At 68.8% G+C, this 52505-nt stretch carries 49 protein-coding genes and 1 pseudogene; 44 read left to right on the top strand and 6 right to left on the bottom strand.

Annotation, left to right across the window (positions count from 1 at the left end):
- The 21 genes from LBC97_07485 to LBC97_07385 form a co-directional block, all read left to right on the top strand.
- Positions 1-797 (top strand): hypothetical protein (locus LBC97_07485; protein MDR2565888.1); only part of this gene is annotated, 797 nt, incomplete at its 5' end.
- A gap of 100 nt (positions 798-897) precedes the next feature.
- Complete coding sequence (locus LBC97_07480; GenBank protein ID MDR2565887.1) at positions 898-1845, top strand: hypothetical protein; 948 nt, start codon at positions 898-900, stop codon at positions 1843-1845.
- A 129-nt stretch (positions 1846-1974) separates the two neighbouring features.
- Positions 1975-3258: a hypothetical protein gene (locus LBC97_07475; GenBank protein MDR2565886.1), complete on the top strand. Its 1284-nt coding sequence runs from the start codon at positions 1975-1977 to the stop codon at positions 3256-3258.
- 110 nt (positions 3259-3368) lie between these two features.
- Entirely contained in the window at positions 3369-4613 is a 1245-nt protein-coding gene (gene ftsY, locus LBC97_07470) for a signal recognition particle-docking protein FtsY (protein ID MDR2565885.1), read from the top strand.
- Positions 4614-4919: 306 nt separating this feature from the next.
- Positions 4920-6248, top strand: a complete 1329-nt coding sequence (locus tag LBC97_07465; GenBank protein MDR2565884.1) for an ammonium transporter — start codon at positions 4920-4922, stop codon at positions 6246-6248.
- Positions 6249-6273: 25 nt separating this feature from the next.
- Positions 6274-6612, top strand: a complete 339-nt coding sequence (locus LBC97_07460) for a P-II family nitrogen regulator (protein ID MDR2565883.1) — start codon at positions 6274-6276, stop codon at positions 6610-6612.
- Between the two features lie 91 nt (positions 6613-6703).
- Positions 6704-8866: an HD domain-containing protein gene (locus tag LBC97_07455; protein ID MDR2565882.1), complete on the top strand. Its 2163-nt coding sequence runs from the start codon at positions 6704-6706 to the stop codon at positions 8864-8866.
- A gap of 79 nt (positions 8867-8945) precedes the next feature.
- Entirely contained in the window at positions 8946-9896 is a 951-nt protein-coding gene (locus LBC97_07450; protein ID MDR2565881.1) for a hypothetical protein, read from the top strand.
- A gap of 144 nt (positions 9897-10040) precedes the next feature.
- On the top strand, positions 10041-10259 hold the full coding sequence (locus LBC97_07445) for a hypothetical protein (protein MDR2565880.1): 219 nt from the start codon (positions 10041-10043) through the stop codon (positions 10257-10259).
- A gap of 169 nt (positions 10260-10428) precedes the next feature.
- Positions 10429-11991: a signal recognition particle protein gene (ffh, locus tag LBC97_07440; GenBank protein ID MDR2565879.1), complete on the top strand. Its 1563-nt coding sequence runs from the start codon at positions 10429-10431 to the stop codon at positions 11989-11991.
- Between the two features lie 433 nt (positions 11992-12424).
- Entirely contained in the window at positions 12425-13549 is a 1125-nt protein-coding gene (locus tag LBC97_07435) for an amidohydrolase family protein (GenBank protein ID MDR2565878.1), read from the top strand.
- Positions 13550-14124: 575 nt separating this feature from the next.
- Entirely contained in the window at positions 14125-15501 is a 1377-nt protein-coding gene (locus LBC97_07430) for an ABC transporter substrate-binding protein (GenBank protein ID MDR2565877.1), read from the top strand.
- Positions 15502-15622: 121 nt separating this feature from the next.
- Complete coding sequence (locus LBC97_07425) at positions 15623-16612, top strand: sugar ABC transporter permease (protein MDR2565876.1); 990 nt, start codon at positions 15623-15625, stop codon at positions 16610-16612.
- On the top strand, positions 16609-17541 hold the full coding sequence (locus LBC97_07420) for a carbohydrate ABC transporter permease (protein MDR2565875.1): 933 nt from the start codon (positions 16609-16611) through the stop codon (positions 17539-17541). Before LBC97_07425 ends, LBC97_07420 begins: the two co-directional genes overlap by 4 nt.
- Positions 17542-18253: 712 nt before the next feature.
- On the top strand, positions 18254-18802 hold the full coding sequence (gene rpsP / locus LBC97_07415) for a 30S ribosomal protein S16 (GenBank protein MDR2565874.1): 549 nt from the start codon (positions 18254-18256) through the stop codon (positions 18800-18802).
- A complete protein-coding gene (locus LBC97_07410; protein MDR2565873.1) occupies positions 18802-19041 on the top strand; it encodes an RNA-binding protein in 240 nt (79 codons plus the stop codon). The genes rpsP and LBC97_07410 overlap by 1 nt, the downstream gene beginning before the upstream one ends.
- A 151-nt stretch (positions 19042-19192) precedes the next feature.
- Positions 19193-19735, top strand: coding sequence for a ribosome maturation factor RimM (gene rimM, locus LBC97_07405; GenBank protein ID MDR2565872.1), 543 nt, complete (start codon positions 19193-19195; stop codon positions 19733-19735).
- Positions 19736-19741: 6 nt separating this feature from the next.
- On the top strand, positions 19742-20560 hold the full coding sequence (gene trmD / locus LBC97_07400; protein ID MDR2565871.1) for a tRNA (guanosine(37)-N1)-methyltransferase TrmD: 819 nt from the start codon (positions 19742-19744) through the stop codon (positions 20558-20560).
- 57 nt (positions 20561-20617) lie between these two features.
- The gene (gene typA / locus LBC97_07395) at positions 20618-22597 is read left to right on the top strand and encodes a translational GTPase TypA (GenBank protein MDR2565870.1); all 1980 of its coding nucleotides are present in this window, start codon (positions 20618-20620) and stop codon (positions 22595-22597) included.
- A 1-nt stretch (position 22598) separates the two neighbouring features.
- Positions 22599-22964: a hypothetical protein gene (locus tag LBC97_07390; protein MDR2565869.1), complete on the top strand. Its 366-nt coding sequence runs from the start codon at positions 22599-22601 to the stop codon at positions 22962-22964.
- Between the two features lie 36 nt (positions 22965-23000).
- Positions 23001-25907 (top strand): VanW family protein, encoded by a 2907-nt coding sequence (locus LBC97_07385; GenBank protein ID MDR2565868.1) that lies wholly within the window; start codon positions 23001-23003, stop codon positions 25905-25907.
- On the opposite strand, the gene LBC97_07380 is transcribed toward LBC97_07385, so the two are convergent.
- Positions 25904-26179, bottom strand: a complete 276-nt coding sequence (locus LBC97_07380) for a hypothetical protein (protein ID MDR2565867.1) — start codon at positions 26177-26179, stop codon at positions 25904-25906. The two genes, LBC97_07385 and LBC97_07380, sit on opposite strands and share 4 nt — an antisense overlap.
- A gap of 165 nt (positions 26180-26344) precedes the next feature.
- On the opposite strand from LBC97_07380, the gene LBC97_07375 reads away from it, so the two are divergent.
- The 3 genes from LBC97_07375 to LBC97_07365 all read left to right on the top strand — a co-directional run bounded on the left by LBC97_07375 (position 26345) and on the right by LBC97_07365 (position 29304).
- Positions 26345-26662: a ferredoxin family protein gene (locus LBC97_07375; GenBank protein MDR2565866.1), complete on the top strand. Its 318-nt coding sequence runs from the start codon at positions 26345-26347 to the stop codon at positions 26660-26662.
- A 15-nt stretch (positions 26663-26677) separates the two neighbouring features.
- The gene (gene dapC, locus LBC97_07370) at positions 26678-27808 is read left to right on the top strand and encodes a succinyldiaminopimelate transaminase (protein ID MDR2565865.1); all 1131 of its coding nucleotides are present in this window, start codon (positions 26678-26680) and stop codon (positions 27806-27808) included.
- A 188-nt stretch (positions 27809-27996) separates the two neighbouring features.
- Positions 27997-29304, top strand: a complete 1308-nt coding sequence (locus LBC97_07365; GenBank protein ID MDR2565864.1) for a citrate synthase — start codon at positions 27997-27999, stop codon at positions 29302-29304.
- A 21-nt stretch (positions 29305-29325) separates the two neighbouring features.
- Here the strand turns inward: LBC97_07365 and LBC97_07360 are convergent, their stop codons facing one another.
- Entirely contained in the window at positions 29326-30318 is a 993-nt protein-coding gene (locus LBC97_07360) for a cobalt transporter (GenBank protein ID MDR2565863.1), read from the bottom strand.
- A complete protein-coding gene (dapD, locus tag LBC97_07355; protein ID MDR2565862.1) occupies positions 30308-31327 on the bottom strand; it encodes a 2,3,4,5-tetrahydropyridine-2,6-dicarboxylate N-succinyltransferase in 1020 nt (339 codons plus the stop codon). Before dapD ends, LBC97_07360 begins: the two co-directional genes overlap by 11 nt.
- A 62-nt stretch (positions 31328-31389) precedes the next feature.
- On the opposite strand from dapD, the gene dapE reads away from it, so the two are divergent.
- The 10 genes from dapE (at position 31390) to LBC97_07305 (ending at position 41834) form a co-directional block, all read left to right on the top strand.
- Positions 31390-32457 (top strand): succinyl-diaminopimelate desuccinylase, encoded by a 1068-nt coding sequence (dapE, locus tag LBC97_07350; protein ID MDR2565861.1) that lies wholly within the window; start codon positions 31390-31392, stop codon positions 32455-32457.
- 128 nt (positions 32458-32585) lie between these two features.
- On the top strand, positions 32586-33344 hold the full coding sequence (locus tag LBC97_07345; protein ID MDR2565860.1) for a TIGR00730 family Rossman fold protein: 759 nt from the start codon (positions 32586-32588) through the stop codon (positions 33342-33344).
- On the top strand, positions 33344-33547 hold the full coding sequence (locus tag LBC97_07340; GenBank protein MDR2565859.1) for a hypothetical protein: 204 nt from the start codon (positions 33344-33346) through the stop codon (positions 33545-33547). Before LBC97_07345 ends, LBC97_07340 begins: the two co-directional genes overlap by 1 nt.
- 198 nt (positions 33548-33745) lie before the next feature.
- Positions 33746-35044: an ATP-binding protein gene (locus LBC97_07335; GenBank protein ID MDR2565858.1), complete on the top strand. Its 1299-nt coding sequence runs from the start codon at positions 33746-33748 to the stop codon at positions 35042-35044.
- A gap of 107 nt (positions 35045-35151) precedes the next feature.
- Positions 35152-36240 carry a tetratricopeptide repeat protein gene (locus tag LBC97_07330; GenBank protein MDR2565857.1) on the top strand — a complete coding sequence of 363 codons (1089 nt, stop codon included), beginning with the start codon at positions 35152-35154 and terminating at the stop codon, positions 36238-36240.
- 137 nt (positions 36241-36377) lie between these two features.
- Complete coding sequence (locus tag LBC97_07325; protein ID MDR2565856.1) at positions 36378-36545, top strand: DUF3117 domain-containing protein; 168 nt, start codon at positions 36378-36380, stop codon at positions 36543-36545.
- Positions 36542-38290: a leucyl aminopeptidase family protein gene (locus tag LBC97_07320; protein ID MDR2565855.1), complete on the top strand. Its 1749-nt coding sequence runs from the start codon at positions 36542-36544 to the stop codon at positions 38288-38290. Before LBC97_07325 ends, LBC97_07320 begins: the two co-directional genes overlap by 4 nt.
- A 4-nt stretch (positions 38291-38294) precedes the next feature.
- Positions 38295-38981 (top strand): glycosyltransferase family 2 protein, encoded by a 687-nt coding sequence (locus LBC97_07315; GenBank protein ID MDR2565854.1) that lies wholly within the window; start codon positions 38295-38297, stop codon positions 38979-38981.
- 7 nt (positions 38982-38988) lie between these two features.
- Positions 38989-39678 carry a DUF2304 domain-containing protein gene (locus LBC97_07310; protein ID MDR2565853.1) on the top strand — a complete coding sequence of 230 codons (690 nt, stop codon included), beginning with the start codon at positions 38989-38991 and terminating at the stop codon, positions 39676-39678.
- The gene (locus tag LBC97_07305) at positions 39675-41834 is read left to right on the top strand and encodes a hypothetical protein (protein ID MDR2565852.1); all 2160 of its coding nucleotides are present in this window, start codon (positions 39675-39677) and stop codon (positions 41832-41834) included. The genes LBC97_07310 and LBC97_07305 overlap by 4 nt, the downstream gene beginning before the upstream one ends.
- Here LBC97_07305 and LBC97_07300 read toward each other — a convergent pair.
- Positions 41812-42462 (bottom strand): class I SAM-dependent methyltransferase, encoded by a 651-nt coding sequence (locus LBC97_07300; protein MDR2565851.1) that lies wholly within the window; start codon positions 42460-42462, stop codon positions 41812-41814. The two genes, LBC97_07305 and LBC97_07300, sit on opposite strands and share 23 nt — an antisense overlap.
- 333 nt (positions 42463-42795) lie before the next feature.
- Here LBC97_07300 and LBC97_07295 point away from each other — a divergent pair, with 333 nt between their 5' ends.
- The 4 genes and pseudogenes from LBC97_07295 to LBC97_07280 all read left to right on the top strand — a co-directional run bounded on the left by LBC97_07295 (position 42796) and on the right by LBC97_07280 (position 45417).
- The gene (locus LBC97_07295; protein MDR2565850.1) at positions 42796-43368 is read left to right on the top strand and encodes a sigma-70 family RNA polymerase sigma factor; all 573 of its coding nucleotides are present in this window, start codon (positions 42796-42798) and stop codon (positions 43366-43368) included.
- A gap of 111 nt (positions 43369-43479) precedes the next feature.
- Positions 43480-44163, top strand: coding sequence for a response regulator transcription factor (locus tag LBC97_07290; GenBank protein ID MDR2565849.1), 684 nt, complete (start codon positions 43480-43482; stop codon positions 44161-44163).
- Between the two features lie 57 nt (positions 44164-44220).
- A pseudogene (locus LBC97_07285) lies at positions 44221-44478 on the top strand (hypothetical protein).
- Positions 44479-44769: 291 nt separating this feature from the next.
- Positions 44770-45417, top strand: coding sequence for a HAMP domain-containing histidine kinase (locus LBC97_07280; protein MDR2565848.1), 648 nt, complete (start codon positions 44770-44772; stop codon positions 45415-45417).
- Between the two features lie 57 nt (positions 45418-45474).
- Here the strand turns inward: LBC97_07280 and LBC97_07275 are convergent, their stop codons facing one another.
- Complete coding sequence (locus tag LBC97_07275; GenBank protein ID MDR2565847.1) at positions 45475-45957, bottom strand: GtrA family protein; 483 nt, start codon at positions 45955-45957, stop codon at positions 45475-45477.
- 93 nt (positions 45958-46050) lie between these two features.
- On the opposite strand from LBC97_07275, the gene purE reads away from it, so the two are divergent.
- The 6 genes from purE (at position 46051) to LBC97_07245 (ending at position 52190) form a co-directional block, all read left to right on the top strand.
- Positions 46051-46560 carry a 5-(carboxyamino)imidazole ribonucleotide mutase gene (gene purE / locus LBC97_07270; protein MDR2565846.1) on the top strand — a complete coding sequence of 170 codons (510 nt, stop codon included), beginning with the start codon at positions 46051-46053 and terminating at the stop codon, positions 46558-46560.
- 132 nt (positions 46561-46692) lie between these two features.
- Positions 46693-46992 (top strand): Asp-tRNA(Asn)/Glu-tRNA(Gln) amidotransferase subunit GatC, encoded by a 300-nt coding sequence (gene gatC, locus LBC97_07265; protein ID MDR2565845.1) that lies wholly within the window; start codon positions 46693-46695, stop codon positions 46990-46992.
- Positions 46993-47021: 29 nt separating this feature from the next.
- Positions 47022-48509, top strand: a complete 1488-nt coding sequence (gene gatA / locus LBC97_07260) for an Asp-tRNA(Asn)/Glu-tRNA(Gln) amidotransferase subunit GatA (GenBank protein MDR2565844.1) — start codon at positions 47022-47024, stop codon at positions 48507-48509.
- A complete protein-coding gene (gene gatB / locus LBC97_07255) occupies positions 48506-50032 on the top strand; it encodes an Asp-tRNA(Asn)/Glu-tRNA(Gln) amidotransferase subunit GatB (protein MDR2565843.1) in 1527 nt (508 codons plus the stop codon). The genes gatA and gatB overlap by 4 nt, the downstream gene beginning before the upstream one ends.
- A 188-nt stretch (positions 50033-50220) precedes the next feature.
- Positions 50221-51219: a hypothetical protein gene (locus tag LBC97_07250; GenBank protein ID MDR2565842.1), complete on the top strand. Its 999-nt coding sequence runs from the start codon at positions 50221-50223 to the stop codon at positions 51217-51219.
- The gene (locus tag LBC97_07245) at positions 51216-52190 is read left to right on the top strand and encodes a hypothetical protein (GenBank protein ID MDR2565841.1); all 975 of its coding nucleotides are present in this window, start codon (positions 51216-51218) and stop codon (positions 52188-52190) included. Before LBC97_07250 ends, LBC97_07245 begins: the two co-directional genes overlap by 4 nt.
- A gap of 48 nt (positions 52191-52238) precedes the next feature.
- Here LBC97_07245 and LBC97_07240 read toward each other — a convergent pair.
- Positions 52239-52505: transposase (locus tag LBC97_07240; protein MDR2565840.1), on the bottom strand; the 267-nt coding region annotated here is incomplete at its 5' end.

Raw genomic sequence — 52505 nt, 5'->3', positions numbered from 1 at the left:
GGCTGGAATCCTTGCTTGACGCCTCCTGGGCCACCCGCCCATGGCAGACCGCTGATTTCATGAGCCGCGCAGCCCGCGATTTCATCAATGCCACACCCTTCAGCGACCTGTGGACCGGTGAGCGCCTCCTCAGGTTTCCCCCGAACCGGGACCTCGCACAGGGGCCATCCGTTCGCCTGGCCTTCGCCAAGGCCCTATACAACCTGACGGTGGTGCAGGATTTGGCGGGGTGCGAGGCGACGGTGGGGCGGCTTGGGGAGTTGGCGGGCCGGTTCGCCGCCGACCCGGCCATCGCCCTCCCGCTCGCCATGGCCTTGGTCAACCTGACTGTGGTGCAGGATTTGGCGGGGCGCGAGGTGACGGTGGGGCGGCTTGGGGAGTTGGCGGGCCGGTTCGCCGCCGACCCGGCCATCGCCCTCGAGCACGCCAAGGCCTTGTTCAACCTGACCGCCAAGCAGGATTTGGCGGGGCGCGAGGTGACGGTGGGGCGGCTTGGGGAGTTGGCGGGCCGGTTCGCCGCCGACCCGGCCATCGCCCTCCAGCACGCCATGGCCTTGGTCAACCTGACCGCCAAGCAGGATTTGGCGGGGCGCGAGGGGACGGTGGGGCGGCTTGGGGAGTTGGCGGGCCGGTTCGCCGCCGACCCGGCCATCGCCCTCCAGCACGCCAAGGCCCTATACAACCTGACTGTGGACCAGGATTTGGCGGGGCGCAAGGCCACCATCGGCCGGATTCGATTGTTGGCGCAGCAGTTTCCCGACGATGGAGAGATTGCCGCGCTACGTGACGCGTTGTGACTGCGGGAGGAAGGCGCGCAATGGATTTGCCTTGGACACAAGAGCGCGGAACGCGCCCAACAGATTTGGGGTCGAGCTAATGAAAGGCGCGCAGGTCCACTTGAGCGCAGTCGATCAGGCGCGGTTGGCGGCGATCGTCCTATTGGCCGCGGGGGCGTGGGCGGCTGGCGGATGCTCCAGCGGGGGCGGTGTGGCCAGCTTGAACGGCGGCCCGGCAGACGGGCGGACGCAACCCGAGATTGCCCGCGCCATGGTGGAGTGCCTTCAGAACGCAGGAGTGCCAGCGCTGGAGCTTCCCCTTGACGGCATTGTCGACGGCATGGACGGCAAGGTCATCGTCGATTTCCCCGACGATGAGCTGCAGTATTTGTCAGACGGCATCGTTTTGATGGAGGACTCTTACCGCGAGGGCATTTCCGAGGCGGAACTGGAGGCCGAATGGGAAGAAGTCAGATCCTTGGCGGCCAAGTACTTGGATTCAGGCGGCAACGTGTCCGGAAAGCCGTTCTTGATAATAGGCACCGATGATCACACCAAATCGTGGGTGAAATGCCTGAGGGAGACCGGCTACGCCGACCCCACTAACGCTGCAGCTGAGGAGTTCGATGCCAGATTCGCGCAGCGCACGCTGGAGGCGACTTTGGAGTGGTTGAAGTGCGCGCGGGCCAACGGCTACTCCGACCTCAAGGACCCCGATCCGCCCAGGTCGGAGGATCCCGCCGCCCAGGCGATGGCTTTGCTGCCGGGAGAAATCACCGAATCTGAATTGCGGAAACTGCTGGAGGCGTGCCCCAACTTCGACAGCGAGGCCCACGAGGCCGCCGACCAGATGGAGTGGGACGGAACCCTGTCCGGTTCGGAGGCGATTTGGGGCGCCTATCCGAGCAGCGTCGACCCGGTGATCGGTTTCGACGTGCCCGGTTTCAACGGCGACGACCGCGACGGCGCCATGGACGGTCTCTCAGAGGCCGAACAGGTCCGGCTAAGCTCACTCCGCGAAATCATCGAGGCGCCCGTGCGGCGGTACGTCACCGAACGCGCGGACTAACGGACGGCATCGGCCGACTTGGGCTCCATCCGGTGCCAGCGGTCCGAGAATTGGCGCGGCCTGGCCTTTTGTGCGGGCCTCCTGCTCGCAGCTGATTGAGGGTGCCGGTCCCCATGGCAGGATTTGAGTATGACGGAACCAACCGCCCTGCGGGCGTCGGATTGGGGCCGCCCCGATGGGGGACCGCCGAAGCGGTCGCGGCGCCGCGCCAGCCGGCCGGCCTGCATCGGGGCGCTGACCGCCCTCGCGCTGGTGGCGGGGTGCACCCACGGCGGCGGCACCGCCGCCCCCACGTCTGGCGGCGGGGATCCCTCAGCGTCCATCGGCTCCGGCGATGCCGCCCAGGGCGAGGATTCGGTTCGCTGGGCCATGTTCAGCAGCGCGGCACCCCCCGACATGCCTCTGGAACCCTACTTTGAGGCGCTGCGCTATGAGCGCACCATCCTGGGGCCCGGCCTGGAACAGAGATCGGCCCAGCGCCACAACGACGTGGAGGCCGAAGTCGCGCGCTGCATGGCCGCGGCCGGGTTTGTCTACTACCCCACGGAGCCTTTCGCCTCCGACGGCACCTCCGCCCGGGCGCAGGCCTCTGACCAAGATTTCGGCTGGCTGTGGGACCGTTTGCCGGTGCCGCAATTGGGCGAGACCAGGCAGGACGTCGCCGAGCACGGCTACGGTCGCTGGGAGGAACTGGGGGAGGGGGTGTTGGACTGGGACGATCCAGCCGACCAAGCGGCGCTCGAAGAGCAGTACGCCAACGACCGGAACGCGCAGTACATGGAGTCGCTGTCGAAGTCGGCCCTCGACGCGTACCACAAGGCTCTTGATGGCTTGGAGCCGGCGGGCGAAAACACGTGGGTGAGCTCGACCGCCAAACCGGGAGAGATAGGCAGCTGCCGCGACCGCGCAGAAACAGCGCTTCCCGACCCCGCCATCACCGACCCGCTGACCCATTACGCCCAGCAAGACTTGGTCGGCGCCATGGGCGAGATCAGTTGGGACATTGACAACGACCCGCGCACACTGGAACTGGACCGCGAGTGGTCTGCCTGCATGGCGCAGTTCGGCTACGACCTCCCCGAAGAATGGGGCGTTGGCGACAGCGGCATAAGAATGGTCACCAGCGGGCCGGTGCTGGCGTTCTACCTGGCCATACGCTCCGGCGCAGACGGCACGGTCGCCGACAGGGGCCGGTACCTCGACGGGCCGCTGCCGAAGGATCAACGGTCCATGATCCAGTCCGAGCCGGAGAAGGCCATCGCCCTGGCCGATTTCGATTGCCGCCAGCAGACCGATTACATGTCCCGCCTGACGGCGATGCAGCGCGAAATGGAAGAGGACTTCGTTCGGGCCAACGGCCCAGCCTTGAAGGGACTGCTCGCCGCCATCGAGGCCAACATCGCCGAGGGATGACCCCTTCCGGCCCTCCAGCCGCAGGTGTGGCCGGCCCTCGGGCGGCGGTTCCACGGGCGCCGGCCGCCCGTCAGCCCGCCCTTGCGCCCAAGTGAGGGAAGATGGTGGGCATGGGTTCAGATGCTATGACTTGGCTGATCGTCGCCTGCGTTGTGATCGCGGCGGCGGCAATTGGGCTGCTCGCCTTCTGGTTGGTCCGCCGGCGCGGACGTTCGGCGCCGTCCGTCCAGCCAACGCCGCCGATGCCGTCCGCCAAAGCCGCCGCACCGCCGCCAGTTCCAGCGGCGCCGCTGGAGCCGACCGGAGCCGAACCGGAGGCCGGGCCTAAGGCCCAAGGCCCGTCCGAGCCGGGCGCCGAGGCCGCGCCCGGAGAGCCGGGTGAACCCGCGCCCGAAGAGCGGGACGAATCCGCAGCCCAGGGCGTCGAACTGGAGATTCCGGAAGCCCCCGCCTCCCGCCTGCAGCGTTTGCGGGCACGGCTGGCCGGGTCCAAATCGGCGCTGGGCCGGGCGCTGCTGGCGGTGCTGAGCCGCGACCAGTTGACCGAATCGGATTGGGACGAATTCGAGGAGACATTGCTGTTGGCGGACGTGGGCGCGGCCGCCTCAGAGGAGATCCTGGACAACGTCCGGGCGGCCATGCGGGTCGAAGGCGCGGGCGCGGACCCGGCAGCGACCCTCAGGCGCGAGTTGCTGGCGGCGGTCGCCGCGCCGGCCAGTCGCACCATCCGCGACCAAGGCGAGGACGGCAACCCGGGAGTCATTCTTGTGGTCGGGGTGAACGGTTCGGGGAAGACCACGACGATCGGGCGCCTCGCCCGCCTCGAGGTGGCGGAAGGCAACACAGTCATCCTGGGCGCGGCGGACACCTTCCGGGCCGCCGCCGCCGAACAGCTCACAACCTGGGGCGAACGGGTCGGGGTCGAAGTGGTGCGGGGCCCGGAGGGATCCGACCCGGCCTCGGTCGCGTTTGACGCCGTGGCTGCCGGGATTGACCGCCAGGTCGACACCGTCATCATCGACACAGCCGGCCGCCTGCACAACAAGGCCAACCTGATGGGGGAATTGGAGAAGATCAAGCGGGTCGCCTCCAAGCGGGTGCCCATCACGGAAACCCTGCTGGTCCTTGACGCGACGACTGGACAGAACGGGCTCACCCAAGCGCGGGTCTTCACCGAGGCGGTGGACGTGACCGGGATTGTGCTGACCAAGCTGGACGGCACAGCCAAAGGCGGGATTGTGATCGCGGTGCAAAGAGAACTGGGCGTGCCCGTCAAACTGGTCGGCTTGGGGGAGGGCCCCGACGACCTGGCGCCCTTTGACCCCGAAACCTTCGTGGACGGCCTGATCGCCTGACCGGCCTGATCGGCCCGACCACCTGATCGGCCCGACCGCGTGACCGGTCCGACCGCCTGACCGCGTGACCGCCTGACCGCGTGACCGGCCTGACCGCGTGAGCGGTCCGACCGCTCTGACCGGCCCGATGCCGGGCCCTGCGTGGCTGGGGGCTGGGAGGCGGGTGGACGGCATCGGGCAACATAACGTTTACCTGGGCGGCGGTGCCGTCATGCGCCCGTAACAGGCCTGAGCGGCAAACGGAAATCCTTCCGGCGCAAGCTCGTTGGGTATAAGCGAGCCCCGACGAAACTAGGAGGGATCACGGTGAGTAGTGACCTGCTGTTGGCGGCCAGTGTTGAGAGTTTTCCTCTCGACACCGGCAACACCGCATGGATTTTGACTTCCGCCACGCTGGTGCTGATGATGACGGTGCCGGCGCTGGCCTTTTTCTATGGCGGTTTGGTGAGAACCAAGTCCGTCCTGAACATGATGATGCTGAGCTTCGGCACCGCCGGAGTGGTGGGCGTCATCTGGGTGCTGTGGGGCTATTCGATGTCCTTCGGCAGCGACGTGGGGGGGTTGTTCGGCAACCCCGCAGAATTATTCGGCCTGACCAAGCTGGCGATTGACGACCCGACCAACGTGTTGGCCGAATCGGGAGTCCCGGCCTGGGTCTGGGTCGGCTTCCAGGCGACCTTCGCGGTCATCACGGTCGCGCTGATCTCCGGGTCGCTGGCGGATCGCGTGCGGTTCGGGCCCTGGCTGGTCTTCGTGGGGATCTTCGCCACGGTGGTCTATTTCCCGCTCTGCCACATGGTCTGGGGCGGGGGCATGCTGGGCGGAGACGGCTGGGTGGCCAACGCGTTGTCCACTCCGTTGGACTTCGCGGGTGGCACGGTTGTCCACATCAACGCCGGCATTGCGGGCCTGGCTCTGGCCTTGGTGATCGGCAAGCGGCAGGGCTTCGGCAAGACCCCCATGCGGCCCCACAATGTGCCCTTCGTGATGCTCGGCGCCGCTCTCCTGTGGATCGGCTGGTTCGGCTTCAACGCTGGCAGCGCTGGCGCGGCCAACGACCAAGCGGGCCTGGCCTGGGTGAACACGTTTGTCGCCACCGCCGCTGCGGCTATGGCCTGGGCGGCGACGGAAAAGATCAAGGACGGCAAGCCGACTTCGGTGGGCGCGGCCTCGGGCGTGGTGGCTGGCCTGGTCGCCATCACCCCAGGGGCGGGGTTCGTCTCGCCGTTGGGCGCGGTCGCCATTGGCGTGGTGGCCGGTGTGCTGTGCGCTTTGGCGGTGAGCCTGAAGTTCAAGCTCGGTTATGACGATTCCCTGGACGTGGTTGGGGTCCACCTGGTCGGCGGGCTGGTCGGCACCGTGCTGATCGGCTTCTTCGCCACGGAGAACAACCTCTGGCCCGGGGCTCAGGCCGGGCTCTTCTACGGCGGCGGGCTCACCCAGTTGTTGACGCAGGTCACGGTGGCTTTGTTCGCAGTCATCTACTCTGGGGTTATCACGGCCGTGATCGGCCTGTTGATCAAGGTCACCATCGGCTGGCGAATCGGCGAGGCTGAAGAGGTCTCCGGGATTGACCTTGCCCAGCACGGCGAGACCGCATATGAGACCATCACTTCTGGTCGGTTCAACAACTGACCCGTTATCCGAAAGGCAAGGAAAGATGAAACTGGTTACGGGAATCATCCAGCCGCACCGTTTGGACGCGGTCAAGACCGCCCTCGAAGCGGCCGGAGCACGCGGCATGACGGTCTCAGAGGTGTCCGGCTACGGCCGCCAGAAGGGCCACACCGAGGTCTACCGTGGCGCCGAATACACGGTCGACCTGCTGCCCAAGATCAAGATTGAGGCGGTGGTGGATGACGCGGTCGCGGCGCCCGCCGTCGAAGCAATCGTCTCCTCCGCCCGCACAGAGCGGATTGGCGACGGCAAGGTCTGGGTCGTGGACGTCGAAGAATTGGTCCGCGTGCGGACCGGCGACAAGGGCGCGGACGCGCTGTGAGCGCGTTCGCCAAGTCTGCTTCGCTCTGACGTCCGATCAGTTGACTGCCGAGGTCCCGGAAGGCGGCGCCCCCGCCTTCCGGGACCTCGGCATGGCCAGAAAAGGCCAAGGACCGTTCGCGTCAGTGTGGTGGATGCCCGGCCGGCGCGGACGGGCCCTGCGGACCCAGTTGCTGCGGGCCGCCTTGCGGCGGCTGTGGGTCGAGGCGGCGGCCAGCGACCCACTGGGCGGCTCCGGTGCCGGCTCCGCCGGCTTCGGGTCTGCGGCGGGGTTGGGCGATTATGGGGCGGTAGGCTCGGGTGGGTCGCTCGGGTCGCTTGGCGCTCTCGGCGGGGCGCTTTCGGCTGGCGGGGAGAGTTTGGGCGGCGGAGGCGGCCCGGCCGGCGGCATTGCACTCGGAGGGGTTGGCTCGCTTGGGCGCGGCGACATCGGCCCGCTGTCCGATCTCGACCTGGTGGTGGTCTACGAAGGCCACGGCTGGAACGACGACCGCCGGGAACGGCTGGCGCGGGCGCTGTGGTACCAAATCTGGGACGCCGGTTTTGACTTGGACCAGTCCTTCCGGTCGTTGGCCGAATGCCGCCGGATCGCGTCCTCGGACCTGCCCGCGGCGACCGGACTGCTGTCGTTGACCCCGCTGGCCGGGGATAGGGAACTGGCGGGCAGGGCGGCATCGGCGGTGTTGACAGACTGGCGGGCGGCGGCCCGCAAGCGGCTGCCGGAACTGGTCGCTTCGGTGGCGGAGCGGGAAGAGGCGTTCGGGCATTTGGCCTATCGGCTGGAGCCGGACCTGAAGGAGGCGCGGGGCGGATTGCGGGACGCCGTCACCCTGGACGCGCTGGTGGCCTCTTGGCTGGCGGAGAAGCCGCGCCGGGAACTGGGCTTCGACGGGGCACGGGAGTACCTGCTGGACGTGCGGGACGCCTCGCACAGCGCGGCCCGGCGCAACGCGAGCCTGCTGCTGATGGCCGACCAGGACGTGACGGCCCGCGCGCTGGACCCACACTTGACAGCCGACCGGCTGCTCGCCAACCTGGCCAGCGCGGGGCGGACCATCACCTATGCCCTTGACACAACGATGAGGCGGGCGGTTGGCAACCTGCCCGGCCGCAAGGTGCTCCCCGCCGTGTTTGTGCGCAGCCGACGGCAAGGGCCTCGGCTCACGCCCCTGGCGCAGGGGTTGGCGGAACTGGGCGGGGAGATTGTGCTATCCGGGAGCGGGCCCGGGACCGCGTCTGGATTTGGGCAGGCGCTAACGCCGGCTTTCGGGGCCGTGCACGGGCTGGCTGCCGGGTCTGGGTCGGCTGCCGGTCCCGGGGCGGTCGACGGGTCTGGGGCGGTTGACGGGTCTGGGCGGGGTGCGGGGCCTAGGTCGGCCGCCGTGTCCGGGCGCGCCGCGTCTGGGCAGGCCGCCACTTCTGGATGGGTCGGAGGGTCTGGTCCGGCCGCCGGGTCTCAGTCGGGCGGGACCGGCCTTGGGGCGGCCGCAGGGTCGGGCGCGCCTGGGGTCCCCGCGCCGTTGTCGGTGCCAACGGATCCGGCTCTGCCGCTCCGGGCGGCCCGAGTGGCCGCGCAGACGGGCTTCGCCTTCGAGCCGCTGACGCTGCTGTCTTTGCGCGACTGCCCGGCCTTGCTGGAGCCGTGGCCAGCGGAGGCGCGGTCCGAACTGGCGGCCTATCTGGCGTGCGGGGAAGCGATAGTGCGGGTCTGGGAGGACCTCGACCAGGCGGGCGTGATAGTTCGCCTTTGGCCCGAATGGATCGGCGTGCGAAACCTGGTGCAGCGCAACGCGCTGCACCGGCACACCGTTGACCGTCATCAGGTCGAGGCCGTCGCCCGGCTCGCCTCCTTGAACCTCGGGTCCGCCCCGGCTGATCTGGTCGCCGTGGCGGCGCTGTTCCACGACCTGGGCAAACGCCCCGGCGAACGCGACCACCCGGCGCTGGGCGCGCTGCTGGCCCGGCCGCTGTTCGCCCGCATGGGCTATGAGCCGGAGCAGGTCGAGTTCATGGTCGCCCTGATCCGCCACCACCTAACGCTGCCGGTTCTGGCGACCTCACGGGATCCCAACGACCCGGAGACCGTTGCGGCGCTTCTAGACGCGGTGGACCACCGGCTCGACTTGCTGGACGGCGTGGCGGCCCTCACCGAGGCGGACGCCCAAGCCGCCGGCCCCAAGGCCTGGACCAAACTGCGAGCCTCCCTGATCCGGGGCCTGGCGGACCGCGCCCGCGCCGCCTTGGCGAACAGTTGAGGAGAACGGCCGCCGCGGTTATCCACAGCAAAGACGCCCGGCACCCACTAGGTTCTTGAAGACGTCCGATAATCGCAGCGTGGCAATCACCGACACCGAACACTTCTCCGCGCTGGTCGAACGTTGCAATGACGCCGTTGATCACAGCCCCGGCGGAATGGTGACCGGCGCGGCGGCGCTCGCCCTGTCGGGGTGCGACTTGCCCAGAGCTCTTGAAGACGAGGCGCTCAATGGGCCCGTGGAAGTGAGTCAAGGAGTTGCACGGCTGCGATCAGCCAGCGGTCGAGCGCACCGGCATGCCAAACCAGCCCAGCCGTGGCGCTTCACCTGCGGGGTCCCCTTGGCCCCGCCAGGTGATTGGCTGGCGCAATTGGCCGCCAACCATCTTCCCTCCGGCTACTATTTTCCACCGACCCGGCGCCAATCCTGGGACAAACTGGGCCGACATGGCAGAGCCCGCAGGTTGCGGACCATTCTGGGCCTGGGCGGCCTGCCATGGCCGCTGGCCGATTTCACAGTTGAGCCGCATCGCTCGTTCGCCGGCCTGGTGATGGCCGCAGACGCTCTCATGCGCGGGGAGGCGGCCTGGGTCACCAAAGCCGACCTCTTGGGGAGCGTCGAGAGCCTCGGGGCTCGTCCCGGCGTCAAGACCGCCCGCCTGGTGGTGGCGCTGGCCGAACCGGGCACGGACTCCAATCCGGAGACCTGGGTCAGGCCGGTTCTGCGCGATTGCGGCCTGCCGCGAGGGATGGTCAACCGCCCGGTGAAGGACGGCAGCGGCAAGATCGTCCGCTACGAAGACTTGGGTCTTGAGCATTACCCGGCTGGCATTGAGTATCAGGGCCGCTACCACTTCGAGTCGGTCGATCAGTTCTACGCGGACATGGAGCGGCGCGAGCAACTGCGCTGCCTTGGGCACGCAATGATCGAGGTAGGGGCCAAAGACTTGCGCGACCAGCATCGGTTGGTTCGGCGCGTTGCGACCGAGCTGGCAAGAATCGAAGGCGTGAAGCTTCCGCCACCAACCTGAGGGCGGTTGGGACGCCCATGTCGGGGCACCAATGCGATCTTCGGGCTCTTCGTGATCCGCTGGTGGATCAGGATCGTGTTCTAGGTTGCATTTGGCTCCGTGGCGGGCGCTTGGGCGGCCCGTGGTGCAACCTTCGGGCTCTTCGTGATCCAGCGGTGGATCAGGATCGTGTTCTGGGTTGCATTTGACACCGTGGCGGCCGGCGAGGTGGCCCCCTATGCGACCTCCGGGCTCTTCGTGATCCAGTGGTGGATCAGGATCGTGCTCTGGGTTGCATTTGGCACCGTGGCGGCCGCCTGGGTGGCCCGTGGTGCAACCTTCGGGCCCTTCGTGATCCAGCGGCGGATCAAGATCGTGTTCTAGGTTGCATTTGGCGGCGTGGCGGCCGGCGAGATCGCCTCTGGTGCGACCTTCGGGCTCTTCCTGATCCGTTGGTGGATCACGATCGCGTTTTGGGTTGTACCGGCGTCCATGGCGTTCGCGGAATTCTCATGGCGGGCTTCGCTGCGGGGCCGGGTAGCCTTAAGGCCTTATGTTCAATTCCCTGTCTGACCGCCTCACCGCCACGTTCAAGTCGTTGCGCGGCAAGGGGCGGCTGTCGCCAGCCGATGTTGACGCCACCATCCGCGAGATTCGCCGCGCGCTGCTGGACGCCGACGTGGCCGTCCCCGTGGTGCGCCAGTTCACGGCCGCCGTCCGCGAGCGCGCTCTGGACGAGGACATCAACAAGGCCCTCAACCCGTCGCAACAGGTCGTGAAGATCGTCTACGACGAGTTGGTGGAGGTGTTGGGTGGCCAGACTGCCGAACTGGACCTGGCGACCCGTCCGCCCACGGTCATATTGCTGGCGGGACTCCAGGGATCCGGCAAGACGACCCTCGCGGGCAAGTTGGGTTTGTGGCTGAAAGAACAGGGCAAGAGGCCCCTGCTGGTCGCCGCGGACTTACAGCGGCCGGGCGCGGTCAGGCAGTTGGAGATCGTGGGCGGCCAGGCGGGCGTGGACGTGTTCGCCCGGGAGCCGGGCGACGGCGTGGGCGACCCGGTCGAGGTGGCGGCGGCGGCGCTTCGGCACGCCCAAACCGAGCATTTCGACACCATGGTGGTGGACACGGCGGGTCGGCTCGGCATTGACGACGGGCTGATGAGGCAGGCCGCCCAGATCCGCGACGCGGTTCAACCAGATGATGTGTTGTTCGTCATCGACTCGATGATCGGCCAGGACGCGGTCACCACGGCGGAGGCGTTCAAGGCCGGGGTCGGCTTCACGGGCGTGGTGCTGACCAAACTGGACGGCGACGCCCGCGGCGGCGCCGCGCTCTCGGTCAGGTCCGTCACCGGCGTGCCGATCCTGTTCGCCTCGACCGGCGAGAAGCTGACCGATTTCGAGGTCTTCCACCCCGACCGCATGGCGAGCCGCATCCTCGACCTGGGCGACATCATGACCCTGATCGAGCAGGCCCAGCGCGTCTTCGACGAGGAGCAGACCAAAGCCCTCGAGCGCAAGATCAAAGGCGAGGGCGATGATTTCACGCTCGACGATTTCCTGGCGCAACTTCAACAGGTGCGTCAGATGGGCTCGCTCAAGAAGCTGATCGGCATGATGCCCGGGGCTGGCCAAATGCGCGAGGCACTGGACCAGTTCGACGAGCGCGAAGTGGACCGTGTCGAGGCGATCATCCGGTCCATGACCCCCCAGGAGCGCGCCAACCCGAAGATTATCAACGGCTCCCGCCGCGCCCGGATAGCGCGCGGCTCGGGCAACACGGTTCAAGCGGTCAACCAGGTCCTGCAGCGCTTCGACCAGGCCAAGACCGTGATGCGCTCAATGGCACGGGGCGGCCGCCCGCAGCTGGGCGGCGGGGGCAAGAAGTCCAAAGGCCGGATGCAGTCCCCGCAGCGCCGAGGCAAGAAATCTCGCTCCGGCAACCCCGCCAAGCGCGCCGCTGAGGAACGCGCGATGGCCGAACGCCGTGCCCGCGGACCCGAACCGGATCAACCGAAAAAGGGCTCGGCTTTCGGGCTGGGCGGCGGCGCCGAGCCCCCGCCCGCGCCAGGTCAGATTCCGACTGGCTTGGGCGGACTGTTCGGTTCGTAACGCACCCGCCAGCGTCGAGGCGGACTGGAGTGGGAGCGGCTCGGTCGGACTGTTCGGTTCGTAGCGCACCCGGCAACGCCGAGGCGGACCGGAGTGGGCGGGGCTCGCGCGGACACTGCTTGGTTCGTAGCGCACCCCACGGCGTCGAGGTGGGGCGCGGCCCGGCCGGGCTGTTCGGTTCGTGGCGCACCTGGCCGCCCAATTTGCCGAACGCCTTCCGGGTCCGCCCGGTGCCGCCGGAACGCAAGGTCTCTTGGCCCGCCGGGGTCGATCTGCGGCGACAGTCAGCGGCGCTCGGGGAGCGTCGGTTTTGGACGGTGGCCGGTGTCCGGCGTTTAATGGTGGGTAACGGGCGGCGCGCAGCCACATCGTTTCAGGTTGGTACCGGGACGGGCGCTATCCGGCAACCTGAGAACTACAAAGGAGGCGCCTGATGGCGACCGAGGTGATTCACCTATCGGGGGCGATAGTTGTCGATGGCGACACGGAAGTTGGCGATGTTTGGTCGGTCGATGGGCGGCTGACTTTCGAAAGGCCGACCCGTGCGGCCGATTTGCGAATCGACGGGGTGGTCCTGCCGGGGCTGGTCGACGTGCACTGCCACATCGGACTGGGCTCAATGGGCGCGGTGCCGCCCGACGAGGCGGAGCGGCAGGCGGTTCTTGACCGGGACACTGGCGTCCTCCTGGTGCGGGACGCGGGTTGCCCGCGCGAGCCCTACAACACGAGGTGGCTGGACGGCGAGCCGTGGGCACCCAGGATCATCCGTTCCGGCCAGCATCTGGCGATCGCCAAGCGCTACATCCGCCACCTGCCACGAGACATTGTGCCTGACCAGTTGCCTGACGCAGTGGCGGAGGAGGCCCACGCCGGCGACGGCTGGGTCAAGCTGGTCGGCGACTGGATTGACCGCACCATGCCGGAGCCGGACCTGGCCCTGCTGTGGCCGGACGACAAACTGGTCGAGGCGGTTGACCGGGCGCATGAACTGGGCGCCAGGATCACCACGCATGTGTTCTCAGCTGAGGGGGCGGCCCAGGCCCTGCGTTGCGGCCTTGACTGCATTGAGCACGGCACCGGCCTGGACGCCGCCATGATGGCGGAGGCGCGAGCCAAGGGTGTGGCGGTTGTTCCCACCATGATCCAGCGCGAGCATTTCGCCGAGATCGCCGCTGGCGGCGGCGGCAAGTACCCGGTCTGGGAGCGGCACTTCCTTGACCTCTACGAGGCGCGTTATGCGCAGGCGAAAGAGCTGTATGACAGAGGGGTCAGGCTGCTGGTCGGATCGGACGAGTCGACCACCATTCCCCACGGTGTGTATTGCACGGAGACGGATTTGATGGCGCTGGCCGGGATCTCCGCCGAAGCCATCATTGAGGCCGCCACCTACGGTGGGCGCGACTACCTGGGCGTGCCGGGGATTGAAGAGGGGGCCAGCGCGGACGTGGTGGTTTACGCGTCCGACCCGCGCCAAAGCGTGGCCGTGCTGCGCGCTCCCCAAGCCATAGTGCTGCGCGGGGCCGTGCTGGCCGGCACCGTGGCGGGAGCCGTTCTGTAGCGCGGGTGTCGGCGCGCCCAAGCCATAATGCCGCGTTTGCCGGTGCTCGTGGGAGCTGTGGCGGGGGCCGGGAACCGTCCCGTGCAGCGGGTGCCCGCGCGCCCAAGCCATAGTGCCGCGCGGTCCGCCGCGCCCCCCGAAGCGTCGCGGCGATCGGAGGCGCAGTGCCGTTCCGAGCGAGCCGCTTTTCAAGTCCCTTCGGTTGCCTCGCCAAGGACGTGCTCGGGGCCGCGTGCCGACTATGCGCCCCGGCAGTCAAGCCCAGCCATGAGGAGATTAAGGTCACGAAATGGTAACGGCCCCGCATTTGGCATTGCTATTGGGCCACAGTTGTCGGGTGCCGCGGGCGGCGGTCTGGAACCCGCCGGACCGCTGCTGACCTGCCGGAATTCGTGGCGCCGTGACCAAAGCGTGATCTGGGACGCCGCCGCCGCCCGGTCGCGGTCAGCGCGGTGGAAGCTTAGTTTATGAACGTAACGGGCCGCCCACCGGGCGTTGTGGCTGGGCTGGGGGACCGGAGCCAAGGCACATGGAAGGTGCGGAGGCGGATCAAGCACAATAAGCGAGGAGCGACAATGAAGCGTTCAATTGGCAAGGCCGCGATTGCAGCAGGCCTGGGCTTGGCCCTTGCCACGGGCATGGCTGCCTGCGGGGGCGACGACAAAGACAACAACACCGGCGGTTCAAACGGCGGCGGCAATCAAGCCAAAGCCGACTGCGCGGCCTATGAGAAGTACGGCGACTTGAGCGGCAAGTCGATCAGCGTCTACACCACTTTCGTGGACATCGAGGGCGCCAGCTACGAGGCGTCCTTCAAACCTTTTGAGGAGTGCACCGGCGCGGACATCAAGTACGAGGGCTCCAAGTCGTTGACCGCGGACGTTTTGACTCGGATCGAGGCCGGGGCGGTGGCGGACATCGTGGCGTTCCCGCAGCCGGGACTGCTGCAGCAGGCGGTGGCGACCGGAAAGGTGCTGGAGGCCCCGGCCGACGTGGCGGCCAATGTGGACCAGTATTGGACGGCCTCGTGGCGGGATTACGGATCGGTTGACGGGAAGCTTTACGCGGCGCCTTTGGGGGCCTCGGTCAAGTCGCTGGTCTGGTTCTCGCCCTCGGCCTTCGACGAGAACGGCTACGCGGTGCCGGAATCTTGGGACGAGCTGCTGGCGCTGACTCAGCAGATGGCGGAAGACGCCGTGGCGAAGCCCTGGTGCGCCGGCATAGCCGACGGGGAGGCGACCGGCTGGGTGGCCACCGACTGGGTTGAGGACATGGTTCTTCGGTCGGCCGGGCCGGAGGCTTACGACCAGTGGGTGAACCATGAGATTCCGTTCAACGACCCCAAGATTGTGGACTCCCTGAAGGAGTTGTCGAAGGTGCTGCGGGACGACAAGAACGTCAACGCCGGGATTGGCGACATCCAGTCGATCGCCGCCACCGCGTGGACGGATGCGGGCACGCCCATCCTTGACGGCCAGTGCTTCATGCACCGCCAGGCGTCGTTCTACGGCGGCAACTTCACGGACGAGGGAGCGACCGTGGCGGAGAACGGTGACATTTGGGCCTTCTACCTGCCCTCGTCGGATCCGTCCACCAAGCCGATCCTGGGCGGCGGCGACTTCGTCGCCGCGTTCGCGGACCGACCGGAAGTGGTCGCTTTCCAGACCTTCTTGTCCAGCCCGGAGTGGGCAAACGAAAAGGCCAAGGCCACCGAGGGCGGCTGGACCACGGCCAATAACAGCTTGGAGAAGGGCAACCTCAAGTCGCCGGTCGACCAGTTGGCTTTCGGCCTGTTGGCCGACCCGTCGGCGGAGTTCCGGTTCGACGGCTCCGACCTGATGCCGGCGGCGGTCGGTTCGGACGCGTTCTGGAAGGAAATGACGGCCTACTTCGCCGAAGGCAAGTCGGAGCAGGCCGTGGCGGACGCCATCGAAGCGGCCTGGCCCAAGTAAGCCGTACCGTTCTCCTAGCCCGGCTTGGCAGTCGGCGGGAGGCGTTCCGGGGAACCGCCGAGCGTGGCGGTTCCCCGGAACGCCCCGCCCCGCCCCGGCCGGACGCCAAAGGAGCCAGACAATGGACGCCTTGTTGCTGCACCCCACCACCATCGGGGGGAAACTGTTTCTGATGGTCATCGCCATAGCGCTGTTCGCGCTGGTCATGGCCCTGGTTCTGTTCCTTTCCCAACTGCCGAAACGGCTCCCCAGTTGGGTCACCGCGTTGATCTTCTTGTTCCCCGCCCTGGGACTCGTGTGCTTCGGGCTGATCTACCCCGCCCTGGTGACCATCAAGAACTCGGTGTTCGACGAGACGTCAACGAGTTTTGTCGGCCTGGCCAACTTCGGCGCCATTCTGAGTGACGCCGAGTTCTTGACGACCCTGCGCAACACCCTCGCGTGGGTGGTGCTGGTCCCGCTGTTGTCCACAGTGATCGGGCTGGTCTACGCCGTCCTCGTGGACCGCGCCAAGGTCGAGAAGTTCGCCAAGACGCTGATTTTCCTGCCCATGGCCATTTCCATGGTCGGGGCCTCAATCATCTGGAAATTCGTGTATGACAACCAGGTCGGCGTGCTGTCCCACCTGTATGTGACGGTGGCTGGCTGGTTCGGCGACCATGAGGCCACCGCCCCGCAGTGGCTGATGAACGCGCCTTGGAACACGTTCTACTTGATGGTGGTCATGATCTGGATCCAAGCGGGCTTTGCGATGACGGTGCTGAGCGCCTCCATCAAGGCCATCCCGGACGACATTGTGGAGGCCGGCCGGCTGGACGGGCTGACCGGCGTCAAACTGTTCCGTTACGTGACCGTCCCCATGATCCGGCCCGCGTTGGTCGTGGTCATGACAACGGTCGCTATGACCGCCCTGAAGGCTTTCGACATTGTCAGAACCATGCAGGGGCGGCTTTACCACGCCTCGGTCGTGGCGAACGACTTCTACACGCAGTCGTTCAACAATCACAACAAAGGAGTCGGCGCGGCGCTCGCGGTGCTCCTTTTCGTGATCGTGGTCCCCGTGATCGCCTACAACGTGAGCCAATTGAGGAAAGCGGAGGACATCCGATGAACAGCGTGGCAGTCGCGACCCGCAATCGCGCCGGCGGCCAACCGAAGCCCGGCGGGGGCAGGGCGGCGCGGGCCAAACGGGCGCTGACCTCGTCTTCGGCTTCGGCCATCGCGATCGCGATCGGCCTGCTTTGGTCCGTGCCGACGTTCGGGTTGCTGGTGACGTCTTTCCGGGGCTCGGTCAAGGACATCCGGCGGACGGGTTGGTGGGAGGCGCTGAACCCGTCCAACTGGGGCGGTTTCTCGCTGGACCATTACAAAACGGTGCTCAGTGGCAGCGGCACCGCGAATTTGGCCGACTATTTCATCAATTCGATCGTCATGACGCTGCCGGCGGTGGTCATCCCGATCTTTCTGGCGCTCCTTGCGGCCTACGCGTTCGCCTGGATTCCGTTCCGGGGCTCGAACATCCTCTTTGTGGGCATTTTCGCGTTGCAGGTGGTCCCGATCCAGGTCGCGATGGTGCCCCTGCTCACCCAGTACGTCAACTTGGGTTTGAACGCCTCCTTCTGGGTGCTGTGGCTGTCGCACGCCATGTTCGGCCTGCCGCTGGCGATCTTCCTGCTGCACAATTTCATGAAGGACATCCCGCGCTCCCTGGTGGAGGCCGCCCGCGTTGACGGCGCCGGCCATGTCACGATCTTCTTCCGCGTCATCTTGCCGCTGATGGTCCCGGCGATCGCCTCGTTCGCGATCTTCCAGTTCCTGTGGGTCTGGAACGACCTCCTGGTGGCGCTCGCTTTTGGCGGCAACACCCCGGATTTGGCGCCCATCACCGCCCGCCTCTCCGACATGGCCGGTTCGCTGGGTGCCAAATGGCACCTGCTCTCCGCCGGCGCCTTCGTGTCGATGATCGTGCCGGTGGCCGTCTTCCTGAGCCTGCAGCGCTACTTCGTCCGCGGCCTCCTGGCCGGCTCCGTCAAGGGCTAGGCGGCACCCCCGGGGAGCGGGGCCTCCAAACGACTTTGGCCAGTGCCCTGCCCCGGGCGGTGCGCGGTTGTCGCCCAAGAGTGCCTTCCCGCGCCCCGCGCCGTCCGCCCGCCACCGCCTTTCCGCCCCGCCGGTTCGCCTGGTGCCCGATCCCGCCTTCCCGCCCCACGCGGTCGGTTCGCCTGGTGCCGATGCCGTCCGCCCGCCCCAGCCCGCCCGCCGCCTTCCCATCCCGCCGCACCGTTGGGCGACACCACCGCGGGGGGGGTGTCGTTGGCGGGTGCGGCGGCTCTTGGGCCGTGTCTGGGGTGGCCCGCGTCTGGGCTGGCCAGGGGGTTGGGGTGGTTTTGGGCGGGTGGCGGTGGACGCCGTTGGTCGACACCACCGCGAGGGTGGTGTCGTTCGAGGGTGCCGCAGAGCACCGTTTTCGGCGGCTGGGCCCTGGCATTCGTCCATTGCGCGGTGGGTCGGGTTGTCCCCGCAGGCCTCAAGTTGGCCGCCGTGCGGGTCGGCGTTGGGCGCAAAGCGCCACCAAGCGCGGGCCGCGTTGAGGGGGCGGGGTAGTTTCTGGCACAATGACTGTTCGTATGTGCGCTTGAAGGACCCTCTCAACCATCACGCGCGCGTCCAGCTTGTCGGCCAGGCGACCCACCCCACGGGCCATCCCTGCGACGGATATCCATCTCAGAACGCAAAGGAAGTAACCGCTGCTGTGGCTGTAAAGATTCGGCTCAAGCGCCTGGGCAAGATCCGGGCACCTTATTACCGCATTGTGGTTGTCGACGCCCGCGCCAAGCGCGACGGGCGTGTGATCGAGGAAATTGGCAAGTACCATCCGACAGAGGATCCCTCGTATATCGAGGTCAAATCCGATCGGGTCCAGTACTGGCTGTCGGTGGGCGCCCAGCCCACGGCGCCCGTCCTGGCCCAGTTGAAGCTGACCGGCGACTGGCAGAAGTTCAAGGGCCTGCCCTACAAGGAGGGCACATTGAAGGTTCCGGCCCGGCAGGCCGCTGAGGCGGCTGCGGCCGCCGCCGTGGAGCAGGCCGAAGCCGAAGCCCTCAAGAAGGTCACCGCCCAAGCCGAGGCCAAGGCCAAAGCCGAGGCGGAAGCCAGGGCAGCCGAGGCGAAGGCGGCCGCAGAGGCCAAAGCCGCCGAGGCGGAGGCGCAGGCCGCCGATCCCGCCGAACCGGCCACGGATTCAGCCGAGCCCGCAGAGCCCGCCGCCGAATCCGAAGCCGCGGCAACGCCGGAGGCCTGATGCTGGCGCGGGCTTTGGAACACCTGGTTCGCGGAATCGTCGACGACCCGGACGCGGTCACCGTGCGCGAGCGGCGCAACCGCCGCGGCGAAATGCTCGAGATCCGAGTCGCGCCGACCGACCTTGGCCGGGTGATTGGACGCAACGGCCGGACGGCCAAAGCGCTCAGAACCGTCACCAACGCGCTCTCGCGGAGCGGCGACGTGCGGGTCGACGTGGTCGACACCGACCGGCGTTGACCCGGAGGTCAAACGCCTCCGCAGTTCACGATGCCGTCCGGACCGTCACGCGCGAACCCCGGTTGGGGGTCGCGGGGGTGGTCGGCACCGTGATCGGCGGACCTCTTGGCAACGCCGCCCGGGGCGGTCGCTCGACGAGGAGGCGGGGGTTGTGGAAGTAGTCGTGGCCGTGGTCGCCCGGCCTCATGGTGTCAAAGGGGACGTGGTCTTGGAACTGCGCACCGACCAGCCCAAACGGCGGTTTCAAGTCGGTTCGGTGTACACGGTGGAGCCGGACGGACCGGACCGGGCGGGGGACGCGCCCGCCCGGCTGACATTGCTGCGGTTCCGGGCAGACTCCGGCAGGGCTGTGGCGGGCTTCGCCGAGGTCGAGGGCCGCGACGCGGCCGAAGCGCTGCGGGGGGTGCGGCTGGCGGCCGAAGTGGACCCGGCCGAGGAACCGGACGCCTGGTACCCCGCGCAACTGCGCGGGGCGGAGGTGTTCCTCCCGGACGGCACTCCCGTTGGCGCCGTGTCTGATTTGATCGCCATGCCGGGTCAAGATCTGCTGGAGATCGACCAGCCGGACTGCTCCAAGGCTCTGGTTCCGCTGGTCAAGGCGCTGGTGCTGGAAGTCGACCTGGACCGGATGCGGATAGTGGTCGACCCGCCCCGGGGGCTGGTCGCGGCCAGGCCGCTGACGGAGGAGGACTGAGCGGCCGTGTTGATCGACGTGATAACCATCTTCCCGGAGTACCTGGCGCCGGCGCAGTTGTCGCTGCTGGGCAAAGCCGCCGAAGCGGGAATTGTCCAACTGCGAGTCCACGACCTGCGCGATTGGACCTCGGACCGGCACCGGACCGTTGACGACACCCCGTACGGCGGCGGCGCCGGGATGGTCATGAAACCCGAGCCGTGGGGCCTGGCCATGGACGAAATCCTGGGCGGGCCGGCATCCCCCGAAGCGCGGGATGGCGCGGGCGCGGCGGAGGGGCCTGACGGCGGGGACGGCCTCGGCGGCGAGGGGGCGACGTTGGTGGTGACGACGGCATCGGGCAAGGTGTTTGACCAGGCTGTGGCCGGGCGGCTGGCTAAGGCGCGGCACTTGGTGTTCGCGTGCGGGCGCTACGAGGGGATCGACGCGCGGGTGGCTGAACACTACCGGGGGCGCGCGGATGTGGCGGTGGAGGAACTGTCGATCGGGGACTACGTGCTGGCGGGCGGAGAGGTCGCGGCGTTGGCGATGATCGAGGCGATCACGCGCCTGCTGCCCGGCGTGCTGGGGAACGCGGAGTCGCTGACCGAGGAATCGCACGTGCGGCCTGGGCTGCTGGAATACCCTGTGTACACCAAGCCGCCCACCTGGCGGGGGCTCGCGGTGCCGGAGGTGCTGGCGTCCGGCAACCACGGGAAGATCGCGCAGTGGCGCCTCGACCAGGCGTTGGAGCGTACGGGGCGGATGCGCCCAGACCTGGCCGGCGGGCGGAAAGACGGTTCGGCCGCGCCGGGTATCATGGCGGGGCCGCCGGCGGCCGAATGAAACCTCGGCGCCTGGCCAACCGCGTCGATGATCGCACAGCAGAAAGCAGTCAAATACATGTCCAAACTCGCGTCCCGGCCAGACCTGCGCAATGTGGCCATTGTGGCGCACGTCGACCACGGCAAGACCACTCTGGTGGACGCGATGCTGTGGCAGACCGGCGCCTTCGGCCAGCATGAGCATGTGGCCGAACGCGCCCTCGACTCCGGCGACCTGGAGCGGGAGAAGGGCATCACGATCCTCGCCAAGAACACGGCGGTCCACTACCGGGGGCCGGCGGCCGCGAGCGTGGCGGACGGCGGGGCTGGGCCGGGGGGAACCGCCCAGGGTGCGGGGAAAGGCGACGCGGACGCGATCACCATCAACGTGGTGGACACGCCGGGGCACGCCGACTTCGGGGGCGAGGTGGAGCGCGGCCTGTCCATGGTGGACGGCGTGGTGCTGCTGGTCGACGCGTCGGAGGGGCCGCTGCCGCAGACGCGGTTCGTGCTGCGCAAGGCGTTGGCGGCCGAACTCCCGGTGATCGTTGTTGTGAACAAGGTCGACCGGCCGGACGCGCGGATCGAGGAGGTCGTGGCGGAGACCACGGACCTGCTGTTGTCGCTGGCCAGCGACTTGACGGAGGACGACCCGTCGCTGAATCTGGACGCGGTGCTGGACTTCCCGGTGATCTACGCGGCGGCGAAGGCGGGGCGGGCCTCGCTGACGGCGCCGCCGGACGGGCAGATGCCGGACGGGGCGGACCTGGAGCCCTTGTTCAAAGCCATAGTGGAGACCATTCCGGCGCCCACCTACGACCCGGGAGCCCCGCTGCAGGCCCACGTCACCAACTTGGACGCCTCCCCGTTCCTGGGCCGGTTGGCCCTGCTGCGGCTTTACAACGGCGAACTGGCCAAAGGCCAAATCGTGGCCTGGGCCAGGCAGGACGGGTCGCTGAAGAACGTCAAGATCACGGAACTGCTGGCGACGGAGGCGTTGGACCGCGTGCCGACCGACCGGGCGCGGGCGGGGGACATCGTGGCGGTGGCGGGGATCGGCGACATCATGATCGGCGACACGCTGACGGACCCGGAGGACCCCAGGCCGCTGCCCACCATCACGGTTGACGAGCCCGCCATCTCCATGACGATCGGCATCAACACCTCGCCGCTGGCGGGCAAAGTCAAGGGCCACAAGCTGACGGCCCGGCAGGTCAAAGACCGCCTGGCGCGCGAATTGGTCGGCAACGTGTCGCTGCGGGTGCTCCCGACTGAGCGGCCGGACGTGTGGGAGGTCCAAGGGCGGGGCGAGTTGGCGCTGGCCGTGCTGGTGGAGCAGATGCGGCGCGAGGGCTTCGAGCTGACTGTGGGCAAGCCGCAGGTGGTCACCAAGACCGAGGACGGCCGGCTGTTGGAGCCGATGGAGCGCATGACCATAGACGCCCCCGAGGAATACTTGGGGACCATCACCCAGTTGATGGCCGCCCGCAAGGGCCGCATGGTCACCATGGCGAACCACGGCTCCGGCTGGGTGCGGATGGAGTTCGTGGTGCCCGCGCGGGGGTTGATCTCCTTCCGGACGCAATTCTTGACGGAGACACGGGGCACGGGGATCGCGTCCTCGATCTTCGACGGCTACGAGCCGTGGGCCGGGCCGATCGAATTGCGCGTCACGGGCTCCATGGTGGCGGACCGCCCCGGCGTGGCCACGCCCTACGCCATCATGGCCCTCCAGGAGCGCGGGGCGTTCTTCGTCGCGCCGACCGAGGAGGTCTACGAGGGCATGGTGGTGGGGGAGAACCCGCGCAACGAGGACATGGACGTCAACATCACCCGCGAGAAGAAGCTCACCAACATGCGTTCCTCGACAGGGGACGAACTGGAGCGCCTGACCCCGCCGCGCCGCCTGACGTTAGAGGAGTCCCTCGAGTTCGCGGCCACAGACGAATGCGTCGAAGTGACCCCGGAGATCACGCGGATCCGCAAGGTGGAGCTCTCCGCCGAACTGCGGGGCAAGGCACGGGGCCGCGCCAAACGCGACAGCCGCCCGGACGCCTGACATGGCGGTGATCGTGGTCAAGGGGGTGGGCTGCGGCTTGGCCAGCGCTGTGGTGACGCTGCTGCTGGGCGTCTGGCACCGCGCGTCCGTCGCGCTGGGGCCCGTGGAGGCGTTTCCGCTGGGCCTGGTCATGGCCGTGGTTGGCGTTTTCGGCTGGGCGGTCGCCGCGCGCGCCTTGGCGGGCTGGGCCGGAGTGTTCGGCGCGGCCGTCGGGTCCTTCGCCGCCGCCCAGGCCAGCGCCCTGCCCGGACCCGGTGGCGACCTGGTCATCCAAGGCGACTGGATTGGCTTCGCTTGGGCTGTCGCGGCGCCCTTGGTCACCATGGCTGCGGCCTTCCTACCCCGCCGGTGGTTCAGGGCATCTTAGAATTGCATGAGGCCCACAAGACCTGGAGGTAACTAGGTGGCGGATGAAGTGCAAGAAGCCCCGCAAAACGACCCGGAAATCGATTCCGAAAACGACGAGCCGGAAGTGACGCCCGTTCCCGAATCCGACCCGGAGCGTGACTCTGAGCCCCAGGACGACCACGATTCCGAAGCCGAGCCCCCAACCGAGGTCGCCGAAGGCCAGTCCGGGGACTCGGGCGACGCCTCGGTGCCCGATGCCGTTTCCCCGCTCCCAGCCGAAGCCGAGCAGCGGTCGGACGGGGAGCGGCCGGACGAGGCCGACCAGGAGTCGGTCGGAGAGTCCCCCGCCGAGGTCGCCGAGGACCAGCCCGGGGACTCGGGCGACAGCTCGGTGCCCGATGCCGTTTCCCCGCTCCCAGCCGAGGCCGAGCAGCCGTCGGCCGAGCAGCGGCCGCACGAGGCCGACCAGGAGTCGGTCGGGGAGCCCCCGGTCGAGGCCGCCGAAGACCAGACAGAGGACCCGGCGGACACGGCCGTGCCCGGCCCCGTTGCCCCGGCCCCAGCCGACCTGGGGATGGCGGAGACTGAGCGCCTGGAGCGTGACGCGCTCTACCGGGAGGCGTTTCTGGCGCCGCTGGACTTGTTGGCCGAACGCGCGCTGATGTCATCTCTCGACCCGGCCTTCACGCCGCCGCCCCAGTCGCCTGTCCACGATCACGCCGACCCGGCGCCCAGCGCGGGCGAGGATCCCGATCTGACGCCCTACCAGGACGAGGATGCCGAAATGACCACGCCCAGCTCAGCGGCGGACCCAATGGACGAAGCCGAGCCCGCTCCGGGAGAACCCGACTTCGACGAACCGGCCAGCCTGCCTGGGGCGGCCGGCGAAACCGGTGAACTGGAGCCAGTGGTGCCTGAACGGCCGCCCGCGCAGGGCCTCGCGGCGGGCAGTTCTGACGAAGGGGCGGCTGAACCCGACGAGGCGGCGGGCTCGCTCTCCGCGATCGGCGACACCCGCGAGCAGGAACCGGTCGAGCCCGAATCGCCGCAGATTCCGCAGACTCCGACAAGTTCGCCGCCGCGCCGGATCTCAGTCCTCGCGTCGGCCTCAGACACCGCCGCCCAGCCGGAATTGGAGGCTGACACCGGCGAACTGCCAGTCGTCGCAGCTGCGGGGGCCGGGACACACAATGACACAATGCCGCTGCCGGTCGGGAGATCGGGCAAGCCGCTCAAGTCCGGCAAGATCCAAGGGCGCCGCAAGCGCCGCGCGCGTTGGGTCATTCCGCTGGTCATTGTGGTGCTGGCGGCCGCTGGATATGTGGGCGCCAGCTACTACTTCGCCAACCGTGTGCCCAAAGGCGCCTCGGTGGTGGGCGTGGACATAGGCGGCCTGACGGACGTCGCCGCAGTCGACCGGCTGCGAGCCGAATTGGACGCCAAAGCCAAAGAGGCGGTCGCCGTGGTTGTCGGGGAAGAAGAGGCCGCCTTTGATCCGGTGATAGCCGGAGTCGGCTTTTCGCCGGAGGACACGGTGGCCCAGGTGACGGGCCTGACCTTCAACCCGGTCCGCCTGTGGGATCACATCGGGGGGATCGAAGCGGTGAAGCCTTCCCTGACGGTCAACCGAGAAGCTATGGAGTCGCATGTGGCGGCGCTGGCCGCCCAAACGCGCGTTGAACCGGTTGACGGCACCCTGGCTGTCGCGACCGGCGAAATCGTCACGACCGAGCCATCGGCGGGACTGAGCCTGGACACCGCCGCCGCGATCAAACAGATTCAGGCGGACTACTTGGCGAAGGCCGGACCGTGGCAGTTGCCGGTGTCGGAATTGGCCCCCAAGATAGGCCGGGAACAGCTAGACGAGGCGATCGAAACGCTCGCCAAGCCGATCCTGTCTGGCCCTGTCAGCTTGGTAGTCGCGGACGCGACGGTGGAACTCCCAACCGCGGAGATTGCAGCGGCGGCCCTGATCGGACCCGATCCGGACGGGAGCGAGCGGCTGAGCCTCGATTGGGACAAGGAACTGCTGGAGGCGTCGGTCTCGAAGCGCTTGCCAGCCGGGCTTGAAACCCAGGCCGAGGACGCCCGGTTCGTGTTCGTTGACGGCCAACCCGTCATCGAGGAGGGCCGCAAGGGCTCCAAGCTCAATCCCGACCGGCTGGTTGAAGCCATCTCCAGCGCCGCGCTGGCCAGCGGCGGCGCGCGCCTCGCCGCAGTCGAATTGGCCGAGGCGGACCCGGCCGCGGGCCGGGCCGAACTGGAGCAGATGGGCATAAAGGAAATCGTCGGCCGCTTTGAGACCCAGGCGACCAACAGCGTGGACCGGACCAAGAATCTGCGGAAGGCGGCGGAGATCGTCACCGGCATGCTGGTCAGGCCGGGCGAGACGTTCTCCCTCGACCAGGCGCTGGGCCACCGCAGCCTGGAGACCGGCTGGTTCAACGCCGGGGTGGTGGTTTCCGGGGTGTCCCAAGACGGCATCGGCGGCGGTTTGTCGCAGTTCTCAACGACCCTCTACAACGCGGCGCACCTGGCGGGCATGGTGGACGTGGAACACCAACCCCACGCCAACTACTTCTCGCGCTACCCGACGGGTCGGGAGGCCACCTTGTGGGAAGGCCAGATTGACAACAAGTTCAAAAACGACACCCCGTATGGGGTGGTGCTGCGGGCGGGCGTGACGGACTCCCTCAAAGTGTGGGTCGAACTGTGGTCCACCAAGTACTGGACGGTCGAGGCGGGGATCGACCAGCCGTACGCCTACGTGGCGCCGCGCACCATCGAGTCGACCAAGGCCGACTGCGAGCCGCAATCCATGGGCAGCTCCGGATTCCAAGTCGACTACTGGCGGATCAGGACCGACCCGGACGGCAACGCCCAGGCAAAAGAAACCTGGCACTGGCGCTACGACCCGATGAACGCGATCGTCTGCAAGAAGCCGGGCGCGACCCAAAACTAGTGCTTGTGGCGCTCGCCCCCGCTTGGCGCGGGGCCGGAAGACCCAAGCCAAGAGCGGGCTGACCGGCCAGCCGGTCCGGGGATGCGGTGGGCTATCGCAATGACTGAGGCGTCAATTCGGCGCAGGTCGCCGCTGCGGTGACGGACCTCGACATGGTCTGGGCTGGCAGCCTCGAGAACGCCTACTGTGTCCGCGTAGCCGCCTTCCGGCAGGCGGCGGCGGATGGTCACACGGGTGCCCAGCGGCCACTCCAGCCAGATTGGTTCGCCCATGCCCAGCATTAAACCCGACCGGTTGCGGCGGGGCGCACCTCGCCATGCCCGCGAGCCGACGGCAAACGGCGGCTGTGGGCCTGTCGGACGCTGTGAGGCGGTCGACGCCCGTGCGGCGGCCAGGGCAACGGCGGGTGGCGGGCGGCGGCGTTACGCTTGACTTCCGTGACGTATGTGATTGCAGAGCCGTGTGTGGATGTGAAGGACGGGGCTTGTGTGGACGAGTGCCCGGTGGACTGCATCTACGAGGGGCTGAGGTCGCTCTACATTCAGCCCGACGAGTGCGTCGACTGCGGCGCCTGCGAGCCGGTTTGCCCCGAGGTGGCGATCTTCTACGAAGACGACGTGCCGGAGGAATGGTCGGCTTTCACCGTGGCGAACGCCCAGTTCTTCACGCAGCTTGGATCGCCGGGCGGCGCCGCCAAAGTGGGGCCGTTGCCGTATGACGCCCCGTTGGTGGCTTCCCTGCCGCCCGAGGCGTAAGAGGCGCGCGCCGCGATGGGATTCGACGCCGCCGCCCTTCCGACATTCCCATGGGACCTGCTGGAGCCCTACAAGCGCCGAGCCCGCGAGCATCCGGGCGGGTTGATCGACCTGTCGGTCGGCACGCCGGTGGACCCGACGCCGGAGGTGCTTAGGGAAGCCTTGCGCGCGGCGGCGGACGCGCCCGGGTACCCGGCCACGATCGGCTCGCCGGACTTGCGCGAGGCGATAGCGCGGCATTACGCGACTTGGCGGGGGGCGCCGGGCCTTCCCGCCTCGGGCGTGCTGCCGACCATCGGCTCCAAGGAAATGGTCGCCCAGTTGCCGTCGCTGCTGGGCTTGCGGTCCGGGGACGTGGTGGCGCATCCGAGCGTCGCCTATCCAACCTACGACGTGGGGGCTCGCCTGGCCGGGGCCACGCCCGTCCCAGCCAACTCGCCCGGGGAAATCCCCGCCGACCTGCGCGGCCAGGTCAGGTTGGTCTGGCTGAACAGCCCCGGCAACCCCGACGGGCGGGTGGCCGGGCCGGCGGAATTGGCGGCGTGGGTCGAATGGGCCCGCGACGCGGGCGCCGTGGTCGCCAGCGACGAATGCTACGCGGCGCTGGCGTGGGAAGAGCCGTGGGTTTCGGCCGGAGTGCCGTCACTGTTGGACCCGCGTGTGGGGGATGGCTCGCTCGCCAACTTGCTGGCCCTGTATTCGCTGTCGAAGCAATCCAACGCCGCCGGGTACCGGGCGGCTTGGCTGGCGGGCGACCCGGCCCTGATCGCGCGGATTGCCGGCCTGCGCAAGCACATGGGCATGATGATGCCCGCGCCCGTTCAGGCGGCCATGGTCGCGGCCTTGGAGGACCAGGGGCATGTCGCGGCACAGCGCGAGGCCTACGGGCGGCGCAGGCGAATCCTGATGGGCGCTGTCAGGGAGGCGGGCTACCAACTTGAAGGCTCGGGCGCGGGCCTCTACCTGTGGTTCACCACCCCGGAACGCCAGGATTGCTGGCAGACGGTGGCGGACCTGGCCGGGCTCGGCATCCTGGTGGCGCCGGGCGCGTTCTACGGCGAGGCCGGGCAGGCGTTCGTGCGAATGGCCCTGACGGGATCTGACCGGGATGTCGCGGAGGCGGCCGCCCGCCTGGCCGGGGCGTGACCGGCGGGCAGCGAGTGCGACCTAGACGCTCTTCGTGATCCGGCGGCGGATCACGATCGTGTTTTCGCCCACACTTGGGGTCCCGGAACGGGGCCCACAGCGAACACCGCAACCTTCCGGCATAATTACCCCAAAACTTATCTAAAGGACTGGTCACGATCCGTCCCAGCACACGAGGAGGTCACCGCATGACGGCAACCGAACACGAACTGCCTCAAGTCTCCCTGCAGGTCGGCGACCGCACCATCGAACTTGCCACAGTTCGCGCGAGCCAGGGCAACCACGGGATCGTCATGACCCCGCTGATGAAGGAAACCGGGCTGATCTCACTGGACACCGGCTACCTCAACACGGCGCCATGCGCTTCGCAGATCACCTTCATTGACGGCGACGCCGGGATCCTCCGCTACCGCGGCTACCCGATTGAGCAGTTGGCGGAGAAATCGACGTTTCTTGAGGTGGCGCTGCTGTTAATCAGGGGAGAATTACCCAGCGCTCACGACCTGGAGGCGTTTGAGACACGGATCGACAAGCATATGTACCTGTCGGACGACTTCCGGCAGATCTTCTCCGTGATGCCGCGCCGGGCCCACCCCATGGCCACACTGGGCGCCGCGATCAACATGATGGCCGGCTTCTACCCGGAGTCGCTCGACCCGCTGGACCCGTCCGCCGCGAGCCTCGCCACCGTGCTGCTGCTGGCAAAGATGCCCACCATCATCAGCTACATCTACCGGCGAGCCCAAGGCAACGCGCTGCTCTACCCCAAACACGGGCAAAGCTATATTGAGAACTTCGCCCGCATGACTTTCCAATTGCCGGGCGAGCGGTTCGACGCGCCAGACGTGTTCTACCGGGCGCTCGACACTCTTCTGATCCTCCACGCGGACCATGAGCAGAACTGCTCGACCTCTTCGGTCCGAATGATCGGGTCGGCCCAGGCGAATTTGTACATGTCCGTCTCCGGCGGGGTTTCCGCCCTCTCCGGCCCGCTCCACGGCGGCGCCAACGAGGCGGTTCTGAACATGCTGTCCTACATCCGCGACAACGACATCGAGCCGAAGGATTTCATGGCGCGGGTCAAGGACAAGCGCTCCGGCGCGAAGCTGATGGGGTTCGGCCACCGCGTCTACAAGAGTTACGACCCGCGCGCGGCCATCGTCAAGAAGCAGGCCGACGCGGTGCTGGCGGCCCTTGGGGTCAAAGACGAGTTGCTGGACATAGCCCACGAGGTGGAGCAGGCCGCGCTCTCAGACGACTACTTCGCCGAGCGCCGTCTTTACCCGAACGTCGACTTCTACACCGGGATCATTTACAGGGCGATGGGTTTCCCGGCGTCCATGTTCACCCCGCTATTCGCGTTGGGCCGCCTCCCCGGATGGATCGCCCAGTGGCGCGAGATGATCCAGGACCCGGCCGGGAAGATCGGCCGTCCGCGCCAGATTTACGTGGGCGAGCCGCAACGCGACTACGTGCCCGTCAACCAGCGCTCCTAGTCCGGCGGCGCAAAGGCCTCGTCAGGCCAATCGCACTGTGACGCTGTCAGTGGTGCCTACGGCTGCCGCAGTGGGGCTCGGCGCCGGCTCCCAAGTCCCGGTTGGCCGCTGCCAAAGCCAGCCGCCCACGGCCACCGACTCGACGCCAAGCTGTTCGGCCTTGGCGACCGCCCACTGCGCATAAGCCCACGCGCGGGTACTCGATTCGGCCCGCAAGGTCACGCCGCCCCCCGCCGCCGGGGTGCCGCCGCCCTCGCCCGAGCCGTCCGGACCCGAGCCGTCCGCGCCGGCGGCGCCCGAAGTGAAGGTGGCGCGTTCGGCGGCCAGATCGCCCCATTCGGACCGGAACACGCCCAGGAACGCCTGCGGGCTCTCGGGCTCGCTGGCGGCTCGAAGAGTGCAGGTCAGGCCGCCTGGCGAATGCCCGGTCAGGGTCGAGGCGAAAGACCGCGCGGCGGCCTCGTGGTTGGCGTAAGCGTCGGGATAGGCGGAACGCTGGACGGCTTGGGCCGCCTCGGTGATGGGCATGGTCTCAAAGCCCGGCACGTTGGCTAGCTCCGTGTAGAACTCGCCTGCGGAATAGAGGGGGTCCATGATCTGTTCGGGCGTGCCCCAGTCCTGGGAGGGGCGTTGCTGGAACAGCCCGAGCGAATCGCGGTCGCCGTAGTCCAAGTTCCGGAGCTTCGACTCCTGCATGGCTGTGGCCAGGGCGATCGTGACGGCGCGGGCGCTCATGCCGCGGGCCTGGCCCACCGCCGCGATGAGCGCCGCGTTGGCGGCCTGCTCCGGGTCGAGCGCGGCGGAGCCGGCGTCAGTGACGGCGGTGCAGCGCGGCGTGATCCGAATAGGGGCGGGCGCCTGCCCGGTCAGCCAATGGTTGACGGCCGCGTAGGCCCCTCCGCCGAGGATCGCCACGGCGATCAGGACCGTTAGGGCGGCGGCCAGCGGTCGGCGGCGGGGAGGGCGGGCCAGCCGATGCGCGGGGCGTTGGCGTCTCCTGGCCCTAGTTGGCATGCAAGTCCGCGTTGAGCTCGACCCCTGGGAGGTGGGCGCGCTGGACCGCCTCGACGGCGCCGGTGACGGAGTTCCGCCGGAACAGCCACCCGTCCTGGCCGGACAGCTCGGCCGCTTTGACCACGCGGTCGCCCGGCGAAACGCGACTGGCCGCGGGGCTGGAAATGGACCGGTCGGCATCGGGCGCGGGGGTTTGACCCGTGTGGGCGACCACCGTCACTTTGGTGCCGGCGGTGACGTAGAGGCCCGCTTCGACCACGCAATCCGCGCCGAGCGAGATGCCTATCCCGGCGTTGGCGCCGATCAGGGAGCGCGGCCCCACCGTGATGCGGGCGCGTCCGCCGCCGGACAGGGTGCCCATGATCGAGGCGCCACCGCCGATGTCCGCAGCGGCGGACACCACCACGCCTTGGGAGATGCGGCCCTCGACCATGGACTCGCCCAGGGTGCCGGCGTTGAAGTTGACGAAACCCTCGTGCATGACGGTGGTGCCGGGTGCCAGGTGGGCGCCCAGCCGGACCCTTGTCGCGTCGGCGATCCGCACGCCCGCGGGGACCACGTAGTCCGTCATGGCCGGGAACTTGTCGATCCCGTGGACCCGCACCGGGCCGCGTCCCGCCCGCTCCAGGCGGGCGCGGGTGCGTTCGAAACCGGCCGGCTGGCACGGCCCCGCGTTGGTCCAGACCACATTCGGCAGGACGCCGAAGATGCCGTCCAGGTTGACTTGGTTCGGTTGGACCAGCCGGTGCGAGAGGAGGTGAAGGCGCAGGTAGGCGTCCTCGGTGGTGACCGGGGCGGCGTCCAGGTCGATGGCCGTGAGCGCGAGCCGGCGGTCTAGTTCGCGGTCGGGATCCTCGCCGGCCAGCTCGGCCAACGCGGCTGCCCCCGGCCACGGCCCGCCGTCTTCGGGCGCCGGCCCGAGTCGCGGTTCGGGGCACCAGAAGTCCAAAGCGGCTCCTTCGGCGGTGGTCCAGGACAGGCCCGCCCCCCACGCAAGACGTTCGCTCATGGGCCAACAGACTAGCCGCCGGACCCCCCGGACGGGTCGGTCTGGCGCGGTACGCTGCCAAGATGACGCTTGATCTTCGCCAGCCGGCGGCGGACTTGGCGCTCGCGTTGGTCGACATCCCCTCCGTTTCCGGCGGGGAGAAGACGTTGGCCGATGCCGTCGAACTCGCCTTGGCCGCCCTGCCGCACCTCAGTTGCCTGCGTGACGGGGACGCGATTGTGGCGCGCACCGATTTGGGTCGGGTACGCCGGGTGATCGTGGCGGGCCACCTGGACACCGTGCCGATAGCCGCCAACGTGCCGGGACGGCTGGAGGACGGGGTCTTGTGGGGGCGGGGCTCGGTCGACATGAAGGGCGGGCTGGCGGCCATGCTGTCAGCGGCGGCGGGCGTGGCCGCCCCGGCGTGCGACGTGACCTGGGTGTTCTACGACAACGAAGAGGTCGCGTTGGTCAAATCGGGGCTGGGCCGGGTCATCCGGAACCACCCCGACTGGGTCGAGGGGGAGTTCGCCATCCTGTGCGAGCCGACCAACGCGTCGTTAGAGGGAGGCTGCAACGGCACCGTTCGGATCGTGGTGACGGCTTTGGGGAAGGCGGCCCACGCCGCCCGCCCCTGGATGGGCGTCAACGCCATCCACGCTTTGGCGCCCGCCCTGGACCGCCTGGTCCAGTTCGAGCCGGCCACCATCCGCGTTGACGGGCTGGATTACCGCGAGGCGCTCAACGCGGTCGGGATTGCGGGCGGGATCGCGTCGAACGTCATCCCCGACCGGGCTTCATTGACGGTGAATTACCGCTTCGCCCCGGACAAGACGGAGGCCCAGGCCGTGCGAATCCTGCGGGCGCTGTTCACGGGCTTCGAGGTCGAGGTGGTCGACTCGGCCCCGGCCGCCCGGCCGGGGTTGACGAATCCGGCGGCGGCCCGGCTGGCATCAATAGTCCAGGCGCGCGGCGGGGCCGCGCCGAAGGCGAAACAGGGCTGGACGGACGTGGCCCGGTTCGCGTCTCTTGGGATTCCGGGCGTCAACCTGGGTCCGGGCGACCCGGCCCTGGCCCACCAGGACCAGGAGGCCTGCCCGGCGGAGCAAATCGACCGGGTGGCGTCAATCCTCATGGAGTACCTCTCGTGAGCCAAAAACGGGGACGGTACCTATTTCCGGCGGAAACGGGGACGGTACCTGTTTCCGGCCTGCCGCAACCGGTGCCGCCCCCATTCGGCGGCCGCCGGAGGCGAGCGGTTTCGCGCTAGTCTGTGCGGGTGAGTGAACAGCAGGTCTACCGCACTGGGCCGTTGATTTACCGGGGCTCTCGGGTGCCGAGCCAGACCACCGACCAGGCGTTCTTGGCTGAGACCACCGACTCGACCTGGCGTCATTCGGACCCGTGGCGGGTCATGCGGATCCAGGCTGAGTTGGTCGCCGCGTTCGACGCCCTGGACGGAGTGGGTCCGGCGATCTCCGTGTTCGGGTCCGCCCGGACCAAGCCGGAAGACCGGTGGTACCAGGCGGCTCGGGAGCTCGCGGGCCAGCTGGCCGCCGCCGGTTACGCCGTTATCACAGGGGGCGGTCCCGGAATCATGGAGGCCGCGAACCGGGGAGCGCATGAGGCGGGCGGGTTGTCGATCGGGCTGGGCATTGAGCTGCCCGCCGAGCAGGGCATCAACCCGTGGGTGGACCTGGGAGTGGACTTCCGGTATTTCTTCGCCCGCAAGGTCATGTTCGTCAAGTACGCACGGGGCTTTGTCGCCTTCCCCGGCGGCCTGGGCACCTTGGACGAGTTGTTCGAGTCTTTGACCTTGGTCCAGACAAACAAGATCGAGGGCTTCCCGATTGTGCTGATGGGCTCCGACTATTGGGGCGGCCTGACCGGTTGGCTGCGGGAGGTGGTGGCCCAGCGCGGCGCCATGTCGGCGCGGGACCTTGGCTTGTTCGCGGTGGTGGACACCCCGGCCGAGGCCCTGGCGGTGATCGAGGCGGCGGCTGAGACTCCGCGGCGAGGCGGGATGGGGAGGCACTGATGCTGGCGAAACTGGGTATCTTCTTCGGCGGCTTCATCGCCCCGGTCCCCCTGATCTTGATCGCGCTTATGGTGGCCGCGCTGCTGGCGGCCCTGGCGGTGGCAAACGGCCGCATCAGCGTCGGCATGCCCAAGTCGGTCGCCCGCCACGAATGGGACGCCGCCCGCCGCCGCCGCGAGGAACGTGCCAACTCCCCGCAATAGGCAACTCCGGCATCCAACAACGTCTGTCCCCACCGCTCAAAACGGGGACGGTGATTTCTTCGAACGACGGGGACACACCTGGCCCGCATGGGGCCTGCGGTCGGAAGTCGTTGTGCGGCCGGCGGTGTGTTGGCTGCCCCGCACCGGAATGGGTCCCGGGCATCGGCAATCCGGGCCGACTGCGCTAGCCTTGCGGAAATGAACTCGGCCCCCCGACCTTCTAACGGCGGCGAGTCGGCGCAGGACGCGTTGATCGCCGCGTTGAGGCGCGCCGTTCAAGACGGCGGCGACACCGCGTTGCGCCTTCATTTGGCCGAACTCGAGTTGGCCGAAGGGCAGGCGGCCGCAGCCGTCACAACACTCGCCGGGGTGCTGTCCGCCGAACCGGACAACGAGCGGGCCGCCGCCATGATGTTGCGGGCCCTCGGCGCGCGGTCCGGGGAGCCGTCGGCCGGATTCGCCGACGGCTCGAGCGCCGGGCCGAGCAGTCCGGCGCCCGCGGTGGCGCACGGGGAGCCCCCTCAGTTCGACTGGGCGGCCGCAGAGTCCGATTTGGGCATCTCGCTGCCGCCGCCTTTTGCGGGGGGCGCGGAACCCGCCGCCGATGCCGTCTCGGAGGGCGTCGGCCGCCTGGAGCGTCCGCAAATCACACTTGCGCACGTCGGCGGCCTAGACCAAGTCAAGGAGCGGCTGACGGCCGCGTTCTTGGCGCCGTTGCGGAATCCCGAATTGCGGACCGCCTACGGCAAGTCGTTGCGCGGGGGGCTGCTGATGTACGGACCGCCCGGTTGCGGCAAGACCTTTATCGCGCGGGCGCTGGCCGGGGAATTGGGCGCGAAGTTCATGGCGGTGTCCGCAGCCGATGTCCTGGATGTGTGGATCGGGTCGTCGGAGCGCAACGTCCGGCACCTGTTCATGGAGGCTCGCCGCGAGGCACCATGTGTGGTGTTCCTTGACGAACTCGACGCTTTGGGCGGTCGGCGAGGGTCTTCCTCCGACACCCTGAGAAACGTGGTCAACCAACTGTTGACCGAATTGGACGGCGTTTCCCACGACAATGAGGGCGTGTTCACGCTGGCGGCGACAAACCAGCCGTGGCAGGTTGACACGGCTCTGCGTAGGCCGGGTCGGTTTGACCGCACGGTCCTGGTGTTGCCGCCGGACCGAGGCGCGCGCGAGGCGATCTTCCGGCACCATCTGGAGGGTCGCCCGGTGGCCGGGATCGATCTAAGAGCGCTCGCCGGAGCGACGGAGGGGTTCAGCGGCGCCGACATCGCCCATGTGTGCGAGGCCGCCGCCGAGCGGGCGCTGATGGATTCGGCCCGAACCGGGCAGGTGCGGCCGATCGTGATGACCGATTTGCGGGCGGCTTTGGAGACCGCGCGCCCGTCGGTGGGCCAATGGCTTGAGACGGTCAAGAACGTGGTGCTGTTTGGCGAAGACGACGGCACGTTCGCCGAACTGCGCGCCTACTTGAAGGCGTCGAAACGCCTGTGAGCGCCGGACTGCCGCCCGGCCCCGCGCCAAGCCCTGGGTCGGCCCCAGGGCCGACAAGACGGCAGGGTGACCCCAATGCCCTCGGCGACCCGGCGGGGATCTTCTCGATGAGGCGGGTTCGTGTGTTGCTGGAGGCGGGTCTTGTAGGGGAGGCCGTCGAAATGCTGGGGCGGCATTTGGCCGCCCACCCCGGCGATCCGGCGGCCCTGCGATCCATGGCCTACGCTTTGAGCGCTTTGGATCGGCACGAGGAGGCTGTGGGGACAGCCGGCCAGCTTGTGGCTGCGGAGCCGGAGGACCCGGAGGCGCATGTGACTGTGGCGGAAGTCGCCTCAGCGGCGGGCGAGGCGGAGTTGGCGCACCGCGCGGCTTCCTTCGCGCTGGAACTCGCGCCGGCGGACTGGAGCAAGCTGGTGCTCTACACGCGTGTGCGCTGCGTGCACTCGGATGAGTTATGGGATGGCGTCGCCTTGACCGTCGAGCGGATCAAGAACGTTGAGCTGGCCGAGCGCGCGGTGGGGCTGGCGCCGCATGAGGCGGACGCCCACGTGGTTCTCGGGTTGGCTTATCTTCACAACGGCCAGGCGAGGCGGGCCGACCAGGCGTACGCCCACGCGCTAGCCCTTGATCCGGTCAACCACGAGGCGACGGTTGGGCGGACGGTTTGCGCCAACCGCCTGGCCAAGCCGGGCAAAGGCGTTCGGGCCTCTTCCGCTCTGCTTGCCAACGACCCGACTGACCGGGTCAACCAGTTTCTGCTGCTGAATTCGACGGTGGCCGCGTTGGGATTGGCGATGGCGGTCGGTGTGGTGATGTCGCTGGTCGCCGTCAGGGCGGCAAAGGCGGGCTTTCCTGGGTTCGACGGCGCGATTGCGCCCAACCTTCTGGTTGGCGCCTGCGCTTTGGTGTCCTGGCTCTGGGTGGGGTTCTATCTGCGTCGGTTCCGAGGGGCGGCGGCACGTCGGGTCTGGGCGCTGGTCAAGCAGAGCAAGCTGCTTTTGGCGTACTGCTGGACCGGCCTGGCGGCGCAGGCCTGCCTTGGCGCCGCAGCCCTTTTGCCGTACCGGCCGCTGTCCGCTTCTCCCAGCGCCATGGTCGCTTTCATGGTCCTAATCCAATGGCCAACATGGATGGCTTGGTGGTCTTTGTATTTCGCGGCGGTTTTCAAGCTGCGCCGGGAGGCGAAAACGCTCTGACGTCTGCCGGCACCAAGTGGCGGGGCGCCGTCAGCCGACCGGGATTCACTTGCGGTTCGACACGCTGACCAGGGATGGCGCAGGCGGGCATTAGAATGTGACGAGTTTGTTTGTTGGAGTCCGGGAAGGGGACAAGCATGGCAGCCATGAAACCGAGGACTGGAGATGGCCCCCTCGAAGTGGTCAAAGAAGGTCGCGGAATTGTCATCCGCGTCCCGCTTGAAGGCGGCGGACGCCTGGTGGTGGAGTTGAACCAGGAGGAAGCCACAGCGCTCGACGACGGCCTCAAGGCTGTCTTGGTTTGAAACAGAACGGTCCCGCAGGTGGTCCCGGGGGTGCCGGGGTGCTGCCGTCAATTCGCGTGGTGCGGGGGCGCGTCGCCACGAGCGCCCAGGTCAAGGCCCCGCATGCGGCGGTGTTGGCGCTTGGCGTGGGTGCCGGACCCGACGGCCTGGAACCTGGTCCGGGCAGCGCCGACGCGGCCGTCCGCTACGGCATTGACTTCGCCGCCACCGCCGAACGGGCCGGTTTCAGGGGCAAAGCGGGCGAAGCCCTGGTGCTGGAGTCGCCCGAATTGCACGCCAAGGCAAGCCCCTGGTCTGGTCTGGCTCCAGCCGTCATCCTGATCGGCACCGGCGCCGGCACGGCGGAGGACCACCGCAAGGCCGGCGCCAAGCTCGCCCGCACCGCCCGCGGCAAGGGGAGTGTCGCGACGGGGTTCGGATCCGAGTCGCCCAAGGCCACCGGCGCGCTGGTCGAGGGCTACCTGCTGGGAGCGTACCGGCCGGTCAGGTACGGCCGCGCGGCCGCGTCCCAGTCTGGTCCGGCGTTCCCTGTGGCCCGCGCGCTCGCGAGCCTGGCCCAGCCAGGCCGCGCCCAAACAGGTCGCAACCAGCCAGGCCGCGCCCAGGCCGCCCAAGCCGACGATGCCGTCATCCCACCCGAGGGGCCAACCCCCGACGCAAACGCCAACGTCACCGGCGACCTCACCCTGATAGGGGGCCATGACCGCCAGGCCGTGGACCGGGCCCGGCTGGTCGCCGCCGCCACGACACTGGCCCGCGACCTGGTCAACTGGCCCTCAAACCTCAAGACGCCGGCGACCTTCGCCAGCCAGGCGGTCGCCGCGGCCGCCAGCCGCGACACTTTGCGAATCAAGGTCCTCGGGCCGGACGAACTCGCCAGCCAAGGTCTGAACGCGACTCTGGCCGTGGGCGCCGCCGCCTGGCAGGGCCCGGCCGCAGACCCATCCCGCGCGCCCAGGCTGGTGGTGGCCACGCATACGCCCCCGAACGTCAAAGGCGCTCCCCGCATAGTCATTGTCGGCAAGGGCATCACGTTCGATTCGGGCGGCTTGGACCTGAAACCCAACAGCGGGCTGGTGACCATGAAGACGGATATGGCGGGCGGGGCCACGGCCGTGGCCGCCGTCCTGGCCGCGGCCGACCTGGGGCTGCCAGCGCAAGTGACGGCCGTGGTGCCGTTGGCGCAAAACTCCGTAGGGGCCGGATCGTACAGGCCTGGCGACGTGATCGGAATCGGCGGCAAGACTCAAGATGGCGGCGCCCAAGTCGAAGTCGGGGACACGGACGCGGAGGGGCGCCTGGTCCTGGCGGACGCCCTGGCCTACGCGCGGGCCAACCTCAAGCCAGACTGCCTGATCGACGTGGCGACTCTCACGGGCGCGGCCAAGGTGGCGTTGGGCTTGAATCTGGGCGCCGTCATGACCAGGGACGACACGCTTGCGGCCTGGATCGAGGAGGCGGGCCTGCAACACGGCGAACGCTGGTGGCGCCTGCCCTTGGCGGAGGACTACCGCGAGGCTTTGGAGACGCCGAACGCCGACCTGAACTCGATCGGCGCTCCGGGTTGGGGGGCCGGGGCCATCACCGCGGGCCTGTTCTTGGAGCGTTTCGCGGGCGCGGTCCGCTGGGCGCACCTCGACATCGCCGGCCCGGCCCGCGCGGGCGGCGGCCAGGATTGGACGCCGCCGGGGGCCACCGGGTTCGGCGTCCGCACCCTGGTCGCGTTGGTCGAGCGGCTAGCCTGATGCCATGGACGGCCCCGAGTTCGACGACCTGTGGGTGGTGGTGCCGGTCTACAACGAGGCGCCCGTCCTGGAGCGCACGCTCGCGGACCTGACGGCGCGCTTCCCCCACGTGTGCGTGGTGGACGACGCCTCCACCGACCCCTCCCGCCTGATCGCCGAGGCGTTCTTCGGCCAGGGCGTGCGGCTCGTCCGCCATCCCGTCAACTTGGGCCAGGGGGCGGCTCTGCAGACCGGCTTCGAGTACGTTTTGGGCGACCCGCTGATGGCCCGCGTGGTCACCTTTGACGCGGACGGCCAGCACCTGGTGTCCGATGCCGTCCAGCTGGCCCGCCGCCTAAGCGAAGGTTTCGACGTGGTGCTCGGGTCGCGCTTGTTGGGCCGCGCGCCGAACATGGGCCGGTTCAAGCGCCTGGTGTTGAAGGCCGCCGTGGCGTACACAAACTTTTCGACGGGCCTGAAACTGACGGACACCCACAACGGGCTGCGGGCCATGAGCCGCGCCGCGGTCGCGGCCATGAATCTGACCCAGCCGGGCATGGCGCACGCCACCGAGGTGATTGAGCGGATCAAGCAGGAGAAGTTGGCCTTCACGGAGGCCGGGGTGGAGATCCATTACTCGGATTACTCGCGGTCGAAGGGCCAATCGCTGCTCAACTCGGTCAACATCTTGGTCGACTTGTTGGTGAAGTGAGGCTCCCATGGTCATCAAGATTGTCCTGATAGCGGCGGTGGTGGCGCTGGCGCTGGCGTTGGCGCGGGGCCACGGCCAGCGGCGCCAGGCGCTCAGGCGCCTGGGCCTGTTGGCGTTTGCGGCGGTGGCGGTCGCCTCGATTGTGCAGCCTGACATGCTGACGGGCTTGGCCCGCAGGGTGGGCGTCGGCCGCGGCGCGGACCTGCTGCTGTACGCCTTGATCGTGGTCTTCTTCTCTTACGTCTCAACCCGCTACGTCCGCGACCAGCGGACTTTGCGCCAGTTGACGGCGCTTGCGCGCCGGATCGCGCTGATCGAGGCCCCGCCCCCGCGTCCGGAGGCGGAACCTCTGCCAAACACCGCGAACTCGAACGCGAGCGCGGCGGCGGCGCCAGACCCCGCCGGGGGTTCGGCGCCGGGCACCGGCGCGGCCGAAAGCGCGGCAGGCCCGTCTGGCGCCGAGACGGTGGCGGGCTCCGCTGCGGGCGGGGGCGCGACAGACTCCGCCGCAGGTTCGGCGCCGGACGCCGACGCCGGCGCGGCCAAGAGCGCGGCAGGTCCGCCCGCCCCCGAAACGGTGGCAGGCTCCGCCGGGGTTTCGACGCCGGGCACCGGCGCGGCTAAGAGTGCGCCAGACCCGTCTGCGGGCGGGGGCGCGGGGGGCGGCCGGACGGCGTCGGAGCGGGCAAGCGGTTGACCACGTTCCTGGTGGCCGGCGCCGTGGCGGGCGTGGTGTTGTTCGCGCCCGGAGCGGTGGTCGGCCGCATAGCCGGGTTGCGGGGCCTGGCGCTGGCGGCGTTGGCGCCCGCGTTGTCGTTGGCGGTGGTGGGGTGCGCGGCCTTGGCCGCGCCGTGGGCCGGACTGCGCTGGTCCTGGTGGGCGCTGGCGGGCGGGACCGCCCTGGCCAGCGGCTTCGCCTACCTGGTCGGCCGGTTCTTCCCGCTGGTCACAGCGCCGCGGGCGCTGCCGCGCTGGAGCGCGCGCCAGTGGGCGTTGGCGGGCGGGGCCGGCCTGGGCGCGGCGGCCTGGGCGCTGGCCAGCGCGCTGATCGGAATGGGTTCGCCCGGCGCGATTGGCCAGCGGCGGGACTTGGTGCTGCACTACAACCTGGTCCAGTTGATCCGCCAGACCGGCGACGCCTCGCCGTTCGCTATGGACGTCAACCATTTTCCGGACGTCGGCACGGCCTACTATCCGGCGGCGGTGCACGCGGCGGCCGGGTTGATCCCCCGAGGCGTGGACGTGTTCGCGGCCCTCAACGTGACCGCGCTGGCGGCCGAGACGACGGTTTGGACGTTGGGCGTGCTCTACCTGATGCGGGTGCTTTTCCCAGCTGAGCCGCGCCTCGCGGTGGTTGGCGCGGTGCTCGCGGCCGTGTTCCAGTCCACGCCGTCCGCGCTGGTGCTGCAAGTGCCCTACGCTGTCGGCGCGGCCCTCCTCCCGGCCCTGCTGGGCTGGTCGGTACAGATAGCGCGCCTGATCCGGGAGCGTTCAGGCGGCGTGGTGGGGCGCCTGCTGGTGTTGGCGGTGGCGTTGGCGGGGTTGGGGCTGGCGCACCCGATCGCGGTGTTCTCCTACCTGCTGCTGGCCAGCCCCGTGGCCGGCTACATCTTGGTGACCCTGACCGCGCGCGGCTGGCGCAGAGGCTGGCGGGCGGGCACCATCGCCTGTGTGACGGGGGTCGCGGCGTTGGCGGGACTCGCGGTGGCGGCGGCTTTGTCTTTGCCCGAACTGCAACAGGTCATGCAAGTGCGTTCCCCCCAGGAGGCGGTCAACCCGGCGTTGGCGTTGGCTGGCGGCCTGGCCGATTCGACGTCGAACTTCCAGAACGCGCCGAACGCGTTTGCGGCCGTCGCGGTGATCGCGGGTTTGGCGGTGATTTGGCGTGATCGCCACCACCGCTGGCTGATCGCGTCCTTCGCGGCCGTCGACTGCGTCTACGCCGCCGCTGCGGCCCAACTGGGGTTCATGACCTGGTTAACGGGTCTGTGGTACGTGGACCGGGCGCGCCTGGGCGTTGCCCTGACGGTGATCGCCCTGCCGTTGGCGGCGGTCGGATCGGCCCGCCTTTGGGACCGGTTCGGCCCCCCGATGTGGGCGGCGCGGGCCCGGCCCGCCGGCTGGCCCGGAACTCGCGACCGGGCCGCGTTGGCCGGCCTGCCCGGATCCGCACGTCCATCCGGCCGACCGACCTCGGCCAGCCCGCCCGGCGGGGATGTTCCAACCGGCCCGGCCCGGCCCGGAGCCGGCGACCGGGCCGCGTTGGCCGGCGCGCCTGGATCCGCGCGTTCATCCGGCCCGGCCCGGCCAGCCAGGCAGGCGCGGCCCGGCGGCCGCGGGCGGGGGCTGGTGGCCGCGGGCCTGGTCGCCTGTCTGGCCGCCACGGCCGCCGTGATGGCGGTCCGGCCGGGTCGGTTCAAGGCCTACGCGTTCGCGCTTGACCAAGGGCCGGAGCGGCCGCGTTTCCTGAGCGCGGCCGAAATCGACATGGTCAAACGGCTGCCCGCCAAGACGGAGGCGGACCGCCTCATCCTGGGCGACCCGAACACCGGGGAGGCCCTGGTCTACGCCCTGACCGGGCGGGAGGTCGTCTTCGGGGCCGTCGACGGGGCTTGGAACGCGCCGCGCCGCTACCTGCTGGAGCATTTCCCCCAGATCAACGAAGACCCGAAGGTGTGCGACGCGCTGCGCCAACTCAAGGTCGGCTACCTTTACGCCGATTCGACGGTCTACTACAACTCGACGGAGTTCGCCTCGCTGACCAAGGGGCTGGATCTCACCCAGAGCTTCGAAGAACTCGACGCCGGCGGCACGGCCCGCCTCTACCGGATCAGTGCGTGCGGGGACGTTTGACGGCCAGGATCAACCCGTCCCCGGCGGCGTTCAGCGCCACTGTCAAGTCTTCGCGTTCCCGCAGTTCGCGGCCCACTTCCCGGACGGTGACCGTGACCGGGTCGCGGCGGGCCGGGTCCGGGACGCGGCCGTCCGCCAGCGCGCCGTCTATCGCCAAGACGCCGCCGGGACGCAGCAGCCGGATCGCGTCAGCCAGCCGGTCGGCGTAGTCAAGCTTGTTGCCGCCCAACAGCACCAAGTCGTAGGCGCCGTCAGCCAGTCGGGGCAGGACCTCGGCGGGGCGGGAGTTGATCAGGCGCACCTGGCTGAGCGGGATGGCGGCCTCCCGGAGCGCCTCGCGCGCGGCGTGCTGGTGTTCGGCCTCGACGTCTACGGACGTGACAATCCCGCCCGGCGGCATGGCGCTGAGCAGGTAGATGATGCCGACCCCGGCGCTGGTGCCGATCTCCACGGCCGCCGCCGCTTTGAGCGCGCCCGCTACCACCCCGAGCAGGGCCCCCGCGCCCGGCGACGGCGCGGCTATCCCCAACTCTTGGGCACGCGACCGGGCGTGCGTCAGAGCTTCGGACTCGGGAATGAAATCCTCGGCGAAAACCCAGTTCGCCACGTAGTCGACGCCTCCACCCATGTTCTGATGTTATCCGACCTGGCCAGGGCCCCCGCCAAAGCCGGGCCCAAGCGGGCCGACCCGAAATCGGGCGGCGCTGGGCGCGGGCGGCCGGTCCAAGCCGGAAACCGGGCGGGGGAGCGGCGGTGGGGGGACGGCATCGGGCAACTGTGGAAAACACTGCGCGGAACTGTGATTTTAGTCACACTTAGGCCGTTGATCAGCCTTTTTGCGGTTGTGACGCGCTACGATTTGGGTTAGCGGAACGGCTGACCCTGACCCGGCCGATCCGTGCCCCAAGGCCCCTGGCGGCGGCCGACGGACCCGCCTCGCCCACCCCGATGGGAGGTTCGGATGCTAACCGCAACCGCACCGGCTGCTCAGGCGACGCAGCCTGCCCCGACGGACGACGCAGCCCCGGCGCCGTTCCTCGACCGGTCGTCTTGGGCCGAAATCGCCGAGCGCCACTACCCGGTGGTCTACCGGGTCGCCTACCGTTTGACGGGCAACACGCCCGATGCCGAAGACTTGGCCCAGGAGACCTTCTTGCGCGTGTTCCGCGCTTTGGAAAGCTACCGCCCGGAGGGCAGCTTTGAAGGCTGGCTGCACCGGATCACCACCAACTTGTTCTTGGACGCGAAGAGACGCGAGACGCGGATGCGTTTTGAGTCCTTGGGGGAGGAGGCCGGGGACGTGGTCGACTCGGGCTCGACGCCCGAGCGGGTCGTCGAGTCGATGACCTTGGATGAACGCCTCAACGAGGCGTTGTCGCAGCTCAGCCCCGATTTGCGGAGGGCTTTGGTGATGTGCGACGTGGAGGGCAGGAGCTATCAGGAGATCGCGGACGCGCTGGGAGTGCGTCTTGGTACGGTGCGGTCGCGGCTGCACCGGGCGCGGGCGCAGGCGCGGCTCGCCATGGCGGGCTAGGGCGGAGGCCGGGGCACGGGGCGGGCCGTGAAAGCCGAAGATTCTGAAAAAACGTCAAGATTGGGTCAATTGTCTGCCACATTTTGATTCTCGTGCCCTACAATTCCCCTTATGGCGCGCATTCAGTTAGCGGAAGATGACTCGGCCATTGCCGATCCTTTGGCCCGAGCCCTTACCCGCGAAGGCTACGACGTAACCGTCTTCGACAACGGCCAGGCCGTGCTCGAAGCACCAGAAAGCCCCGACCTGGTGATCCTCGATCTTGGGCTCCCCGACATGGACGGCCTTGATGTGGCGAGGGCGCTGCGGTCCAGGGGGCCGCAACCCCCCATCCTCATCCTGACCGCGCGGGCGGACGAGGTGGACCTGGTGGTCGGCCTGGACGCGGGGGCAGATGATTACGTCACCAAGCCATTCCGGCTGGCCGAACTGCTGGCCAGGGTGCGGGCGCTGCTGCGCCGCTCCGGGGCGGAGGCGGGCTCCAGCGACGAGCTGCGGGCCCAAGACGTCCGCGTCGAGGTCGCCGCCCACCGCGCCTACCACGGCGAGCGCGAGCTTCATCTGACCGCCAAGGAATTCGACTTGCTGAAGGCGCTGGTGCGGGAAAGCGGCTCCGTGGTCAGCCGGGAGTCTTTGATGCGCGAGGTGTGGGGCTCCGAACCGTCCGCCGGTTCGACCAAGACCCTGGACATGCACGTCTCCTGGCTTAGGCGGAAGCTGGGCGACGACGCGACCTCGCCGCGCTACATAACCACCATCCGGGGCATGGGATTCCGGTTCGAGACCGCCAGTTGAGGCCCGGTGCGCCGACGCTTGATGGTCGCCACCACCATGGCGGTGGCGGTGGCGGTGATGTTGCTGGGAGTGCCGCTGACGGTGTTCGCCGGGCAGTTCGGGAAATCGGAGGCGAAGGCCGAGGTCCAGAGCCGCGCTGACGCTCTCGCGGCCTTGTTGGACAGTTACCAGTCGGTGCGGCTGCCTGTCTCCCAGTCGGTGTTGGACTCCTATCTGAGCCGCTCGTCCAGCCAACTGCGGGTTCGCATCGACGTGGAACTCCGGGACGGCACCGTGATGAGCGCCGGCAGCCCGATCACCGGCCAGCTTGTCGTCATCAGCGCGTCGCCGCTGACCGCCACCAGCGTTGACTTCAAGGTCTCGTGGTGGGCGTTGCAGGTGCGGTCGCTCCCCGCGATCGGCTTGGTGGTGTTGGCGTGCCTGGTGGCCATGTCCGTGGGGATGGTCTTCGCCGCCTGGCTGGCCAGGCGCCTGTCGGCGCCCATGGTTTACCTGGCGGCGACGGCCGAACAACTGGGCGCGGGCCAGCTCCGCATCCGGCCGCCGAAGGCGGGAATCGAGGAGATAGACCTGGTTGCGGAGGAGCTGGCGCGCTCAGGGGACCGCATGGCCAAGCGGCTGGCGGTGGAGCGGCAGTTCGCCTCCGACGCGTCGCACCAGCTCCGCACGCCTTTGACCGCCCTGGCCATGCGGTTGGAGGAGATCGAGTACCTGACCACCCAGGAGGACGTGAAGGAGGAGGCACGGATCTCGCTGGAGCAGATCGAGCGCCTGGCCTCCACGATTGACGAGCTGTTGGGGCGGACCAAGTCCGGCTCCGGTTCGCCCCGGCGCTGGCTGCGGCTCGCGGAGGTGCTCCAGCAGCAGCAAGAGGAATGGCTCCCGATCTTCGCCGAGGCGGACCGGTCCCTGGTGGTCCAGAGCGACGAGTCGCTCACGGTCACGGCCTCACCGGGGACGCTCTCCCAGGTGATCGCCACCTTGTTGGAGAACGCCCTGACGCATGGCGCGGGGGTCACCACCTTGCGCGGGCGCCGCGTCCAGGGCGGCGTGGCGATCGAGGTGGAGGACGAGGGCGAGGGCGTGAGCGCCGAATTGGCGCCCAAGATCTTCGAGCGGTCCTTCTCCACCGGCGGCTCCACCGGATTGGGCTTGGCGGTGGCGCGGGACCTGGTCGCGGCCGAGGGCGGCCGCCTGGAGTTGAGCAAACGCCGGCCGCCGGTGTTCACGGTCTTCCTGTCCTCCTCCCGCTGAAAACGGGGACGGTACCTATTTCCGGCTTGCCGGAAATAGGTACCGTCCCCATTTTCCCTACTTGGTCGGCTCCGCCTTGAACACCCAGAACTTGTACGCCAGGTACCGGAAGATGGTGCCGAGCACAATCCCGATGTTCCGGGCCAAGGTGTCCGGCCCGGCCCCGTGGAAGTCCAGCACCCACCGCGAAAAGTACAGGCAGGCGGTGGTGATGACAATGCCCACTATGTTCGCGATCACGAACGCGGCCAGCTCTTTGGCGGGCATCTTGGCCCGCTTGCCGGAAAAGGTCCAGTAGCGGTTGCCGATATAGGAGAACCCCGTCGCCACCAGGTTGCCGATCACGGACGCCCGGACGGGGATGCCCGCCATGAGCTTGCACGGGCCCTGGGTGAGCAGCAGGAAAACGCCGTTGTCCACCACCCAGGCGGCAGCTCCGACCGCCCCGAACTTGCCCGCCTCGTAAGCGCGCCGCGCCAGTTTGGGCAACCGGCCGCCCACCTTCGCCTCCCAGGCGTCCAGGCGTCCGATCAAACTCACCGGGCAACTATAGCCACCGATCCCGGCCGCCAGGTCCGCCGTGGCGTCCGCCGCGGCGGGTTCGCCGCCGGCCGGTCGCCTATCCTTGACGGCGTGAACAACCCTATTCGCGTCGGCATTGTCATGGGCTCTGATTCCGATTGGCCCGTCATGAAAGCGGCGGCGGAGGCGCTGGCCGGGCTCGGCATTGGCTATGAGGTGAACGTGATCTCGGCTCACCGCCTGCCGGACCAGACCATCGGCTACGGCCGCGAGGCGGCCGGCCGCGGGCTCAAGGTGATCATCGCGGGGGCGGGCGGCGCGGCGGCGCTGCCCGGCATGTTCGCGGCGGTCACCGAGTTGCCGGTGATCGGCGTCCCGGTGGCCCTGAAGGTGCTGGACGGCTTGGACTCGCTGCTGTCGATAGCCCAGATGCCCGCCGGGGTCCCGGTCGCCACGGTGGCGATCGGGGGGGCCAAGAACGCGGGCTTGCTGGCCGGGCGGATAATCGCCGCCGGTGACGGCCCCGAGGCCGCCGCCGCCCGGACCGCGTTGAAACAGTTCCAGGCGGCCCAGGCGGCCGAGGTCCAGGCCAAGGCCGAGCGCCTGCGCGCGCAACTCTGACGGGCAGCCGCTGTTCCGCCGGCGCGCCGCTGATCGGAACCCTTGCGCGCACCTCTGACCGCCAAACGGGGCCCGCTGGGCGATTCGCAGGTGGAGGCGTGGTTTTCGCCTTGAGGTCATAAACTGGCCTGTATGCCTGCTATCTCACGCGCCGAAGTGGCGCGCGTGGCCGCGCTCGCCCGCATTTCGCTGGCGGACGACGAGCTAGACCACTTCGCCAGCCAACTCGACTCCATTGTCGAGGCCGTGCGCACGGTCAGCGAAGCCGCCGGCGGCGACGTGCCGGCCACCTCCCACCCGATCCCGCTGGCCAACGTCTTCCGCCCGGACGTGGTGCACCCCTCGCTGAGCGTCGAGGAGGCCCTCCAGTCCGCGCCCGCCCGCGAGGCCGACCAGTTCAAGGTCCCGCAAATCCTGGGGGAGGAGCCGTGAGCCACCTCACCCGCCTGAGCGCCGCCGCGATGGCGCGCCTGCTCGCCAGCCGCGAGGTCTCCTCCGTGGAGCTCGCCCAGGCGCATTTGAACCGGATCGAAGCCGTGGACGGCGCCGTCCACGCCTTCCTCCGCACCCTGCCGGAAGCCGCGTTGGCCGAGGCCAAAGCCGCCGATGCCGCCCGCGCCGCCGGGGAGGACCTCCCCGAGTTGGCGGGGGTGCCGATAGCGGTCAAGGACGTGCTCGCGACCAAGGGCCTGACGACCACCTGCGGGTCGAGGATCCTCCAGAACTGGGTTCCCGCCTATGACGCCACCGTGGTCCGCAAGCTCCGCGAGGCCCGGCTGCCGGTGCTCGGAAAGACGAACATGGACGAGTTCGCCATGGGCTCCTCGACCGAGCACTCGGCCTACGGCCCAACCCACAACCCCTGGGACCTGGACCGCATTCCCGGCGGGTCCGGCGGAGGTTCGGCCGCGGCGGTGGGCGCTTTCGAGGCCCCCTTGGCGCTTGGGTCTGACACGGGCGGGTCGATCCGCCAGCCGGCGGCCGTCACCGGCACCGTGGGCGTCAAGCCGACCTACGGCGCGGTCAGCCGCTACGGCCTGGTGGCCATGGCGTCCTCCCTGGACCAGGTGGGGCCGGTGGCGCGGAACGTGCTGGACACGGCCCTGCTGCACGCCGTCATAGCCGGCCACGACCCGAAGGACATGACGTCCCTGAACGAGCCGGTGGCGCCGGTTGTCAGCGCGGCCCGGCTGGGACTGGCGGGGGAGGTAAAGGGGTTGCGGGTCGGCATCGTGCAAGAACTGGGCGGCCGCGGCTACCAACCGGGCGTGACCAAGCGGTTCGGGGAGGCGCTGGAACTGCTGACGGGGCTGGGCGCCACGGTGCAGGAGATCTCCTGCCCGTCCTTCCGCTACGCTCTGCCGGCGTATTACCTGATCATGCCCTCGGAGGCGTCCTCCAACCTGGCGCGGTTCGACTCGATCCGCTACGGCCTGCGCGTGGAGCCCAAGTCCGGGCCCGTGACGGCCGAGTCGGTGATGGGCGCCACGCGCGAGGCGGGCTTCGGGCCGGAAGTCAAACGGCGGATCATTCTGGGGACCTACGCCCTTTCGGCGGGTTACTACGACGCGTACTACGGCAGCGCGCAGAAGGTCCGCACGTTGATCCAGCGGGACTTCGAAAACGCGTGGGAGGACGTGGACGTGCTGGTCAGCCCCACTTCTCCGACCACCGCGTTCAAACTGGGGGAGAAGCTGGAGGACCCGCTCGCCATGTACCTGGCGGACGTCGCCACCATCCCCGCGAACCTGGCGGGCGTGCCCGGCATCTCGGTGCCGTGCGGGCTGGCCGAGGACGGGTTGCCGGTCGGCTTCCAGGTTTTGGCCCCCGCCCGCGCGGACGCCTTCCTGTACCAGGTGGCGGGCGCGCTGGAGGCGGCGCTGGAGGACAAATGGGGCGGGGCGCTGCTGGACCGGGCGCCCGCCATCCCGGAAGGTGCGCGCAAATGAGCGAGTTGATGGCTTTCGACCAGGCGATGGAGCGGTTCGACCCGGTCATGGGGATTGAGATCCACGTGGAGTTGAACACGAAGACCAAGATGTTCTGCGCCTGCGCCAACCGCTTCGGCGCTCCGCCCAACACGCAGGTCTGCCCGGTCTGCCTGGGCCTGCCCGGCGCCATGCCGGCGGTCAACCACAAGGCCGTCGAATCCGCCATCCGGCTGGGCCTGGCGCTGAACTGCAAGATCGCCGAGCACTCCACCTTCGCCCGCAAGAACTATTTCTACCCGGACCTGTCCAAGGACTATCAGATCTCGCAATACGAGGATCCCATCGACTTTGACGGTTTCTTGGACGTCGAACTGGCTGACGGCGCCGTTTTCCGGATTGGGATCGAGCGGGCGCACATGGAGGAGGACGCCGCCAAGAACACGCACGTGGGGGGCGCCACCGGGCGCATCCAGGGGGCTGACTACACCTTGGTGGACTACAACCGGGGCGGGACGCCGCTGGTGGAGATCGTCACCAAGCCGATCGAGGGGGCGGGCGCCCGGGCGCCGGAGTTGGCGCGTGCCTATGTGGCGGCTGTGCGCGAATTGGTCATCGCCTTGGGGGTCTCCGACGCGCGCATGGAGCAGGGCTCCATCCGGGCGGACGTGAACCTGTCGCTGCGGCCGAGGGCGGCCACGCCCGCCGAACAGGCGCAGGTGCCATTCGGGAAGCGGTCGGAGACCAAGAACGTCAACTCGCTGCGCTCCATTGAGAGGACCGTCCGCTACGAGGTCCGCCGCCAGGCGGGGTTGCTAGCGGCCGGGCTGCCCGTGGCCCAGGAGACCAGGCATTGGCACGAGGACAGCGAGTCGACCTCGCCCGGCCGCTCCAAGGAGCAGGCCGAGGACTACCGCTACTTCCCGGAGCCGGACCTCCTGCCGATCAAGCCGTCACGGGCGTGGGTGGAGGAGTTGCGCCGCACGTTGCCGGAGCCGCCGGCCGAGCGCCGGAAGCGGTTGCAAGCCGAGTTGGGTTTCACCGACTTGGAGTTGCGCGATGCCGTCAACGCCGGAGCGCTCGACCTGATAGCCGCGAGCGTGGCGGCGGGAGCCACCCCGGCCGGCGCCCGGAAGTGGTGGATGGGGGAGTTGTCCCGGGCCGCCAACGAGCGCGGGGTCGGCTTGGCCGAGTTGCCGGTGGGCCCTGCCGATGTGGCCGCCTTGGAGGGCCTGATCCGGTCGGGTCGCGTCACCGACAAGCTGGCGCGCCAGGTCCTGGAAGGGGTTCTGGCGGGCGAGGGCTCCCCGGAGGAGGTGGTGGCCGCGCGCGGCCTGGAGGTCGTCTCCGACGACGCGGCGCTGGCGGAGGCCATCGACGCGGCTTTGGCGGCCCAGCCGGACGTGGCGGACAAGATCCGGGCCGGCCGGGTCCAAGCCGCCGGCGCGATTGTGGGCGCGGTGATGAAGGCCACGCGGGGCCAGGCGGACGCGGCCCGCGTCCGCGACCTGATCCTGGCGAAGCTAACCCCGGCCGAAAGCTGACGGACGCGGGGGCGCCCCCCATTTCCCGTCCGGGCCGTCGACCACGCAATCTGCGCCCAGTAGGGCGCAAACCGGCGTGGTCGATGGGTAGGGGCTCGCAAAGCGTCATGCTGGGGTAGGACCGCCGGCCGCTGTCGATCGGTCCGGTGGACGACTCCCTTCGCGCGGTGGCTCGTTACGTTTGGCCAATGGCGCGACGACAAGGGAGTTCGGGGGCCGAAGCGAACCGTGTGAAGGCGGTCCTCGGCCGCCGCCTCACGGAACAACGGCGGCACGGCTCGCGTGGGCGCCCGCGGACTGCGGCCGGGGGGCTGGCGGCGTTGGCCGGACTTGCGGCCGTGGCTCTGGTCCCCGCCGGGTGTTCGGAGCCGGCTGACTCGGTGGAGTTGACCGAATCCGAGCTGATCGAGGGCGCGTGGGCGAATCCGGTGGACCGCGTCATTTATCCGGACGAGTCGGCGGCGAACCTTATCCAGGAGGCGGGCGAGGCCGCGATCACCCAGTGCATGGCCGAGCGTGGTTACGAATATCAGGGCGGGGCCTTCCCGTGGGCTTTTGTCCGTGAGCAGGCCCAATATGTTTACGGCGTGACCGATCCGGACTCGGCGCGGGCGAACGGGGTGAGATCGGCCCTTTGGATGGCGTCCGTGCACCAGTTGGAACACGAGTTCCCGTCCCCTGATGAGGGCTACACGGCGGCTCTGAACGGCGCGGCCACAGTTGACGTCCGGGACTCGGACGGTGCGGTCGTGGGGAGTTACGACCCGGACTCGTGCTTGGGTGCGGCCCTGGATTCGGTTACGCCGAACTGGGCGGACATGGACGGCCTTCGCGAAAAGGCTTATCAGTTGCTGCTGGTTGCCAGCGAAGTCGAAGACGGCAGCGCGGTGCGGGACGGGTATGCCGCGTGGAGCGAGTGCATGGCCGCGGCCGGGTACGACTACCCGGATCCCTGGTCAATGGCTGAGGCCTTCCCCGGCGACTCTCCCACTGAGACTGAGAAGGCGGCGGCGGTCGCATCGGCGAATTGCAAGCACTCGTCGGGCCTGTTGCGGGCTTGGTCGAAGGCGCGGGCTGAGGCGACCTGGGAGGAACTGCGGCGCTCCGAGCCTGATCTGCTGTCGCGTTGGGACGCTTTGCTGGCGGAGACCGTCAAGCACGTCGAAGGCTTGGGAGGGGCGGGATGACCCGCGTCAACAATTCCCCCCGGGGCAGGCGGCGCCGTTTCCGGACGCTGGCGGGGGCGGCCTGTTGCCTGGTGGCGGCTGTCGCCGGCGGGTGCTCCGGGTCGGAGGATCGCGTCGCCTCAATGGGCGGCGGGTCGGAGGCGCCCGTGGCGGACGCCCAGGCGCAGCGGGCTGCGGCGGAGGCGATGGTCGGGTGCTTGGCCGACGCTGATGTGACCGCGGAGACGCGGGAGCTTGGGGACGACGCGCGCCAGTTGACGGTCCTGCCCGAAGAGGGTGGGCCCTTGTGGCAACTGTGCTGGGTGGACGGCTGCACGCTCGGCGGCGGGCAGGACCTCTCCTCGGAAGAGATCCGCTCGACGGTCATGGGGTTCGAGGAGTTGGGGGCCGCCCGCGAGCCCGCCGGGTCAGCCCCCGGCGACGTCCGGTGGGTGATCGTTGAGGGCGTGGACCGCACCGACGCCTGGCTGGAATGCTCCGCCAACACGGGCTACTCCAGGCCGGAGTCTTTGGCGGACCCGACCAAGGAACTGCAGGAGAAGGCCGCCGCTGCGGCGGCGGGAGCCGAGTGGGCGGCGTGCGCACGGGAGAACGGATACCCGGCGGCCCGCGACCCGGACCCTCCCGTGGCCGACAACTGGGACACATACCCCTCGGCGGTCCTGCCCGGCGAAATCACGCCCGACCAGTTGAGGACGCTGGTCGCCGTCTGCCCAACCTTCGACAGCGCGGCGCGGGCCGAGGCGGACCGCGCCCAAGCCGAAGACCCCGACCTGCCGGAAGACGAGTACTGGCGGATCGCCGGGCAGAACCCGGACATCGCTTTCGAACTGCCCTGCCCGGACGGGGCCAGCGGCAATTGCGAAGAGGCAACTCTCGGCCGGGAGCTCGCGCTTTACCAAGTGCTCGAGGAAGAACAGAACCGCTACCTGCGGGAACTCAACGCCAGCCAAGACCCGACCGGCCCATAACGGCCGACACCCGCCACCGCACCCATCCCGAACGGCGTTTCACGCGTTCTAGTGTCCCTCGCCGTTAATTCGCTGTAATAATCTTGCGATAGAGGTGAGGATCTGCTCGGCGGTCTTGGTCCAGATGAACGGACGCGGGTTCTCGTTCCACGCGGCGACCCAGTCGCGGATGTCCTTCTCGAGGGCTTGGACGGAGCGGTGGTCGGAGCGTTGGAGGAGGTCTTGGGTGACGAACCCGAAGAACCTTTCCACCTGGTTGAGCCAGGAGGAGTAGGTGGGGGTGAAGTGCATGTGGAACCTGGGGTGGCCGGCGAG

The sequence above is a fragment of the Bifidobacteriaceae bacterium genome (assembly GCA_031281585.1).
Classification (GTDB): Bacteria; Actinomycetota; Actinomycetes; order Actinomycetales; family WQXJ01; genus JAIRTF01.
This window is presented reverse-complemented; position numbering and strand designations above follow the sequence as displayed.

Excerpts from the sequence above, each read along its gene's own strand:
- LBC97_07475 (MDR2565886.1), top strand. The coding sequence starts at position 1,975 with ATGACGGAACCAACCGCCCTGCGGGCGTCGGATTGGGGCCGCCCCGAT.
- ftsY (MDR2565885.1), top strand. The coding sequence starts at position 3,369 with ATGGGTTCAGATGCTATGACTTGGCTGATCGTCGCCTGCGTTGTGATC.
- LBC97_07460 (MDR2565883.1), top strand. The coding sequence starts at position 6,274 with ATGAAACTGGTTACGGGAATCATCCAGCCGCACCGTTTGGACGCGGTC.
- LBC97_07455 (MDR2565882.1), top strand. The coding sequence starts at position 6,704 with ATGGCCAGAAAAGGCCAAGGACCGTTCGCGTCAGTGTGGTGGATGCCC.
- ffh (MDR2565879.1), top strand. The coding sequence starts at position 10,429 with ATGTTCAATTCCCTGTCTGACCGCCTCACCGCCACGTTCAAGTCGTTG.
- LBC97_07435 (MDR2565878.1), top strand. The coding sequence starts at position 12,425 with ATGGCGACCGAGGTGATTCACCTATCGGGGGCGATAGTTGTCGATGGC.
- LBC97_07430 (MDR2565877.1), top strand. The coding sequence starts at position 14,125 with ATGAAGCGTTCAATTGGCAAGGCCGCGATTGCAGCAGGCCTGGGCTTG.
- LBC97_07425 (MDR2565876.1), top strand. The coding sequence starts at position 15,623 with ATGGACGCCTTGTTGCTGCACCCCACCACCATCGGGGGGAAACTGTTT.
- LBC97_07420 (MDR2565875.1), top strand. The coding sequence starts at position 16,609 with ATGAACAGCGTGGCAGTCGCGACCCGCAATCGCGCCGGCGGCCAACCG.
- LBC97_07410 (MDR2565873.1), top strand. The coding sequence starts at position 18,802 with ATGCTGGCGCGGGCTTTGGAACACCTGGTTCGCGGAATCGTCGACGAC.
- typA (MDR2565870.1), top strand. The coding sequence starts at position 20,618 with ATGTCCAAACTCGCGTCCCGGCCAGACCTGCGCAATGTGGCCATTGTG.
- LBC97_07390 (MDR2565869.1), top strand. The coding sequence starts at position 22,599 with ATGGCGGTGATCGTGGTCAAGGGGGTGGGCTGCGGCTTGGCCAGCGCT.
- LBC97_07380 (MDR2565867.1), bottom strand. The coding sequence starts at position 26,179 with ATGGGCGAACCAATCTGGCTGGAGTGGCCGCTGGGCACCCGTGTGACC.
- dapC (MDR2565865.1), top strand. The coding sequence starts at position 26,678 with ATGGGATTCGACGCCGCCGCCCTTCCGACATTCCCATGGGACCTGCTG.
- LBC97_07365 (MDR2565864.1), top strand. The coding sequence starts at position 27,997 with ATGACGGCAACCGAACACGAACTGCCTCAAGTCTCCCTGCAGGTCGGC.
- LBC97_07360 (MDR2565863.1), bottom strand. The coding sequence starts at position 30,318 with ATGCCAACTAGGGCCAGGAGACGCCAACGCCCCGCGCATCGGCTGGCC.
- dapD (MDR2565862.1), bottom strand. The coding sequence starts at position 31,327 with ATGAGCGAACGTCTTGCGTGGGGGGCGGGCCTGTCCTGGACCACCGCC.
- dapE (MDR2565861.1), top strand. The coding sequence starts at position 31,390 with ATGACGCTTGATCTTCGCCAGCCGGCGGCGGACTTGGCGCTCGCGTTG.
- LBC97_07340 (MDR2565859.1), top strand. The coding sequence starts at position 33,344 with ATGCTGGCGAAACTGGGTATCTTCTTCGGCGGCTTCATCGCCCCGGTC.
- LBC97_07335 (MDR2565858.1), top strand. The coding sequence starts at position 33,746 with ATGAACTCGGCCCCCCGACCTTCTAACGGCGGCGAGTCGGCGCAGGAC.
- LBC97_07330 (MDR2565857.1), top strand. The coding sequence starts at position 35,152 with ATGAGGCGGGTTCGTGTGTTGCTGGAGGCGGGTCTTGTAGGGGAGGCC.
- LBC97_07325 (MDR2565856.1), top strand. The coding sequence starts at position 36,378 with ATGGCAGCCATGAAACCGAGGACTGGAGATGGCCCCCTCGAAGTGGTC.
- LBC97_07315 (MDR2565854.1), top strand. The coding sequence starts at position 38,295 with ATGGACGGCCCCGAGTTCGACGACCTGTGGGTGGTGGTGCCGGTCTAC.
- LBC97_07310 (MDR2565853.1), top strand. The coding sequence starts at position 38,989 with ATGGTCATCAAGATTGTCCTGATAGCGGCGGTGGTGGCGCTGGCGCTG.
- LBC97_07300 (MDR2565851.1), bottom strand. The coding sequence starts at position 42,462 with ATGGGTGGAGGCGTCGACTACGTGGCGAACTGGGTTTTCGCCGAGGAT.
- LBC97_07295 (MDR2565850.1), top strand. The coding sequence starts at position 42,796 with ATGCTAACCGCAACCGCACCGGCTGCTCAGGCGACGCAGCCTGCCCCG.
- LBC97_07290 (MDR2565849.1), top strand. The coding sequence starts at position 43,480 with ATGGCGCGCATTCAGTTAGCGGAAGATGACTCGGCCATTGCCGATCCT.
- LBC97_07280 (MDR2565848.1), top strand. The coding sequence starts at position 44,770 with ATGGCCAAGCGGCTGGCGGTGGAGCGGCAGTTCGCCTCCGACGCGTCG.
- gatC (MDR2565845.1), top strand. The coding sequence starts at position 46,693 with ATGCCTGCTATCTCACGCGCCGAAGTGGCGCGCGTGGCCGCGCTCGCC.
- gatA (MDR2565844.1), top strand. The coding sequence starts at position 47,022 with ATGGCGCGCCTGCTCGCCAGCCGCGAGGTCTCCTCCGTGGAGCTCGCC.
- gatB (MDR2565843.1), top strand. The coding sequence starts at position 48,506 with ATGAGCGAGTTGATGGCTTTCGACCAGGCGATGGAGCGGTTCGACCCG.
- LBC97_07250 (MDR2565842.1), top strand. The coding sequence starts at position 50,221 with ATGGCGCGACGACAAGGGAGTTCGGGGGCCGAAGCGAACCGTGTGAAG.
- LBC97_07245 (MDR2565841.1), top strand. The coding sequence starts at position 51,216 with ATGACCCGCGTCAACAATTCCCCCCGGGGCAGGCGGCGCCGTTTCCGG.